At 70.9% G+C, this 54,579-nt stretch carries 59 protein-coding genes and 1 pseudogene (1 of these 60 only partly in view); 36 read left to right on the top strand and 24 right to left on the bottom strand.

Annotated elements, in window-relative coordinates; all coding sequences use genetic code 11:
* The 14 genes from ACWEOW_RS20040 to ACWEOW_RS19975 form a co-directional block, all read left to right on the top strand.
* On the top strand, positions 1-888 hold the 3' portion of the coding sequence (locus ACWEOW_RS20040) for a sugar phosphate isomerase/epimerase family protein (RefSeq protein ID WP_452271005.1). It extends 234 nt beyond the left edge of the window; only the last 888 of its 1,122 coding nucleotides appear in the window; its start codon lies off the left edge, out of view; it ends in the stop codon at positions 886-888.
* A 246-nt stretch (positions 889-1,134) separates the two neighbouring features.
* Positions 1,135-4,401, top strand: coding sequence for a PQQ-dependent sugar dehydrogenase (locus tag ACWEOW_RS20035; protein WP_452271004.1), 3,267 nt, complete (start codon positions 1,135-1,137; stop codon positions 4,399-4,401).
* A 121-nt stretch (positions 4,402-4,522) separates the two neighbouring features.
* On the top strand, positions 4,523-5,668 hold the full coding sequence (locus ACWEOW_RS20030; RefSeq protein ID WP_452271003.1) for an inositol-3-phosphate synthase: 1,146 nt from the start codon (positions 4,523-4,525) through the stop codon (positions 5,666-5,668).
* Positions 5,650-6,540: an SCO3242 family prenyltransferase gene (locus tag ACWEOW_RS20025; protein ID WP_452271002.1), complete on the top strand. Its 891-nt coding sequence runs from the start codon at positions 5,650-5,652 to the stop codon at positions 6,538-6,540. The genes ACWEOW_RS20030 and ACWEOW_RS20025 overlap by 19 nt, the downstream gene beginning before the upstream one ends.
* The gene (locus ACWEOW_RS20020; protein WP_452271001.1) at positions 6,537-7,415 is read left to right on the top strand and encodes a sugar phosphate isomerase/epimerase family protein; all 879 of its coding nucleotides are present in this window, start codon (positions 6,537-6,539) and stop codon (positions 7,413-7,415) included. The genes ACWEOW_RS20025 and ACWEOW_RS20020 overlap by 4 nt, the downstream gene beginning before the upstream one ends.
* A complete protein-coding gene (locus ACWEOW_RS20015) occupies positions 7,412-7,999 on the top strand; it encodes an EboA domain-containing protein (protein WP_452271000.1) in 588 nt (195 codons plus the stop codon). Before ACWEOW_RS20020 ends, ACWEOW_RS20015 begins: the two co-directional genes overlap by 4 nt.
* 8 nt (positions 8,000-8,007) lie before the next feature.
* Positions 8,008-8,916, top strand: a complete 909-nt coding sequence (locus ACWEOW_RS20010) for a TatD family hydrolase (RefSeq protein ID WP_452270999.1) — start codon at positions 8,008-8,010, stop codon at positions 8,914-8,916.
* Positions 8,917-8,919: 3 nt separating this feature from the next.
* Positions 8,920-10,110: a metabolite traffic protein EboE gene (eboE, locus tag ACWEOW_RS20005; protein WP_452270998.1), complete on the top strand. Its 1,191-nt coding sequence runs from the start codon at positions 8,920-8,922 to the stop codon at positions 10,108-10,110.
* Positions 10,107-11,597 (top strand): alkaline phosphatase family protein, encoded by a 1,491-nt coding sequence (locus ACWEOW_RS20000; protein WP_452270997.1) that lies wholly within the window; start codon positions 10,107-10,109, stop codon positions 11,595-11,597. The genes eboE and ACWEOW_RS20000 overlap by 4 nt, the downstream gene beginning before the upstream one ends.
* Positions 11,598-11,635: 38 nt before the next feature.
* The gene (locus ACWEOW_RS19995; protein ID WP_452270996.1) at positions 11,636-12,646 is read left to right on the top strand and encodes a sugar phosphate isomerase/epimerase family protein; all 1,011 of its coding nucleotides are present in this window, start codon (positions 11,636-11,638) and stop codon (positions 12,644-12,646) included.
* A 106-nt stretch (positions 12,647-12,752) separates the two neighbouring features.
* The gene (locus tag ACWEOW_RS19990) at positions 12,753-13,124 is read left to right on the top strand and encodes a VOC family protein (protein WP_452270995.1); all 372 of its coding nucleotides are present in this window, start codon (positions 12,753-12,755) and stop codon (positions 13,122-13,124) included.
* A gap of 195 nt (positions 13,125-13,319) precedes the next feature.
* Positions 13,320-13,700 (top strand): YciI family protein, encoded by a 381-nt coding sequence (locus ACWEOW_RS19985; protein ID WP_452270994.1) that lies wholly within the window; start codon positions 13,320-13,322, stop codon positions 13,698-13,700.
* Between the two features lie 7 nt (positions 13,701-13,707).
* Positions 13,708-14,931 (top strand): RNA polymerase sigma factor, encoded by a 1,224-nt coding sequence (locus tag ACWEOW_RS19980; protein ID WP_452270993.1) that lies wholly within the window; start codon positions 13,708-13,710, stop codon positions 14,929-14,931.
* A gap of 79 nt (positions 14,932-15,010) precedes the next feature.
* Positions 15,011-15,937, top strand: coding sequence for an alpha/beta fold hydrolase (locus ACWEOW_RS19975; RefSeq protein ID WP_452270992.1), 927 nt, complete (start codon positions 15,011-15,013; stop codon positions 15,935-15,937).
* Between the two features lie 63 nt (positions 15,938-16,000).
* Here the strand turns inward: ACWEOW_RS19975 and ACWEOW_RS19970 are convergent, their stop codons facing one another.
* Positions 16,001-16,531, bottom strand: coding sequence for a flavodoxin family protein (locus ACWEOW_RS19970; RefSeq protein ID WP_452270991.1), 531 nt, complete (start codon positions 16,529-16,531; stop codon positions 16,001-16,003).
* Positions 16,532-16,656: 125 nt separating this feature from the next.
* On the opposite strand from ACWEOW_RS19970, the gene ACWEOW_RS19965 reads away from it, so the two are divergent.
* Positions 16,657-17,274 (top strand): class I SAM-dependent methyltransferase, encoded by a 618-nt coding sequence (locus ACWEOW_RS19965; protein WP_452270990.1) that lies wholly within the window; start codon positions 16,657-16,659, stop codon positions 17,272-17,274.
* 26 nt (positions 17,275-17,300) lie between these two features.
* On the opposite strand, the gene ACWEOW_RS19960 is transcribed toward ACWEOW_RS19965, so the two are convergent.
* Positions 17,301-18,011 carry a hypothetical protein gene (locus tag ACWEOW_RS19960; RefSeq protein WP_452270989.1) on the bottom strand — a complete coding sequence of 237 codons (711 nt, stop codon included), beginning with the start codon at positions 18,009-18,011 and terminating at the stop codon, positions 17,301-17,303.
* An 89-nt stretch (positions 18,012-18,100) separates the two neighbouring features.
* Between ACWEOW_RS19960 and ACWEOW_RS19955 the strand changes: the two genes are divergently transcribed.
* From ACWEOW_RS19955 to ACWEOW_RS19940, 4 genes are all read left to right on the top strand, one after another.
* A complete protein-coding gene (locus ACWEOW_RS19955; RefSeq protein ID WP_452270988.1) occupies positions 18,101-18,343 on the top strand; it encodes a hypothetical protein in 243 nt (80 codons plus the stop codon).
* Positions 18,337-18,612 carry a GlsB/YeaQ/YmgE family stress response membrane protein gene (locus ACWEOW_RS19950; protein ID WP_452270987.1) on the top strand — a complete coding sequence of 92 codons (276 nt, stop codon included), beginning with the start codon at positions 18,337-18,339 and terminating at the stop codon, positions 18,610-18,612. The genes ACWEOW_RS19955 and ACWEOW_RS19950 overlap by 7 nt, the downstream gene beginning before the upstream one ends.
* A 75-nt stretch (positions 18,613-18,687) precedes the next feature.
* Positions 18,688-19,023, top strand: a complete 336-nt coding sequence (locus ACWEOW_RS19945) for a YnfA family protein (protein ID WP_452270986.1) — start codon at positions 18,688-18,690, stop codon at positions 19,021-19,023.
* A gap of 141 nt (positions 19,024-19,164) precedes the next feature.
* Positions 19,165-19,425, top strand: coding sequence for a metal-sensitive transcriptional regulator (locus ACWEOW_RS19940; RefSeq protein ID WP_452270985.1), 261 nt, complete (start codon positions 19,165-19,167; stop codon positions 19,423-19,425).
* A 126-nt stretch (positions 19,426-19,551) separates the two neighbouring features.
* Here ACWEOW_RS19940 and ACWEOW_RS19935 read toward each other — a convergent pair whose 3' ends face one another.
* Positions 19,552-21,195, bottom strand: coding sequence for an FAD-dependent oxidoreductase (locus tag ACWEOW_RS19935; protein WP_452270984.1), 1,644 nt, complete (start codon positions 21,193-21,195; stop codon positions 19,552-19,554).
* A 117-nt stretch (positions 21,196-21,312) separates the two neighbouring features.
* Here ACWEOW_RS19935 and ACWEOW_RS19930 point away from each other — a divergent pair, with 117 nt between their 5' ends.
* Positions 21,313-21,486 (top strand): hypothetical protein, encoded by a 174-nt coding sequence (locus tag ACWEOW_RS19930; protein WP_452270983.1) that lies wholly within the window; start codon positions 21,313-21,315, stop codon positions 21,484-21,486.
* Positions 21,487-21,772: 286 nt separating this feature from the next.
* Positions 21,773-22,276 carry a hemerythrin domain-containing protein gene (locus tag ACWEOW_RS19925; RefSeq protein ID WP_452270982.1) on the top strand — a complete coding sequence of 168 codons (504 nt, stop codon included), beginning with the start codon at positions 21,773-21,775 and terminating at the stop codon, positions 22,274-22,276.
* Between the two features lie 70 nt (positions 22,277-22,346).
* Here ACWEOW_RS19925 and ACWEOW_RS19920 read toward each other — a convergent pair whose 3' ends face one another.
* The 3 genes from ACWEOW_RS19920 to ACWEOW_RS19910 all read right to left on the bottom strand — a co-directional run bounded on the left by ACWEOW_RS19920 (position 22,347) and on the right by ACWEOW_RS19910 (position 25,795).
* Positions 22,347-23,654, bottom strand: a complete 1,308-nt coding sequence (locus ACWEOW_RS19920; protein ID WP_452270981.1) for a class I SAM-dependent methyltransferase — start codon at positions 23,652-23,654, stop codon at positions 22,347-22,349.
* Positions 23,651-25,093: an FAD-binding oxidoreductase gene (locus ACWEOW_RS19915; protein ID WP_452270980.1), complete on the bottom strand. Its 1,443-nt coding sequence runs from the start codon at positions 25,091-25,093 to the stop codon at positions 23,651-23,653. The genes ACWEOW_RS19920 and ACWEOW_RS19915 overlap by 4 nt, the downstream gene beginning before the upstream one ends.
* A gap of 75 nt (positions 25,094-25,168) precedes the next feature.
* On the bottom strand, positions 25,169-25,795 hold the full coding sequence (locus ACWEOW_RS19910; RefSeq protein ID WP_452270979.1) for a LysE family translocator: 627 nt from the start codon (positions 25,793-25,795) through the stop codon (positions 25,169-25,171).
* A gap of 72 nt (positions 25,796-25,867) precedes the next feature.
* Between ACWEOW_RS19910 and ACWEOW_RS19905 the strand changes: the two genes are divergently transcribed.
* A complete protein-coding gene (locus ACWEOW_RS19905) occupies positions 25,868-26,398 on the top strand; it encodes a DinB family protein (protein ID WP_452270978.1) in 531 nt (176 codons plus the stop codon).
* 30 nt (positions 26,399-26,428) lie between these two features.
* On the opposite strand, the gene ACWEOW_RS19900 is transcribed toward ACWEOW_RS19905, so the two are convergent.
* The 5 genes from ACWEOW_RS19900 to ACWEOW_RS19880 all read right to left on the bottom strand — a co-directional run bounded on the left by ACWEOW_RS19900 (position 26,429) and on the right by ACWEOW_RS19880 (position 31,023).
* Positions 26,429-27,724, bottom strand: a complete 1,296-nt coding sequence (locus ACWEOW_RS19900) for a DUF6596 domain-containing protein (RefSeq protein ID WP_452270977.1) — start codon at positions 27,722-27,724, stop codon at positions 26,429-26,431.
* A gap of 42 nt (positions 27,725-27,766) precedes the next feature.
* The gene (locus ACWEOW_RS19895) at positions 27,767-28,168 is read right to left on the bottom strand and encodes a YciI family protein (RefSeq protein WP_452270976.1); all 402 of its coding nucleotides are present in this window, start codon (positions 28,166-28,168) and stop codon (positions 27,767-27,769) included.
* Between the two features lie 127 nt (positions 28,169-28,295).
* The gene (locus tag ACWEOW_RS19890) at positions 28,296-28,715 is read right to left on the bottom strand and encodes a helix-turn-helix domain-containing protein (RefSeq protein ID WP_452270975.1); all 420 of its coding nucleotides are present in this window, start codon (positions 28,713-28,715) and stop codon (positions 28,296-28,298) included.
* Between the two features lie 102 nt (positions 28,716-28,817).
* Positions 28,818-29,390 (bottom strand): GNAT family N-acetyltransferase, encoded by a 573-nt coding sequence (locus ACWEOW_RS19885; RefSeq protein WP_452270974.1) that lies wholly within the window; start codon positions 29,388-29,390, stop codon positions 28,818-28,820.
* Between the two features lie 328 nt (positions 29,391-29,718).
* Positions 29,719-31,023: an amino acid permease gene (locus tag ACWEOW_RS19880; RefSeq protein ID WP_452270973.1), complete on the bottom strand. Its 1,305-nt coding sequence runs from the start codon at positions 31,021-31,023 to the stop codon at positions 29,719-29,721.
* An 81-nt stretch (positions 31,024-31,104) separates the two neighbouring features.
* On the opposite strand from ACWEOW_RS19880, the gene pdxR reads away from it, so the two are divergent.
* On the top strand, positions 31,105-32,634 hold the full coding sequence (gene pdxR, locus ACWEOW_RS19875) for a MocR-like pyridoxine biosynthesis transcription factor PdxR (RefSeq protein WP_452270972.1): 1,530 nt from the start codon (positions 31,105-31,107) through the stop codon (positions 32,632-32,634).
* On the opposite strand, the gene ACWEOW_RS19870 is transcribed toward pdxR, so the two are convergent.
* Together ACWEOW_RS19870 and ACWEOW_RS19865 are read right to left on the bottom strand one after the other, a co-directional pair.
* Positions 32,612-33,796 carry an MFS transporter gene (locus ACWEOW_RS19870; protein ID WP_452270971.1) on the bottom strand — a complete coding sequence of 395 codons (1,185 nt, stop codon included), beginning with the start codon at positions 33,794-33,796 and terminating at the stop codon, positions 32,612-32,614. The two genes, pdxR and ACWEOW_RS19870, sit on opposite strands and share 23 nt — an antisense overlap.
* 93 nt (positions 33,797-33,889) lie before the next feature.
* A complete protein-coding gene (locus tag ACWEOW_RS19865; RefSeq protein WP_452270970.1) occupies positions 33,890-34,858 on the bottom strand; it encodes a DUF389 domain-containing protein in 969 nt (322 codons plus the stop codon).
* Between the two features lie 96 nt (positions 34,859-34,954).
* On the opposite strand from ACWEOW_RS19865, the gene ACWEOW_RS19860 reads away from it, so the two are divergent.
* Genes ACWEOW_RS19860 through ACWEOW_RS19850 form a run of 3 tightly spaced genes read left to right on the top strand, consistent with a single transcriptional unit; the run spans position 34,955 to position 36,887 of the window.
* Positions 34,955-35,353, top strand: coding sequence for an ArsR/SmtB family transcription factor (locus ACWEOW_RS19860; RefSeq protein ID WP_452270969.1), 399 nt, complete (start codon positions 34,955-34,957; stop codon positions 35,351-35,353).
* Complete coding sequence (locus tag ACWEOW_RS19855) at positions 35,350-36,258, top strand: cation diffusion facilitator family transporter (protein WP_452270968.1); 909 nt, start codon at positions 35,350-35,352, stop codon at positions 36,256-36,258. Before ACWEOW_RS19860 ends, ACWEOW_RS19855 begins: the two co-directional genes overlap by 4 nt.
* A complete protein-coding gene (locus tag ACWEOW_RS19850; RefSeq protein ID WP_452270967.1) occupies positions 36,255-36,887 on the top strand; it encodes a cation diffusion facilitator family transporter in 633 nt (210 codons plus the stop codon). Before ACWEOW_RS19855 ends, ACWEOW_RS19850 begins: the two co-directional genes overlap by 4 nt.
* A 138-nt stretch (positions 36,888-37,025) precedes the next feature.
* Here ACWEOW_RS19850 and ACWEOW_RS19845 read toward each other — a convergent pair whose 3' ends face one another.
* From ACWEOW_RS19845 to ACWEOW_RS19825, 5 genes are all read right to left on the bottom strand, one after another.
* Positions 37,026-37,646 (bottom strand): hypothetical protein, encoded by a 621-nt coding sequence (locus ACWEOW_RS19845; RefSeq protein WP_452270966.1) that lies wholly within the window; start codon positions 37,644-37,646, stop codon positions 37,026-37,028.
* A 119-nt stretch (positions 37,647-37,765) separates the two neighbouring features.
* Positions 37,766-38,605 (bottom strand): pentapeptide repeat-containing protein, encoded by an 840-nt coding sequence (locus ACWEOW_RS19840; protein ID WP_452270965.1) that lies wholly within the window; start codon positions 38,603-38,605, stop codon positions 37,766-37,768.
* Positions 38,602-39,126, bottom strand: a complete 525-nt coding sequence (locus ACWEOW_RS19835) for a hypothetical protein (RefSeq protein ID WP_452270964.1) — start codon at positions 39,124-39,126, stop codon at positions 38,602-38,604. The genes ACWEOW_RS19840 and ACWEOW_RS19835 overlap by 4 nt, the downstream gene beginning before the upstream one ends.
* 51 nt (positions 39,127-39,177) lie before the next feature.
* A complete protein-coding gene (locus ACWEOW_RS19830) occupies positions 39,178-40,128 on the bottom strand; it encodes an NADP-dependent oxidoreductase (RefSeq protein ID WP_452270963.1) in 951 nt (316 codons plus the stop codon).
* A 175-nt stretch (positions 40,129-40,303) separates the two neighbouring features.
* Positions 40,304-40,699 carry a DUF2237 family protein gene (locus tag ACWEOW_RS19825; protein ID WP_452270962.1) on the bottom strand — a complete coding sequence of 132 codons (396 nt, stop codon included), beginning with the start codon at positions 40,697-40,699 and terminating at the stop codon, positions 40,304-40,306.
* Between the two features lie 153 nt (positions 40,700-40,852).
* Here ACWEOW_RS19825 and ACWEOW_RS19820 point away from each other — a divergent pair, with 153 nt between their 5' ends.
* The 4 genes from ACWEOW_RS19820 to ACWEOW_RS19805 all read left to right on the top strand — a co-directional run bounded on the left by ACWEOW_RS19820 (position 40,853) and on the right by ACWEOW_RS19805 (position 45,788).
* A complete protein-coding gene (locus ACWEOW_RS19820) occupies positions 40,853-41,302 on the top strand; it encodes a hypothetical protein (protein WP_452270961.1) in 450 nt (149 codons plus the stop codon).
* 3 nt (positions 41,303-41,305) lie between these two features.
* The gene (locus ACWEOW_RS19815) at positions 41,306-43,453 is read left to right on the top strand and encodes a penicillin acylase family protein (protein ID WP_452270960.1); all 2,148 of its coding nucleotides are present in this window, start codon (positions 41,306-41,308) and stop codon (positions 43,451-43,453) included.
* 41 nt (positions 43,454-43,494) lie between these two features.
* Entirely contained in the window at positions 43,495-43,872 is a 378-nt protein-coding gene (locus ACWEOW_RS19810; RefSeq protein WP_452270959.1) for a hypothetical protein, read from the top strand.
* Between the two features lie 839 nt (positions 43,873-44,711).
* Positions 44,712-45,788 carry a DNA polymerase IV gene (locus ACWEOW_RS19805; protein WP_452270958.1) on the top strand — a complete coding sequence of 359 codons (1,077 nt, stop codon included), beginning with the start codon at positions 44,712-44,714 and terminating at the stop codon, positions 45,786-45,788.
* A 3-nt stretch (positions 45,789-45,791) separates the two neighbouring features.
* Here the strand turns inward: ACWEOW_RS19805 and ACWEOW_RS19800 are convergent, their stop codons facing one another.
* From ACWEOW_RS19800 to ACWEOW_RS19790, 3 genes are all read right to left on the bottom strand, one after another.
* On the bottom strand, positions 45,792-45,995 hold the full coding sequence (locus tag ACWEOW_RS19800; protein WP_452270957.1) for a DUF6186 family protein: 204 nt from the start codon (positions 45,993-45,995) through the stop codon (positions 45,792-45,794).
* Positions 45,992-46,609 (bottom strand): hypothetical protein, encoded by a 618-nt coding sequence (locus ACWEOW_RS19795; protein ID WP_452270956.1) that lies wholly within the window; start codon positions 46,607-46,609, stop codon positions 45,992-45,994. The genes ACWEOW_RS19800 and ACWEOW_RS19795 overlap by 4 nt, the downstream gene beginning before the upstream one ends.
* A gap of 162 nt (positions 46,610-46,771) precedes the next feature.
* Positions 46,772-48,418, bottom strand: coding sequence for an FAD-binding dehydrogenase (locus ACWEOW_RS19790; protein ID WP_452270955.1), 1,647 nt, complete (start codon positions 48,416-48,418; stop codon positions 46,772-46,774).
* A gap of 166 nt (positions 48,419-48,584) precedes the next feature.
* Here ACWEOW_RS19790 and ACWEOW_RS19785 point away from each other — a divergent pair, with 166 nt between their 5' ends.
* A complete protein-coding gene (locus tag ACWEOW_RS19785; protein WP_452270954.1) occupies positions 48,585-49,034 on the top strand; it encodes a DinB family protein in 450 nt (149 codons plus the stop codon).
* 24 nt (positions 49,035-49,058) lie between these two features.
* Here the strand turns inward: ACWEOW_RS19785 and ACWEOW_RS19780 are convergent, their stop codons facing one another.
* Positions 49,059-49,607, bottom strand: coding sequence for a DinB family protein (locus ACWEOW_RS19780; protein ID WP_452271053.1), 549 nt, complete (start codon positions 49,605-49,607; stop codon positions 49,059-49,061).
* Between the two features lie 141 nt (positions 49,608-49,748).
* Between ACWEOW_RS19780 and ACWEOW_RS19775 the strand changes: the two genes are divergently transcribed.
* The 3 genes from ACWEOW_RS19775 to ACWEOW_RS19765 all read left to right on the top strand — a co-directional run bounded on the left by ACWEOW_RS19775 (position 49,749) and on the right by ACWEOW_RS19765 (position 51,949).
* Positions 49,749-50,357 (top strand): ATP-dependent Clp protease proteolytic subunit, encoded by a 609-nt coding sequence (locus ACWEOW_RS19775; protein ID WP_452270953.1) that lies wholly within the window; start codon positions 49,749-49,751, stop codon positions 50,355-50,357.
* Positions 50,354-50,983 carry an ATP-dependent Clp protease proteolytic subunit gene (locus ACWEOW_RS19770; RefSeq protein ID WP_452270952.1) on the top strand — a complete coding sequence of 210 codons (630 nt, stop codon included), beginning with the start codon at positions 50,354-50,356 and terminating at the stop codon, positions 50,981-50,983. Before ACWEOW_RS19775 ends, ACWEOW_RS19770 begins: the two co-directional genes overlap by 4 nt.
* 102 nt (positions 50,984-51,085) lie before the next feature.
* Complete coding sequence (locus tag ACWEOW_RS19765; RefSeq protein WP_452270951.1) at positions 51,086-51,949, top strand: alpha-1,2-fucosyltransferase; 864 nt, start codon at positions 51,086-51,088, stop codon at positions 51,947-51,949.
* Between the two features lie 11 nt (positions 51,950-51,960).
* Here ACWEOW_RS19765 and ACWEOW_RS19760 read toward each other — a convergent pair whose 3' ends face one another.
* Positions 51,961-52,365: a helix-turn-helix domain-containing protein gene (locus ACWEOW_RS19760; protein ID WP_452270950.1), complete on the bottom strand. Its 405-nt coding sequence runs from the start codon at positions 52,363-52,365 to the stop codon at positions 51,961-51,963.
* A 185-nt stretch (positions 52,366-52,550) separates the two neighbouring features.
* Here ACWEOW_RS19760 and ACWEOW_RS19755 point away from each other — a divergent pair, with 185 nt between their 5' ends.
* Positions 52,551-53,591 carry an ATP-binding cassette domain-containing protein gene (locus ACWEOW_RS19755; protein ID WP_452270949.1) on the top strand — a complete coding sequence of 347 codons (1,041 nt, stop codon included), beginning with the start codon at positions 52,551-52,553 and terminating at the stop codon, positions 53,589-53,591.
* Positions 53,588-54,442: an ABC transporter permease gene (locus ACWEOW_RS19750; protein WP_452270948.1), complete on the top strand. Its 855-nt coding sequence runs from the start codon at positions 53,588-53,590 to the stop codon at positions 54,440-54,442. The genes ACWEOW_RS19755 and ACWEOW_RS19750 overlap by 4 nt, the downstream gene beginning before the upstream one ends.
* A gap of 38 nt (positions 54,443-54,480) precedes the next feature.
* On the opposite strand, the pseudogene ACWEOW_RS19745 reads toward ACWEOW_RS19750, so the two are convergent.
* Positions 54,481-54,579, bottom strand: a pseudogene (locus tag ACWEOW_RS19745) (carbohydrate ABC transporter permease); the annotation flags it as partial.

Genomic DNA, 54,579 nt, shown 5'->3' with positions numbered 1-54,579 from the left:
CCCTACGCGTCCGGCTTCAAGGCGGTCTTCGAGGAGCTCGGCCGGATCGGGTACAAGCAGGTGGAGTTCGCCGGCTACGGCCAGCACGCCAACGCCCCCGGTGGCAACGTCAACAACGTCGCCGGCGCCCAGCTGCTGCGCACCTGGCTCGACGACAACGGGCTCGAGGCCGAGGGCAACCACGGCAGCATCCCGTCGTCGATCACCGACGCGACCCTCGCGTCGTTCGACGCCGCCTGCGAGATCGCGAACATCCTCGGTATGCAGCACATCGGCACGGGCAGCGACCCGACCAGCTCGGCCTACCAGGCGGACTGGGACCTGGCCGCCGCGCGCTGGGACATCCTCGGCGAGCGGGCCCGCGTCAAGCACGGCCTCAAGCTCTACACGCACAACCATGACGTTGCGTACAGCTTCCTGCTCGACAGCGGGCCGCTGGACGCACTGGGCCGGCCGACCCGCTCGTCCGGCATCCGTCGTCTCGAGTACTTCCTGGCCAACACGAACCCGGACAACGTCTACCTCGAGATGGACATCTACTGGGCGCACGTCGCGCAGTTCAAGCACAAGTCCTACACCGCGGCCGACGGCTCGACGGTCGAGGCGATCTTCAACCCGCTCGGCGTGGTCCAGGCCCAGCCGATCCGGTTCCCGCTGTTCCACGCCAAGGACGGCAAGTCGGTTCCGACCTCGGCCAACGGCTACGACTTCGTCCCGTTCGGCACCGGCGTCATCGACTACACGGCCTTCCTCAGCCAGACGGGGGCCAAGGGCTACCACAACCCGATGTACGAGCAGGACAACGCCCCCGGCGGCACCGTCAACCCCAACCAGTCGCTGGAGTACGCCGCCCTCAGCTACGCCAACATGGCGGCCCTGCGCGGCTGACGTCGCGACCCGGCGTTACGCAGAAGGCGCCCTCCCGCCACACGCCGGCGGGACGGCATACGTCGAAGTAAACGCCGACCCCCGGGGAGTGCATGTGCCGTTGCAGCGGCGCGCTCCCCGGGGGGCGGCTCGCCCGTCTCTGTCAAGAAGGACGTATCGATGAATGCTACAAGTCGTACCCGAGGTCGGAGGGCTGTTGCGGCAACTGCCGCCGCCGTCCTCGCCCTGACCACGCTGGGCAGCGTCATGGCTCAGCCCGCCCTCGCCCATGACGGCGTCGACCACGGTGCCGAGGCCGGCGCCGAGGCGGCGCTCGACTGGTCGAACTACGAGAAGGTCACGCTCACCAAGGACACCGGTGAGCCGATCGACCTCGCTGTGCTGCCCGACCTGCGGGTCCTGCACACCGCGCGCAACGGCGACATCCGCCTCACCGACCCCGACTCGGGCGTCACCAAGGTGATCAACACCATCCCGGTGTACAACAACTCGGAGGACGGCCTCCAGACGATCACCATCGACCCCGACTTCGCCACGAACAAGTGGGTCTACCTCTACTACGCGCCCCGCACCATGACGGCGCCGTACGTGGCCACGACCCCCACCGGTTCGGCCCCGAACTCGCTCCCGGCCGGGCAGGACCTGTCGTACTGGGACCAGTGGAAGGGCTACAACCAGCTGACCCGAGTCAAGTGGGACGACGCCACGAGCAAGCTCGACCTGTCGACGGAGCAGGTCATCATCAAGGTCGAGACGAACCGCGGCCAGTGCTGTCACGTCGCCGGTGACGTCGACTTCGACGCCGACGGCAACCTGTACCTCTCGACCGGCGACAACACGCCCGCGAGCACCCCGGGCGCCGCCGGCATGGCTCCGAACAACGACGCGCCGGGCATGAACCCCGGGTTCGACTCGCGACGCGGCGCCGGCAACACGAACGACCTCCGCGGCAAGATCCTGCGGATCAAGGTCCAGGGCGACGGCAGCTACACCATCCCGCCGGGCAACCTGTTCACGCCCGGCACCGCCAAGACCCGGCCCGAGATCTTCGTCATGGGCGTGCGCAACCCGTACCGTATGGACGTCGACGCGGCGACCAACTCGGTCACGTGGGGCGACTACGGCCCCGACGCCGGCGCCCCGGACCCGCAGCGTGGCCCGATGGGCTACGTGGAGTGGATGACGACGGCGATCGACCGTCCGATGAACGGCGGCTGGCCGTACTGCCACGGCCCGAACGCCAACTACAACCAGTGGGACTACGCGACCTCGACCCCGGGACCGTGGTTCGACTGCAACGCCGGCGCGCAGAACAACTCCCGCTGGAACACCGGCCTGGCGACCGTCCCGCCAGCGACGACCGCGACGCTCTACTACGGCGACAACAACACGCACCAGCCGTGGCCCGAGCTGACCGACTTCGACCCGCAGGGCGGCCAGGGCCCCATGGGCGGACCGGTCTACCACTACGACGCGGCAAACCCGTCGACGACGAAGTTCCCGCAGTACTGGGACCGCAAGGCCTTCTTCGCCGAGTTCTCGCAGGACTACCTCGCGGCCTTCACCGTGCAGTGGCCCAACGGACCTGTCGACCACATCCAGCAGTTCCTGCCGAACCGCGACCTCGAGACGAACGGGCAGCCGATCACCGATAGCCCGATCGACATCGAGTTCGGTCCGGACGGGTCGCTCTACGTCCTCGACTACGGTGACGGCTTCTTCCGGGCCAACCCGGACGCCGGCCTGTACCGGATCGACTACTCGCCGGGCAACAAGGCGCCGAAGGCGGCCATCTCGGCCAACCCGGTCAGCAGCAGCAACGCACCGCTGACCGTCACCTTCGACGCCTCGGGATCATCCGACCCCGAGCACGGCGCACTGACGTACGACTGGGACTTCGACGGCAACGGCACGTTCGACGCGTCCGGTGTCACGGCGACCCACACGTACACCGAGCTCGGCAAGTTCACCCCTCGTCTGCGCGTCACCGACCCGCAGGGTCGCAGGGCTCTGACAAGCACGTCGATCAGCGTCGGCAACGTCGCACCGACGGTGAACCTCTCGACGCCCAACGGCGGGTTCTTCGACTGGGGTCAGGCCGTGCCGTTCACCATCACGACCACCGACCCTGAGGACGGCAACGCCACGGTCTGCTCGCGCGTTTCCTGGACGTTCGGTCTCGGGCACGACGCGCATGCTCACCCGCTGAGCCAGGGCACCGGATGCCAGTTCGCGATCCCGACCCCGGCGGACGCGACCGAGCACGGCGTGACCGAGAACATCTTCGGTGTCGTGGTCATCACGTACACGGACGGCGGCCACGCCGGTGTCCCGCCCGCGACCACGACCGAGTCGCTGATCCTCAACCCGAAGAAGCAGGAGGCCGAGTGGGCCGATGCTTCTCAGGGCGTCGAGATCGTCAACGACAGCACGGCCAGCGGTCTGCGCAAGGTCACCTCGCTCGACGCGGGTGACTGGCTGGCCTGGGACCCGACGAACCTTGCCAACCTCGACGCGGTCAAGGTCCGTGGCGCAGGCACGGGCACCATTGCGCTGCGGTGGAACTCGCCGAGCGCCGCGCCGTTCGCGCAGGTGGCGGTCTCCGGATCCGGCTGGACCGAGTCGCAGACGCCACTCGCGAACAAGCCCTCCGGCACCGGTCGCCTGTACGTCACCTCGACCGGCGGTGTGGACCTCGACGCGCTGACCTTCGTCGGTAGCGGCGTCGCGGACGTCACGCCGCCGACCGTCTCGGCGACGCTCAGCCCGGCCAACCCCAACGGCCAGAACGGCTGGTACACGAGCAACGTCTCGGTGACGGTCAACGCGACCGACAACGGCACGGTCTCGTCTCGTCAGCGTTCCACCGACGGTGGCACGACGTGGGTGAACGCCAACACCGCGCTGACGGTGTCGGCAGAGGGCTCGACGACGGTGCTGTTCCGGGCTACGGACAACGGGGGCAACGTCTCGCCGGTCGGGTCGGTGACGATCAAGATCGACAAGACGCAGCCGACGCTCGCGGTCTCGGGTGTCACCGACGGCGCCACCGTCGGCAACTCCGGTGACGTGACGTGGGCGGCAGGGGACGCGACGAGCGGGGTCGGCACGGTCACCGCCGCCGTGGACGGCTCGGCCGTCCCGGGTGACCAGCCGCTCGAGCTGTGGCGGCTCCCGCTGGGTGCCCACACTCTCGTGGTCACGACCACGGACAAGGCCGGTCTGACCCGGACGGTGACGACGACGTTCACGACGTCGACCTCGCTGTCCGAGCTGACCGCGGTGACGGAGCGGCTCGCCCGGGCCGGTCTCGTCACGAAGGCTGGCGAGCCGCTGCTCGAGAAGCGCCTCGAGCAGGCCGCCAAGCACGCGAGTGTCGGTCGCAACGCGGCCGCCATCTCGCAGCTGCAGGAGTACGTCGAGCTGGCGAAGTCGTCGGCCAACGTCTCCGACCAGGCGGCCTCCGCTGCGCTGCAGCGGGACGCCGACGCGGTGATCGCCTCCCTGAGGTGACCGCGGGTGGCCCGGCGGCGAGCACCCATCCCTCGCCGCCGGGCCGCCACCCCAATCGACTTTTGGCACAACGGCATTCGCACGACAGCGTTCCGAACCACGACGACGAAGGAGCAGGCAGATGAGCGACGCACGGACGGGACTGTGGCTGGTTGGAGCGCGTGGCTCCGTGGCGACCACGGTGACCACGGGGCTGGCGCTCATCACCGCCGGCGGCGCCGCGCGGGAAGGCCTGGTGACCGAGCAGGCGGAGCTGGCAGCAGCCGGCCTCGTGGCCCTCGACCACATCGTCGTCGGCGGACACGACGTGGCAGAGGTGCCGCTCGTGAAGCGGGCGGCGCTGCTCGCCGACGCGGGGGTGGTGCCGCATGGCGCGCTCGCCCTCGCGCACGACGAGCTCGAGCGCGCCGATGCCCGCGTCCGCGCCGGCTACCGCCTGGGGGAGGAGGGGCAGGGGGCAGCCGTCCGCCGGCTCGCCGATGACATCGCCGCGTTCCGCGACACCGAGGCGCTCGCGCGCGTCGTCGTCGTCAACGTGTCGTCGACCGAGCCGGTGGCGGTCCCGTCGCCTGCGCACGAGTCGCTTGCCCAGCTCGAAAGAGCCTGGGCCGCAGGCGAGTCGCCGTTGCCACCCAGTGCTGTGTATGCCGCTGCGGCCTTCCTTGCCGGGGCCGCGTTCGTCGACTTCACGCCGTCGACCGGTGCCCGGCTTCCGGCCGTGCGCGAGCTGGCCGAGCGTGAGGGCCTGCCGTGGGGCGGGAGTGACGGGAAGACGGGCGAGACGCTCGTGAAGTCGGTGCTGGCACCGATGTTCGCGACCAGGTCGCTGGCGGTCCGGTCGTGGGCCGGGACGAACCTGCTCGGCGGTGGCGACGGCGCAACCCTGGCCGACCCTGAGGCACAGCAGAGCAAGGCGATCAGCAAGGCCCGCGGGCTCGAGGCGATGCTCGGCTACCCGGTCGAGGGCCCGGTCCACATCGACAACATCACCGATCTCGGGGACTGGAAGACCGCGTGGGACCACGTGACCTTCGCCGGCTTCCTCGGCACGCGCATGTCGATGCAGTTCACCTGGCAGGGCTGTGACTCCAGCCTCGCCGCCCCTCTCGTGATCGACCTGGCGCGTCTGGCCGACCTGGCCCTCCGGCGCAGCGAGGTCGGCCCCCTGACCGCGCTCGGCTTCTTCTTCAAGGACCCGGTCGACTCCGGAGAGCACCGGCTGTTCGAGCAGCATCGCGCCCTGACCCAGTGGGCGACGTCATCGTGACCCGGCTTCGAGACCTCGTCGAGCTGGTCCGCGCCCCGGCGGCACTGACCGTGCCGGGGGACACGCTCGCGGGCGCGGCGAGCGCCGGGTGGCCGAGCGCGACCCGGACCGCACTGCTGCCCGTCGCCTCGACCTGCCTGTACTGGGCGGGCATGGCGCTCAACGACTTCGCCGACCGGCATACCGACTCGGTCGAGCGGCCGGAGCGGCCGATCCCGTCGGGCCGCGTGAGCGCCCGGACCGCTCTGGCAGTGGCGAGCGGGCTGACCGCGGCCGGCGTCGCCGTGGCGGCAGCGGGTGGCGGCCGGCGTGCCGCGGCGGTCGCGGGCGTGCTCGCCTCGGCGGTGTGGGCGTACGACCTCACGCCGAAGCAGGGGCCGCTCAGTGTCGCCACGATGGCCTCGACCCGCGGGCTGGACGTCCTGCTGGGCGCGAGCGCCGGTGGGCTGCCCGCACTTCGACGGGCGGCGGTGCCCGCCTCGCTCGTTGCGCTGCACACGGCCAGCGTCACCGCCCTGAGCCGAGGTGAGGTGCGCGGCGGTTCGGCCGATGTCGCCGGCGCGTGCGCGGCGGTCACCGCCGTCGTGGCCAGCGCGTCGGCCCTGCGGCCCGGTGCGGGGTCCCGGCTCGGCGGGGTGGTTTCACTCGGGCTGGCCGGGTGGTATGCCGTCGGCGTCCTCCGTGCCCAGCTGGCCGCGGTGCGCAGCCCCGACGCGCAGACGGTCCGCAGCGCCACGGGCGTCGGCATCCGGGCCCTCGTGCCGCTGCAGGGTGCCGCGATCGCGTCGGCCGGCAACCACGGTCTGGCGATCGGCCTGGCTGCATCGGCACCGGTGGGCCGCCTGGCGATGAAGGCGGTGTCGGCGACGTGAGCCTGCGCTTCGGGTACGGCCTCAACGGCTTCACCGACCATCGTCTCGAGGACGCGGTGGCGCTGCTCGCCGACCTGGGTTACGACGGCGTGGCGCTGACGCTCGACCACGCCCACCTCGACCCGTTCGCGCCCGACCTGGCAGGGCGGACGGCTCACGTGGCGCGCCTACTCGACAGGCACGGCCTGGCGGTGGTCGTCGAGACCGGGGCGCGATACGTCCTGGACCCGCGCCGCAAGCACTCGCCGACCCTGGTGTCCGACGAGGGACGGGATCGACGGATCGACCTGTTGGAAAAGGCGATTCGCATCGCTGCCGAGCTCGGCTCGCCCGCTGTCTCGTTCTGGAGCGGCATCGCGCCCGACGGCGCGACACCGGAGGCCTGCTGGTCACGGCTCGAGGCGGGCGTCTCGCGACTGCTCCCCATCGCGGACGCGCACGGCGTCGACCTGGCCCTGGAGCCGGAGCCTGGGATGCACGTCGAGCGGATCGCCGATGTCGAAGAGCTGCGCCGCCGGCTCGGGTCGCCCGACCGCCTGAGGCTGACCATCGATGTCGGGCACCTTCGGTGCACCGAGGAGGACGACCCGGCGGCGTGCGTCGTGGGTGCGGGCCAGCTCATCGCGAACGTGCAGATCGACGACATGCGGCGAGGCGTCCATGAGCATCTCCCGTTCGGCGAGGGCGAGGTCGATGTCACGGCGGTCCTCGGAGCGCTGCTCGACGTCGAGTTCCCGGGGCTCGTGGCGGTCGAGCTCCCTCGCCACTCGCACGCGGCCCCCGCCCTGGCCGCCCAGAGCATCGACATCCTGCGTGCCGCTGAGGAGCAGGCGGCCACGACCCGACCGTTCCGACTCCAGGAGGTGCCCGGATGAGCGACATCGACGCAGCCATCGCGGAGGTCGCCACTCGACCTGAGGCGATCGAGCGTCACTTCCCCGCAGCCGCACGGCGGGCTGCACGGGAGGGTCGCGACGGCGACGACACGCGAATGGCCATGCTGCTCGCACTGAACGGACCCCGCGACGAGGTGCTCGGCCTGGCCGAGCGACTGTACTGGCAGGGAGACACATCTGAACGCCTCGCCGTCCTGCGGGCTCTGCACCCGCTCGACGGCGCGGACCGCCCCAACGCCATCGGCGACGGGGCCCTGCCCCTCGTGCGAGATGCCCTGCGCACCAACGACTCTCGTCTCATCGCAGCCGCCATGGGCCAGTATGCCGCTCGGCACCTGGACACGGCCGCGTGGCGACAGGCGGTGCTGAAGTTCCTCTTCGTGGGGATCCCCATCGACCAGGTGGCCGGCCTCGACACGCGTGCCGACGCCGAGCTCGGCCGCATGGTCGCCGACTATGTCGCGGAGCGACAGGCCGCCGGTCGGACGGTGCCGTCGGACGCCCTCGCGATCCTCGACCTCGTCGAGCACACGTCATCCGTCATGCCCGCCCGAGCCGAATGAGGAGCACCATGCGCATCTTCGACCCGCACATCCACATGACCTCACGCACGACCGACGACTACCAGCGGATGTATGCCGCCGGCGTCCGTGCCGTCGTCGAGCCGTCCTTCTGGCTCGGGCAGCCACGCACCAACGTCGGCTCCTTCTGCGACTACTTCGACTCGCTGCTCGGCTGGGAGCCGTTCCGGGCGGCGCAGTACGGCATCGCGCACCACGCCACGATCGGGCTGAACCCCAAGGAGGCCAACGACCCTCGTTGTCGCGAGGTGCTCGCGGTCCTGCCGCGCTACCTCGTCAAGGACCGCGTGGTCGCGGTCGGCGAGCTCGGCTACGACAGCATGACCCCCGAGGAGGACGACGTCTTCGCGGCCCAGCTGGAGCTCGCGGCCGAGCACGAGCTGCCGGCCCTCGTGCACACCCCGCACCGCGACAAGCTCGAGGGCACGAAGCGCACGCTCTCCGTGGTCGCGGAGTCGTCGCTGGACCCGGGAGCCGTGCTGGTCGACCACCTCAACGAGGTCACCGTGAGCATCGTGGCCGAGTCCGGATGCTGGATGGGGTTCTCGGTGTATCCGGACACGAAGATGGACGAGGCGCGGATGGTCGAGATCCTGCGGCGGTTCGGCACCGAGCGCATGCTCGTGAACTCCGCTGCAGACTGGGGCAACAGTGACCCGCTGAAGACCCGGCGAACGGCCGACGCGATGCTCGCGGCCGGCTTCATCGCGGATGACGTGGACACGGTGCTGTGGCGGAACCCGGTCGAGTTCTACGGCCGCAGCGGGCGGCTCGAGATCGGCGAGCAGGCCGACCCTGAGGAGACCGGTTCGGGCCAGACCCGTCCGGCCGAGCCCGAGCCGGTCGCGGCCGGTGCGACGTTCCTCGGCAACTCGGTGCTGCGCGGAGCGAGGGAGTGAACCATGCGCCTGCGTCACTCCGACGGCCAGCTCGTCCACGTCGCCTACTGCACCAACGTCCACGGGGGTGAGGACCTCGACACGATCATCGGCCAGCTCGACCGGTTCGCCCTGCCGGTCCGCCAGCACCTCGGGGCGAGCGTGCTCGGGGTCGGACTGTGGCTCAGCGCCCCGGTCGCCCGAGAGCTCGCCCACGACCCGCGGCTGACCAGCAGGCTGCGGCGCGAGCTCGACGTCCGCGGGCTCGAGGTCGTGACCCTGAACGGCTTCCCTTACAAGGGCTTCCAGGAGCCGGTCGTCAAGCACAAGGTCTACCACCCGGACTGGACAGAGCCGGCCAGGCTTGCCTACACGGTCGACCTCTCAGAGGTCCTGGCGCGGCTGCTTCCGGACGACGCTGCACGAGGGAGCATCTCGACCCTGCCGCTGGGGTGGCGCCATCCCTGGTTCGGTGATCGGCAGGTCCTCGCCGCCGAGCAGTTCGACCAGCTCGCCGACCACCTGCACGCGCTCCGGTCGCGCACCGGACGCGAGATCCGCGTCGGCATCGAACCCGAGCCCGGGTGCGTCGTCGAGACCACCGACGACCTGCTGGAGCGGACCGTGGGCTGGGACGACGAGGCGCTCGGGGTCTGTCTCGACCTCTGCCACCTCGCCGTCGGGTTCGAGCGCGCCGGAGAGGTCGTGCCGCGGCTCGACGCGGCCGGGCGTTCCGTCGTCAAGGCCCAGGTATCGGCCGCGCTGCACGTGGCGGACCCCGGCGACCCGGCCACGCGAGAGGCCCTGGCCGCCTTCGACGAGGAGCGGTTCCTGCACCAGGTGCGGTCCCGCGGCGAGAGCGGCCAGATCCGCGCCCGCGACGACCTCGGGGACGCGCTCGGAGGGCGGCGCCCCCTCGATCCGGCGCCGGGCGGCGTGGACCGCCCGTGGCGCGTCCACTTCCACGTGCCGCTCGACCACGAGCCCGAGCCACCGCTCGCCTCGACGACCGCAGACCTGCGCGAGTCCCTCGACGTCCTCCTCGGCGGCGATGTCGCCGTGACCGACCATCTCGAGGTCGAGACGTACACCTGGACCGTGGTGCCGGAGGCCGCGCGGCCGGCCGATGACGCGGGACTCGCACGCAGCATCGCCGGCGAGCTCGCCTGGCTTCGTGACACCCTCATCGACCTCGGCCTCAAGGAGCCCGCATGACACTCGACCCCGCCCACCCCACGAAGGTCCTCGTGCTCGATGTCGTCGGCCTCACCCCTCGCGCGCTGAGAGACATGCCACGGCTGCGCCGGGTCGCCGCCAGCGGCTGGCAGTCGACGCTCGGCACCGTGCTCCCGGCCGTGACCTGCTCGGTGCAGTCCACGTTCCTCACCGGCCGGGCGCCCGCCGACCATGGCGCGGTCGGCAACGGCTGGTACTTCCGCGATCTCGGCGAGGTCTTCCTGTGGCGCCAGCACAACGCGCTGGTCGAGGGCGAGAAGGTGTGGCACGCGCTGCGGCGGGCTCGTCCGGGAGCGCGGGTCGCGAACGTGTGCTGGTGGTACGCCATGGGCGCCGACACCGACAGCGTGGTCACGCCCAGGCCGATCTACCACGCAGACGGCCGCAAGTCGCCTGACTGCTACACGCGACCGGTCGAGCTGCATGACCGGCTCACGGACCGGCTCGGGCCCTTCCCCCTCTTCCACTACTGGGGGCCGACCGCCTCGATCGCCTCGTCGCGCTGGATCGTCGAGGCGACCCGCCTGCTGATGCCCGAGCACGACCTGACCCTCTCCTACGTCCCGCACCTCGACTACGACCTCCAGCGCTTCGGGCCGGAGTCAGCCCAGGCCAGGACGGCGGCAGCCGAGCTCGACGCGACCCTCGCGCCGCTGCTCGACGACGCCGAGCAGCTCGGCGTCTCGGTCCTCGTCGTCAGCGAGTACGGCATCACCGCGGTCGACCAGCCCGTCGACGTCAACCGGGTGCTGCGCCGCGCCGGCCTGCTCGAGGTGCACACGCAGGCAGGCATGGAGTACCTCGACCCCTGGACGTCGCAGGCCTTCGCGGTCGCAGACCACCAGGTCGCGCACGTCTACCTCGAGGACGCAGCACGGCTCGACGAGGTGCGGGCGCTGCTCGCCGCAACCCCAGGGGTGGAGCAGGTGCTCGACCGAGCCGGCCAGGCGGCATACGGCCTCGACCACGAGCGCAGCGGCGACCTCGTGCTCGTGGCTTCCCCGCGTGCCTGGTTCACCTACTACTACTGGCTCGACGACGACCGGGCGCCCGACTTCGCCCGCAGCGTCGAGATCCACCGCAAGCCGGGCTACGACCCCGCCGAGCTGTTCTTCGACCCTGCCGACCGTTCGGCGAAGGCCCGGGCGGGCCTCGGACTCGTGCGAAAGAAGCTCGGGCTGCGCTATGCCATGCGCGTCGTGCCGCTCGACCCGCGCTGGGTCCGCGGGAGCCATGGCCGGCTGCCGGACAACCCGGAGGACGGCCCGGTCGTGCTCGGCTCCGATCGGGGCCTGCGGCGTGAGACCGTGGCCGCAGCGGACGTGCACGACCTCATCCTCGAGGCCGCCGGCGTCGCCGTCGCCAGCACCGCCGCCAGCACCGCCACCACTACAGCCACCACTACTTCCGCCACCACTACCGCCACCACTACCGCCAGCAGTACCGCAGTGCCGGCGACCCGCTGAAGCAGCTCACCAACTCACATCAGCAAGGAGAACTCACGATGGCCCGACCGATCACCCTCTTCACCGGACAGTGGGCTGACCTGCCGTTCGAGGAGATGTGTCGCCTCGCCGGCAAGTGGGGCTACGACGGCCTCGAGATCGCGTGCTGGGGAGACCACTTCGAGGTCGACCGGGCACTGGCCGAGGACGGCTACGTCGAGTCGCGACGCGAGATCCTCGAGAGGCACGGCCTCAAGGTGTGGGCCATCTCCAACCACCTCGTCGGTCAGGCCGTGTGCGACGACCCCATCGACCAGCGCCACCAGGACATCCTCCCCGCGTCGGTGTGGGGCGACGGCGACCCCGAAGGAGTCCGGCAGCGCGCCGCGGTGAGGATGGCCGACACCGCACGGGCGGCGGCGAAGCTCGGTGTCGACACCGTCATCGGCTTCACCGGGTCCGCGGTCTGGAAGTACGTCGCGATGTTCCCACCGGTCTCCGACGAGGTCATCCAGCAGGGGTATGCCGACTTCGCCCGACGCTGGAACCCGATCCTCGACGTGTTCGACGAGGTGGGTGTCCGCTTCGCCCACGAGGTGCACCCGAGCGAGATCGCGTACGACTACTGGACCACCCACGCCGCCCTGGAGGCGGTCGGCCACCGGCCGGCCTTCGGCCTCAACTGGGACCCGAGCCACATGGTGTGGCAGGACCTCGACCCGGCTGCTTTCATCTGGGACTTCAAGGACCGCATCTACCACGTCGACTGCAAGGACGCCCGCAAGCGAGTCGGCAACGGCCGCAACGGCCGCCTCTCGTCGCACCTGCCGTGGGGCGACCCGCGCCGCGGCTGGGACTTCGTGTCCACCGGCCATGGTGACGTGCCGTGGGAGGACTGCTTCCGCACCCTCAACGCGATCGGCTACGACGGCCCGATCTCGATCGAGTGGGAGGACGCCGGCATGGACCGCCTCGTCGGGGCACCCGAGGCGCTGGAGTACGTCCGCCGGCTGAACTTCGAGCCGCCGTCCGCCTCCTTCGACGCGGCCTTCAGCAGCAACCGGGACTGACGCCTCGGCCCGTGGCAGCGGTTCAGCGGCGCCGCAGCACTGCGGCGCCGCTGAACCCCAGCACGACCAGGCACCCCCAACCGGCGTGCGGGTCTACCGTCAGGGCATGGGACTCGTCCAGATCGCGCAACGCGCACAGGACCTCGGTCGCGCCTCGGCCTTCTACGCCGACCTCCTCGGCGCTGCGCCGCTCGCCACCTTCGACCCGCCGGGCCTGGTCTTCTTCGACCTCGACGGCGTGCGGCTCCTGCTCGACATCGGCGCGCCCTCGGCACTGATCTACCTGCGTGTCGACGACATCGACGCCACGCTCGGGCGGCTGCGGGACGCCGGCGTGCACGTCGAGAGCGAGCCGCACGTCATCTTCGGCCACGAGGACGACACCCTCGGCCCAGCGGGCACCGACGAGTGGATGGCCTTCGTCAAGGACTCGGAGGGCAACCTCGTCGGGCTCGTGGAGCATCGTCCGCGGCCCTGACGCGGTGCACCACGACCGCGCCGCCCCTCCGGCAACACACCCGGTAACCGCCACCTCACCGCAGTTGCAGCTCGGGTCGGCTTGCGACTACCGGGCGTGTTGCTGACATTGGTGGGGTAGCGAGTGTCGATCTGCGGCCGACCCGTTCGTGTAGGAGGTGGCCACACTCCAACCCGAGCCAGGAAGGACACGACGATGAAGACGTACCTCATCACCCTCTACTCGCCCCCCGGACCGCCTCCCGAGGACCTCGACCTCAGCCAGGTCATGGCCGACCTCGAGGTCGTCAACAACGACATCCGCTCAGCGGGCGGCTGGGTCTTCGCCGGCGGCCTGGCCGACACCGGCTCGGCCACGGTGATCCGTAAGCCGGACGCCGTCTCCGATGCGATGCTCACCGACGGGCCCTTCATCGAGGCCAAGGAGCACCTCGGCGGGCTCAGCATCGTGCGCGCCGAGGACTACGACGTCGCTCTGGGCTGGGCCGAGCGCATCGCCGGGGCGACCGGCCTGCCCGTCGAGATCCGGCCGTTCCAGGACGACGGGGACTCGGGCCAGGCTCCGACGGCCGAGTGACCGCTCCATGAGCGCATCCGTGACCAGCGTGGACATCGCGCGCGTGTTCCGCGAGGAGCATGGCCGCGCGGTGTCCGTGCTGATCCGGACCCTCGGGGACATCGACCTGGCCGAGGATGCGGTGCAGGACGCGTTCACCGTGGCGGTCGAGCGCTGGCCCGTCGAGGGTATGCCGCCGAGTCCCGCGGGCTGGATCATCACGACCGCTCGCAACCGGGCCATCGACCGACTGCGCCGGGAAGCGAGCCGGGACGCACGGCATACGGAGGCGGCGGCGCTGTACACGCCGGACGAACCGCGGGAGGAGGGACCGGTGAAGGACGAACGGCTCCGTCTGGTCTTCACCTGCTGCCACCCAGCGCTGTCGCGCGAGGCGCAGGTGGCTCTGACCCTGCGCCTGCTCGGCGGACTGACCACGCCCGAGATCGCGCACGCGTTCCTGGTGCCCGAGCAGACCATGGCGCAGCGAATCGTGCGCGCCAAGAAGAAGATCCGGGACGCCGGCATCCCATACCGGGTGCCGCGAGACGCCGACCTGCCGGCGCGGCTGGCAGCGGTGCTCGCCGTCATCTACCTCGTGTTCACCGAGGGTCACACGGCGTCCTCGGGCGACGACCTGGGCCGACCCGACCTCGCCGCCGAGGCGGTCCGGCTGGGCCGGGTGCTCGTCGAGCTCATGCCGGACGAGCCGGAGGCGGCCGGGCTGCTGGCGCTGATGCTCCTGACCGAGGCGCGTCGTCCTGCCCGAGCGGACGCCGCCGGAGTGCTCGTGGTCCTCGGCGACCAGGATCGCACCCTGTGGGACGCCGAACTGGTGGCGGAGGGGCACGAGTTGGTGCGAAAGTGCCTGCGCCGCAACGCTCCCGGGCCGTACCAGATCCAAGCGGCGATCAACGCCGTGCACACGGACGCGGCAGACGCCTCGGCGACGGACTGGGTCCAGGTGCTGGCGTTGTACGACCAGCTGGTCCGGGTCTTGCCGACGGACGTCGTGCGCCTCAACCGAGCCGTCGCCGTCGCCGAGGTGCACGGTCCGGACCTGGCGCTGGCAGAGATCGACGGGCTGGACCTCGACGGCTACGTCCCGTGGCACGTCGTTCGCGCCGACCTGCTCCAGCGGCTCGGCCGCAACGCCGCGGCAGGCGATGCCTTCGAGCGCGCGATCACGTTGTCCGCCAACGCAGCCGAGCAGCAGTATCTGCGAGGGCGGCTGCTCGCCCTGCGCGGCTGAGCTCCCTGTTTGGCAGGCCTCCGGGATGTCTGATCCGGATGCCGTCACCAGACACATCGGCGCTCGATACATTGCCTGCATGACGACCCTTCCGGCCGCCGTGCCGCACGATCTCGCGGCACCCTGGGGCGGACGCAGCCGAACGATCGACCTCGGCATCCCGGTCCACTACGCGGACTTCGGCGGGCCCGAGGACGGGCCTCCCCTCCTGCTCGTGCACGGGCTCGGCGGCTCCCACCTCAACTGGGTCCAGATCGCCCCCGCGCTCGCCGAGCGGCACCGGGTCGTCGCCCTCGACCTCGCCGGTTTCGGCCTGACCCCGGGCACCCTGCGGTCGTCGAGCGTCCAGGCCAACGCCGACCTGCTGGCGCGCTTCGTCGACGCCGTCATCGGGCGGCCCGTGGTCCTCGTCGGCAACTCGATGGGCGGGATGATCTCGCTCTTGCTCGCGGCCAAGAGCCCCGAGCGCGTGGCGGCCCTCGTGCTCATCGACCCCTCCCTGCCGATCCCGCGCCAGCGCCCCGACACCCAGGTCGCACTGACGTTCGGGCTGTATGCCGTGCCGTGGGTCGGGGAGCGGTTCGTCTCCCGTTTCGAGGCGCGCTACACGGACCGCGAGCGGGTGCTCGGCATGGTCGCCCTCTGCTTCGCCGACCGGAGCCGGGCGGATGCCGGGGTCGTCGACGCCGGAGTGCAGCTCACGGCATACCGGCGCGAGGTCCCCGACAGCGAGGTGCAGTTCCTCGGCGCGGCCCGGTCGCTGCTGGCGGTGCTGCGCCGGCCACGTCGCTATGACGAGCTCATCGCCAGCGTCAGCGCACCCGTGCTGCTCGTGCACGGCGAGATGGACCGTCTCGTGCCTGTCACGGCCGCCCGCCGGACCGCGACGCTCAACCCGTCCTGGCACACGGCATTCCTCGCGGGTGTCGGCCACACGCCGCAGCTCGAGGTGCCCGACCGGGTCCTCGAGCTGCTCGAGCCCTGGCTGGAGGCAGCCGTCGGCTGACTGCGCCACCGCACGCACCCCGTGCGGCGTGCGGTCGGCGAGCCAGCGGGACTGCGGGCCCGGCTACTCGACCGGTACTGGCGAGTGTGCCGTCGCGAGAGCGGCACCCCAGACGACCGCCCGTTCGAGCTCCCCGGGGGACAGCGGGCCCTCGGTGCCCTCGACCCAGAACGTCTCACCGCGGTCCGCTTCACGGAACCCATGGTGGCGCAAGGACTTTGCCGCGCTCGCTGCGGCCGACCCAGGCATCAGCCGGACGTGGACGCGCGTGTCGAAGGTGACGACGGGCAGGTCGGAGCGGGGCGCAGCGGCCTCGATCCACTCCCGGATCCCGAGGCGGGGCTGAGCCGGTGCGCCCTTGGTCACCGCGTCCTCCCGCGTGCCCTGACGCGTCATGCTCAGCGCGTGCGTCGGTCCACCGACCAGCAGCAGCGAGACGTCGGCGGGGATCGTCGCCGGCGCCTCGTCGGTCGTCGCAAGGGTCACGGACACCTCGTCTCCCGGAGGTCGCGCCTTCCTCAAGCCCTCTGCGACCGCCTCCGCGACCTGCCGCGTGTTGCCGAACAACGACTCGTGGACAATGAGCACCTTCATGGCGATTCCCTTCCGGTACAAGGCTATTGCGGATCAGGCGCGTCGCCCCGAAATCGTGACGTACGAGACTCCGGCATCGGTGGCAGCATGGGAGCAGGGGTCGACGAGCGCGAAGGAGGAGCCCGATGGATGCGAACGAGTGGGACGAGAGGTATGCCGCGAGCGACCTCGTGTGGTCCGTCGGGCCGAACCGCTTCGTCGCGGAGCTCGTCGAGCCCCTCACTCCTGGCTCGGCCATCGATATCGCCGCCGGGGAGGGGCGCAACGCGATCTGGATGGCGAGCATCGGCTGGACGGTCGTCGCGACGGACTTCTCCGAGGTCGCCGTGCAACGGGCCCGCACCCGGGCGGCCGAGGTGCTGGGCGCCGACGCGGGCAGGCTGACGGCGCTCGTCGCCGACGCGACGCAGCCCGCGCCGGGCGGGCCGGCGGCATACGACCTCGCCCTGTTCTCCTACCTCCAGGTTCCGCGCGCGGATCTCAGGGCGGCGCTTCGCGCAGGTGTCGAGGCGGTGCGGCCCGGTGGACACGTCGTCGTCATCGGGCACGCCGGGCGCAACCTGACCGAGGGCTACGGCGGCCCTGGCGACCGGAGCGTCCTCTATGACCCCGACGAGGTCGTCGACGCCGTCGAGGGGCTGCCGGTCACCGTCCAGCGCGCCGAGATCCGCGTGCGGGAGGTCGAGACGGACGACGGGATGCGCGAGGCGCTCGACACCGTCGCCGTGCTCTCACGCACCTGACGCTGTTGGCAAGGCCGGAGAACGCGTCAGGCCGGCCTGACGGTGGAGGGGTCGACCCCGATCCAGGTTGCGGTCGCGTGCGCCAGCAGCTCGGTGCCGTCGAACAGCGCCGTGCCGCATCGGTGCTTCCGCCCTTCGCTGCCCAGTCCCCACGCGACGACGACGAGCTCACGCCCGACCACCGGGAGGCGGTCGATGGTGGCGGTCATCGTCCCGAGCACCATCGGTCGGCCGCCGACCCCGAGGGCCCAGGCGCCGGGACAGTCCAGTGACGCCCACACGATCTCCGGCGTCACCTCCGTCGGCACCCACGCGGCCGCGTGGACGTCGGTGCCAGGCACCGGCCCCGGCCGCAGGCACAGCGCGTCGCCCGGCTCACGCGCGATGCCGCACGAGAAGCACGTGGGGAAGGGATGGTTGACGAGCCCGTCGTACCCGGCGGCGGCGGCCAGCGCTGCGGCATACGTCACCGGCCCGGGTATGCCGTCCGGCTCGGTGCCCGCGCCCACCGCGGGCTGCGCCTGGGCCACCGTGAGGTCGCCGTCGACCACGGTGCGCATGTCGCCGTCGGGCTCGACCCGCAGCTCCCGGTCGAGCGGCGGCGGGCTGCTGAGGCGGACCGACACCGGCCGGCCTTCGGCCCCGCCGGGGACCAGCTGGGCGAGGTGACCGCTCACCCAGCCGCCGTTGCCCGACTCGGGCGGGCCGCAGAACCGGGACGGGATGACGAAGCTCATCCCCGCAACCTACTCACGGCGGCCGTACTTCTCGTGCACCGCCTGCCGGCTGACTCCGAGGCAGTCCTCCCGCCGCAACACACCGAGCAATGGCCAGCTTCGGCGGTTATTACCGTCGGGGCTGGCGGTTGCCCGGTGTGTTGGCGACGGAGCTCGGTTGGCTGGCGGCCGCGGTGTCGCTCGTGGTGTCGCTCGTGGTGTCGCTCGTGGTGTCGTTCGTGGTGTCGCTCGCGGTGTCGCCCGCGGCGGGTGAATCGGACCTCGAGGACTCGTTGATGTTGCGGCGTGCATGGGCGCTGGAGCTGTACGGACCTATGCTCACAGCATGCTGATTCTCGGTCTGATCCTCTTCGGGATGCTTGTCGGAGCCGCCGCCCAGCTCATCCTGGGCAGGGAGTCCAAGGGCGGCGACAAGACCATCAACTGGACCATGGCGTTCGTGGCCGGCCTCGTCGGCTCCTTCGTCGGCGGCCTGCTCGCCAGCCTCATCGCCGGCGACGGGCTCAACCTGCGCCCGAGCGGCATCATCGGCTCGATCGTCGGGGCGGTCATCGTCACGGCACTCTGGCGCTGGATGGCCTCGCGCCGCACGGCTGCCTGAGGCGCTGCGTGACTCGCAGGCTGGCGTGATGCCGGACGCGGCGTCGCGGAGCGCGCGACCTGCGACCATGACCGCGTGACCGTCACACGCTCGATCCTGCTGTTCGTCCTTGCAGCCGTCGCCGAGATCGGGGGCGCCTGGCTGGTCTGGCAGGGCGTGCGCGAGCACCGAGGCTGGGTCTTCATGGGCCTCGGCGTCATCGCGCTAGGGCTCTACGGCTTCGTCGCCACCCTGCAACCCGACGCCCACTTCGGGCGGATCCTGGCGGCATACGGCGGCGTCTTCGTTGCGGGCTCGCTCGTGTGGGCGATGGTCGTCGACGGGTTCCGGCCCGACCGGTGGGATGTGCTGGGTGCGGCGATCTGCATCGTCGGTGTCGTCGTCATCATGTACGCGCCCCGCTCCGGCTGACCATCTCGGCTGACCATCTCGGCTGACCACGGCCGGCTGACCACGGCCAGGCAGTGACGGGACGGAGGCCGGCGGGTTGACATCGACTGGATACGGTGGGGGGTATCATGAAGGCCCGGCCGATGACAGTAGGAGGATGCCGTGGAGCTCGACCTCAATGAGATGCAGTCGGTCATTCGCCGCCTCAACCGTGCCCGCGGTCAGATCGGCGGCATCGTCAAGATGATCGAAGAGGGGCGCGACTGCCGCGACATCGTGACCCAGCTGGCCGCCGTCTCCAAGGCCCTCGACCGAGCCGGCTTCGCCGTCATCGCCACCGGCCTGCGTGAGTGCCTCACCAGACCGGACGGCGAGGAGATGGACGTCACCGAGATGGAGAAGCTCTTCCTCTCGCTCGCCTGAGGCCAACCCGGCCGACTGCGCGAGGCCGGCGGGCCAACGGGCGCGAGGCCGGCGGGGCAGCGGGCCCGCGCCGGCGCGACGCGCCTACCCCCATTCGCGACGCGCCTGCACCGTCCAGCGGCGGCGTCAGCGCGCCAGGGCCGGGACGCGGCTGCCTGTCCCCGCGTGCCAGGTCCGGTACCCGCCGTCGAGGTTGCGCACGTCCGGCCGGCCGGCCTGGGCCAGGATCCGGGCGGCGGTGTGGCCCCGCAGCCCGACCGCGCAGTGCACGACGACCGGGCCGGCCGGGATCTCGTCGAGCCGGTCGCGCAGCTCGTCGACCGGGACGAGGATCGCCCCCGGGATCGCGCCGCGCTCGTGCTCCTGCTCGCTGCGCACGTCGACAAGCACCGCGCCGGCGTCCAGTGCACTCTCGAGCTGGTGCCACTGGATCGACCGGGCCACTCCGGACCGCAGGTTGTCGGCGACATACCCGAGCATGTTGACCGGGTCCTTCGCCGACCCGAACTGCGGCGCGTAGGCGAGCTCGAGGTCGGCGAGCGTGCTCGCGGTGATCCCTCCGACCATCGCCGTCGCGATGACATCGATGCGCTTGTCGACGCCGTCGCCGCCGACGCCCTGGGCGCCGAGGATGCGGTCGGTCGCCGGGTCGACGAGCAGCTTGAGGCTCATCGACTCGGCGCCGGGGTAGTACGTCGCATGCGATGCCGGGTGGGTGTGGATGACGCGGTGCGGACGGCCGGCCGCGCGAAGGCGCTTCTCGTTCCAGCCGGTGGTGGCCACCTGAAGGCCGAAGACCCCGACGATCGCGGTGCCGAGCACGGGGCGGTCGCCCGCCTCGAGCCCAGCCATGACGTCCGCGGCCATCCGACCCTGACGGTTCGCGGTGTTGGCCAGCGGCACGAGCGTCTCGGCGCCGTCGAGGGCGTCACGCTTCTCGACGGCGTCGCCGACGGCGAGGATGTGCGGGTCGCTGGTGCGGAACGTGTTGTCGACGAGGATGCCTCCGCGCGGGCCGGTCTCCAGGCCGGCCTCCTCGGCAATGCGAGTCTCGGGTCGCACCCCGACGGCCGCCACCACGAGGTCGGCCGGCACCATGTCGCCCGAGGAGAGGGTGACATCGTCCGTGCCGATCGCGGCGACCGCCGCGCCGAGGTGAACGGTCACGCCGTGGGCGCGGAGCCGGTCGAGGACGAGGGCCGCCATCTCGGCGTCGAGTGGCGCGAGCACCTGGTCGGCAGCCTCGACGAGCGTCACGGCCAGGCCTCGGCGCGTGAGGTTCTCTGCCAGCTCGAGGCCGATGAAACCGCCGCCCATGATGACCGCGGTGCGTGCTTCGGCGACCGCGGCGACCAGGACGTCGGTGTCCTCGATGTCGCGCAGCGTCAGCGCCCGCTCGATGCCGGGGACCGGCGGGCGCACCGGACGGGCGCCCGGGGACAGGAGCAACCGGTCGTAGGGGAGGTCGGACACCTTCCCGCTCGTGAGGTCCTTGACCTCCACGACCTGCCGCTCGCGGTCCACGCGCACCGCCTCGTGCCCGACCCGGACGTCGAGGTCGAACCGGGCGGCGAGCGACTCTGGGGTCTGCAGGAGCAGGGCCTCGCGGTCGTCGATGACTCCGCCGACGTGGTACGGCAGGCCGCAGTTGGCGAAGGACACGTGGCCGCTGCGCTCGATGACGGTGATGTGGGCGTGCTCGTCGAGGCGGCGCAGGCGTGTGGCCGCGCTCATGCCGCCCGCGACGCCTCCGATGATCAGGTACTCCATGTGCATCATCATACCCCAGGGGGTATAGTGTGGCTGGCGCCGGACCCAGGTGGGTCCGGCTGGTTTCGTCGAAGCGGCCCCCGATGTGGGCGAGCCGGAGTGGCAGGAGGAGCAGTCATGTGCCGGGCAGTCATGTGCAAGCAGTGCGGGAAGACGACGTGGGCGGGGTGCGGTCAGCACGTCGACCAGGTCATGCGAGGCGTGCCCCGCGCCCAGCAGTGCCAGGGCCACGAGGGCGCCGCGTCGAGCGCCGGCACGAACGGCGCGCTCCGCCGCCTGTTCGGCCGCTGACCCCTCGCCGCTGACCCCTCGCCGCTGACCCCTCGCCACTGACCCCTCGCCGTACCCCCCGAACCGCCGGCCGACCATCCCCTCCCTCGGTCGGCCGGCACCTCTCCGACGTCCAGTGGTCAGGTCGATCCGCCCCGCCGCGGGTGACGACCTGACCACTCGACGTCGGGTTCGGGGCGCAGGAACTCGCCCCCGAGGCAGGTATGCCGCGTCGCGGGGATGGCGGCAAATCCGCTCTTTACGGGTGGCCTGGCCGCGCGCGACCATTGATGGCACGGAGGTCGACATGAACCCAGCCACGAACGCCGTCCCCGAGACCGCCACCGCCGCGAGCACGAGGAGCGAGCAGCTGGCGCGCCACATCGAGCGCGTCCGTGCCCATCGGGCCGAGCTGCGCGAGTCGGTGGCTGCGGTCGACTTCGCCCTCGAGTCACCGATCGCGCGCGGGGGAATGTGGCGTGAGCGGGTGCGTGCGGCCATGGCGGAACTGCACCACGACTTCCAGGACCACATCGACCTCACCGAGAGCCCCGGCGGCATCTATGACCGCGCCAAGCGCAGCGCGCCGCGGCTGTCCGGGAAGATCGACCGCCTGCTCGCCGAGCACCGCGAGCTGCACGAGGCGATCGGCGGGTACCTCGCGGTCCTCGAGCACGGCGGCACGACGGCCGACCTGCCTGCGTTCCGTGAGGAGCTGACCACGCTCATGGGACGCCTCGTGCGGCATCGCCAGCAGGGCGGCGACCTCGTCTACGAGGCGTACGACGTCGACCTCGGCGGCTCCGGCTGACCCCCCGCCGTTCCGCTGAGCGGGCTCCGCCACGCCCGCCCAGCGGGTCCTGCCTGATCTTCCCGAGGGGTCAGGCAGGCACGTCAGCCAGCTGCGGCTCGGTCTCCGGCTCGAACTGCGGGCGCAGCTCGAACCCTGACACGCCCTCCGAGCTGGTGCGTGACGCGAGCACCTGGTGGAGCTGGATCTCGTTGCGCTCGAAGCCGAGTCGCGATCCGGCGAGGTAGAGTCCCCAGACTCGCGCGGTGCCACGCCCGGCCAGCTCGACGCACTCGTCCCAGTGCTTGCTGAGGTTGGCGTTCCACTGGGCCAGGGTCAGGGCGTAGTGCTCGCGGAGGTTCTCCTGATGGCGCACCTCGAAACCCTGATCCTCCATCACCCGCACGATGTCGCCGGAGCCGGTGAGCTCGCCGTCCGGGAAGACGTAACGGTTGATGAAGCCGCGCGACGGGATGCCGGCGTGCTGGTTGTCCGGCCGGGTGATGCAGTGGTTGAGCAACCGGCCCTCGTCGCGCAGGTGGTCCCGCAGGAACCGGAAGTATGCCGGGTAGTTCTTGACGCCGATGTGCTCGGTGAGCCCGATCGAGCTGATCGCGTCGAAGCCGCGCTCGGTCACGTCGCGGTAGTCGCCATGGCGCACCTCGGCACGGTCGCCGATGCCATCGGCCTCGATCGCGGCCTGCGCCCACGTGGCCTGCTCCTGCGACAGCGTGACCCCGAGGGCGGTCACGCCGTAGTGCTTGACGGCGTGACGCACCATGCCGCCCCAGCCGCAGCCGACGTCGAGCAGACGCATCCCCGGCCGTAGGCCGAGCTTGCGGGCGACGAGGTCGTACTTGTGGGCCTGGGCCTGCTCGAGAGAAGCCTCGGCGGTGGGGAAGCAGGCGCAGGTGTAGGTCATGGACGGACCGAGCACCAACTCATAGAAGGCGTTCGACACGTCGTAGTGATGGCTGATCGCGGCCGCGTCGCGGGCCTTCGCATGGCGCACACCGTTGGCCAGCCGGCGCAGCGGGCTCGGCGTCTCCTCGGGCGGGATCGTCGGCAGGTGCATCCCGTAGTGGGCCACGAATCCCGCCAGCTCGGCGAGCTCCTTGGGGCGTGGCCGGTGGTAGGTGAGCCCGTCGCCGAGCGCCTTGAGCACGTCGTACGGGTCGCCCTCGTCGATACCGTCGACGACGAGGTCACCGAGAAGGTACGCCCGGGCAAGGCCGAGCGAGCCGGGTGCGGTGATCACATGGCTGAGCGCGCGCGGGTTGGTCAGTCGCAGCACGATGCCGCCGCTGCGGCCGCCGCTCGAGCCGTCCCAGCCGACGACCCGCATGGGCACGTCGGAGCCGAACACCCGGTCGAAAGCCTGGCCTACGGTCAGAGTCATCTCGCCTGCACCGCCTTCTGGTAGAGGGTTGGGAACCGCCCCGTCGGGTCGTGTCTTCGTTTGACGGGCGCGTATGCCGCTCCGCCGTAGAGGGCGTCGAACGTCGCCTCGTCGTAGTAGGCGTCGGAGTAGAGGGACTTGTGCCCACCCACTCGGGTCACCTCGTCCTCGATGCTCCGGTTGACGTCACCGTCGTGCCGGCCCGGCTCGATGGCGACGGTCGACCAGAAGCCGACGTTGACATACCGCTCGTCGCGGCGCATCGGGTAGAGCGGCCACGGCGGGCCCTCGGCCTCGGCGATGTGGATCACGTTGCGGCGCAGCTGGATCGGGCACAGCCAGATCGGCTCGATGGGCACCTCGCGCAGGAACCACTCGACGAACTCGGCGGTCCGGTCGAGCGGCACCTCGACGTCCTGGACGACGCGCTCCCGGTCCGGTAGCCCGCGCAGGCGGTTGACCCGCCCCAGCACCTGGTGGCGGTTCTCGAAGGCGACGATCTTCCAGTAGACGTCGCTGCGCCGCAGGTGACGCGGCCACAGGCGCCGCACCGCAGGTCGCTGCGCACCGAAGGCTCGGCTGCACCAGAACCAGTCGGTGTCCCACCGCCAGAGATAGTCGTAGGCCGTGAGCACGTCGGCGCGGCGCGTCTGGATCGAGCGGTAGAAGACGTCCTGCCCGGTGTAGTCGCTCGGGCGCGACCGCCCCTCGAGATCGTCGGTCCACCGGCCGAGGCACAGGTAGGACTCTCGGGCGCTGAAGACAACACCGTCGAGGAAGTCGACCCGTTGGCCGTCCCACACCTGGGTATCCATCATCTCGCCGACGGCTGCGACGAGGTCGTCGAGCCGCTCGAAGCGGATGTGCCGCAACGCGACATATGGTCGCGCCGGCTCGAGCTCGATGACGAGGTCGAGGGCGTAGCCCAGTGAGCCGTACGAGTTGGGAAAGGTGCGGAACAGCTCGGCGTGCTCGCCCCGTGGGGTGGCGGTGACGATCTCGCCGTCGCCGGTGAGGATCCGGATCTCCAGCACGGACTCGTGCGGCAGGCCGTTGCGGAACGACGCAGCCTCGATGCCGAGACCGGTCACCGCACCGCCGATCGTGATGGTGCGCAGCTGCGGGACGACGAGAGGTACGAGGCCATGCGGCAGCAGCTCGTCGACGAGGCGCTCGTAGGTCGTCAGTCCGCCCACCCGGGCGGTGCGTGCCACCGGGTCGACCTCGACGACGCCTTGCATCGCCGACAGGTCGAGCCCGCTGACGCCTGCGACCGCGCGTGTCCGGAACAGGTTGGACGTGTGCTTGGCCAGCCGGACCGGCTGGTCGGGCGGCAGGGCGGCATACGCCCTCTGCACCTGCGCGACGGCGTGCTCGTGGTCGTGGACCCGCGTCGCCACGCGCGGGCCCGTCGTCACTGTGACCGGACCGGTTGCCACCTGCCGAGTCAAACAGATCTCACTGACAGTTGGCGGGGTCGGGGGCCAATTCACTCGCCGTGGGTGAGGGTGATCTCACTCGCGGGCGAGCAGGGTGGCGCCGAGGGTGACCATCATGGCGCCGCCTGCCGCCCCGAGCTTGTCGAGGCGCTTCGGCTTGCGGGCGAACCAGTCCCGAGCCTTGGCCGCGGCCAGCGCCCACACGCTGTCGCTGCAGATCGCCATCGCCCCGAAGACGAGCCCGAGCACCGCCATCTGCACGCCGGGGTGGCCTGCGGGAGTGTTGACGAACTGTGGCAGGAAGGCGACGAAGAACAGGATCGTCTTCGGGTTGGTCACCCCGACGACGAAGCCGATGCGCAGCGCGTGCCCCCGCTTCGCGGAGACCTGGCGCTCGAGCGCCTCGCGAGCCTCGGCGCGGTTGCGGATCGCCTGGATGCCGAGCCAGATCACGTAGGCCGCCCCAGCGACCTTGATGACTGTGTATGCCGTCGTGCTGGCCGCCACGACCGCACCGAGCCCGACCGCCACGAGCAGCACCTGGGTCGTCACGCCGAGGCCGTTGCCGACCACGGAGAGCAGGGCCTCGCGGCGGCCCACGGTCAGCGCGCGGCCGATGGTGAACAGCAGGCTCGGGCCCGGCACCTGGATGAACAGGATCGAGGCGACGAGGAAGGCGATCCATTGGCTGGAGGTTGGCACGCAGCCAGTGTGCGCTGCCGGGCCCATAATCGGCATGCCTTTTCCGCTGCTCGGACAGTAGCGTGCTGCGCCATGACGATCGAGCGCACCGATCCGCCCCTGGTGACCGACGAGGCCACCATGCTCGTGGCCTTCCTCGACTTCCATCGCGACACGCTGCGGATGAAGGCCGACGGCCTCACCGCCGAACAGCTCCGCCAGACCCTGTCCCCCTCGACGCTGACCCTGGGCGGTCTGCTCAAGCACGTCGCACTCAACGAGGCGAGCTGGTTCGGCCGGGTGCTGCACGGGCGACCGATGGGGGAGCCGTGGGACTCCGTCGACTGGGACGCCGACCCCGACTGGGAGCTGACGAGCGCGAAGGACGACAGCCCCGAGCAGCTGCGCCACCTCATGGACGAGGCCGTCGACCAGGCCCGCCGGGACATCGACGAGGCGCTCGCGGCGGGAGGACTCGAGCAGCTCTCGGTCGTGTCCAGCCGCAAGGAGGGCCGGCAGTTCTCGCTGCGGTGGATCCTGCTGCACATGATCGAGGAGTACGCCCGCCACAACGGCCACGCCGACCTGATCCGCGAGTCGATCGACGGCGCGACGGGCGAGTGACGGCGGTTCGGCTCAGGCGAGTCAGGCGAGTCACGCCGCGCCGGCCCGGCGCAGGCAGAAGAGCCGCAGCGGCTCGGCCGGCATGATCGCGGCGAGATCTCGGTAGCGGGCGGCGGCCTGCCCGCGGCGGCCCGTGCGCCACTCGATGTCCGCGAGCGCGAGACCCGCGTCCCGGCTCGCGTATGCCGGGGACCCGGCTTCCAGGGTCCGCAGCTCCCGCTCCACGAGCTCCAGGGTCTCCTCGCCCGACGTGGACGCGGAACGATGGTCGACGGCATACCCGTCGGCGTCGTCGACTCGGCCCAGCGAGCCGAGGCGTGCCAGGGTCGCGTGGGCGATGGCCGCGAGGCGCGCGACCCGCACCGCCGGAGAGGGCCAGCGCTGCTCGAGGCCCTCGTAGAGCTGGACGATCCTCGGCCAGTCCGTCGCCGCGAACGTCGGTGCGCTCGAGTGGAGGCCGGAGATGGCAGCCTCGATCGCGAACCGCCCGTCTCCGGCAGCCGCGAAGGTGGCGTCGTCCAGGCCGGCCAGAAGCAGCGCCCGGTCCCAGCGGCGCCGGTCCACCTCGTCGAGTGCGAGGCCCGTGCCCGTGTCGTCGACGCGTCCGGGCCGCCGTGCGAGGCCGAGCCGGATCACGGCACGCAGGCCTCGTGCCTCGGTGTCGTCCGGGTACGCCGCGACGAGCGCGTCGGCGATGGACAAGGCCTGGCGACCGGTGTCCGCGAGGGCGTCGGCTGGGTCGAGAACGGTGCGATGCGCGACGGTGAACATGCCTGCGACACAAGCGATCACCACTGGGAGCCGCCTCTCACGCTCGGCTGCGTCGGGCACGTGGAACGCTCCGCGCGCGTCGACCAGGGCACGCTTGGCTCTCGTGAGCCGGGCCGCGGCAGCCGAGTCCTGGACTCCGAGGTGCCCAGCGATCTCGGGGATCGTCAGACCGCAGACCACGCGGAGGGCCAGCACCATCCGGGACGTCGCGGACAGCGCCTCGTCGCAGGCGACGAAGAGCAGCGCGAGCCGGTCGTCCAGGCCCTCGCGGGCGAGATCTTCGGCGTCCATGGTGGTGCCGTCCGTGAGGTGCTCGGTGACGCGATCGGCCGTCGGGTCGACCTCCGGCCGGGCGATGTCGGGGGCGAGGCGCGCCTCGACCTTGCGGCGACGAAGGTCGTCGAGCCAGGCCCGCTTGGCCACCGACGTGCACCATGCGGCATAGGACTCGATCCGCTCACCCGACCGCTCCACATCGGCGGCCCGGGCGACGGCCTCCGCGGCATACTCCTCCGCGTCGTCGAGACTGCCGGTGAAGGAGGCGAGGCTGCGCACGATACGCGGCCACGCCTCCCCGAACTCACCGGGCCCGAGCACTCACGCGCCCGTCGGGAAGACCTTGCGCCACTCGACGTGGCCTCCCGACGGCACCAGCGCGGCGATACGCCGAGCGGTGTCCTCATCGTCGGTCTCGACCATGTAGAAGCCGGTGATGACCTCTGCGGTGTCGGTGAACGGCCCGTCGGTGTAGACCGCGTCCTCGAGCTTGCGGTCGCCGTCGCCGGGCTTGACGGTGCCGCCGTGACGGGTGTTCTGCAGTGCCTGACCGCCCGTGATGCGAGCGCCGAGCTCGGCGACGGCCGCCTGGAAAGCCTTGTGCGCCGGGAAGCCCATGTCGGGGTCCTGCTCGGCAGCGCCCTCGGGCACCGGGGCGCCGGGAAGCCACTGGTCGGAGTTCCAGTCGGCCTCGTGGATGATGTAGACGTAGCTGTCGGTCATGGCTGTTTCCTTCTCAGGTCAGTGCTGTGACGGCTCTCGTCACATCATCCTGACGAACTCGTCGCCGCGGAATCGACACCCCGTGGGGACCAATCTGGCCGGTCCTCGGCCGGCGTGTCGTCGGGCGCTACGGGTCGTGCGACCACCAGGTGTCGTTTCGCTCGTTGGAGCCCCAGCCATAGCGGGCCCCCCACCAGGTCGGGAGGTGACCGATCTGAAGGTGCCCGTGCGCCGGGAAGGCTCGACCGGCGAGGTCGACGGTGCCGACCGCACCGTCGTTGAACCAGTGCGAGCAGCCCGGAGCGCGCTCGTCGCGGGGTGGGCAGGGGAAGACGTGCTGGAGCCCGACATCGAACCCCATGACGCGGAAGAGGCTCACCGCGGACTCCACGGGGAGGCGGAGCGCGCTCGTCTCGATCCGTGCGAGGCCGCTGCGGGGGATGCCGAGGCGGGATGCGAGCTCACGCTGGCTGAGGCCGTGCGCCTTGCGAATGTGGCGCACGGCGTTGGCGAAGGCGTCTGGCCCGGCTCCGAATGCGTCGCTCATTGACCCAGTCTCGGTGGGTTGTGCGACGCCCGCCGCCACGTCGTCCCAGGCTGCGGAAGGCGCGTCGCCGACGCCTGGGGGTGTGGACAGCGGGTCGGGCCCTCAGGGCTCGTCGTGTCGCCTGGCCCACTGCTCCGCAGTGGCGCGGAAGACCCGCGACTCGCCCTCGTACCACCGCTCCATGACGCCGAGGTCCTTCAGGCCGAGTCGCCGGCAGACGGCCTGGGACGCCGCGTTCGTCGTGTGGGTGTTCGCGTAGACCTCGGGCAGGCCACCGGCGAAGCCGTGCTCGATGACGGCCGTCGCGGACTCGGTCGCGTACCCGTACACCCATGAGTCTGGGTGCAGATGCCAGCCGACCTCGACCTCGCCGTGGTCGTCGTTGGGCAGCGTCAGCAGCAGGACCGACCCCGCCACCTGCCCTGTCTCCTTGACCTCGACCGCCCAGAAGCCGAGCGGCGGCGTCTCGCTGCGCAGGACGTACCGGTCGATTCGCTCGTGCGCCTCGTCGATGCCCTCCATGAGGACCGGGTCGCCGTCGCCGAGCCACTTGACGACCTCGATCCGGCTCAGGATGTCGAGCAGACGAGGCGCCTCGTGGTGCGTCCACGGCCGGACGACCAGTCGGGAGGTCTCGAGGTGCAGGGGTACCACCGCGGCGGGACGTTCGAGCATGGCGCAACGGTGGCACGGGTACCTGGCGTGGTCCACCGAGATTCGCCGGGCCAGCGGGACGCCACGTATCCATGTCCTGCGGCCCTGTGCGTTGCTCCACCCCACGAACCACCACCCCACCTATCGGTCAGTCAGCCACCGCGGCGGGGCGCTCGCCGTGAACTATGTGCGTTGCTCCACCCCACGAACCAACACCCCACCTATCGGTCAGTCAGCGACCGCGGCGGGGCGCCCGCCGTGAACCATGTGCGTTGCTCCACCCCGCGGACCAACGCACATAGGAGCAGGAAGGGGACCGTCCCCCAGCCTGGGCCACTCCTACGAGCGGTCACGCACGACGCCGCGCGTGTCGGCGGGCCGCGACCGACCGGTACCCGAGCGACAGGGCGACGAGGCCCAGCGCCCAGAGGGCGTGCACGCCGTTGACGACGAGAAGGGCCGTGACCGAGGTGAAGGCCACGACGGCCACCCACCAGGCGCGACCGCCGCGTGGTAGGAGCCGCACCGCCGCCGCGGTGCCGAGGACGTACACCAGCGTGAAGCAGCCCGTCGCGAGGAGCATGAGCGGCGTCATCCCGAGGTCGAGCTTCGCTGCCGCGACCAGCGACAGCGACGACGAGACGGTGATGAGGGCGATGCTGCGGCGAGGGACCTGGCCGACCCCGCTGCCCTTGGCGAGCCAGACTGGCAGCGCACCGTCCCGGGCGAGCGCGGCGCCGAGGCGCGAGCCGCCCGCGTAGTAGGCGTTCATGGCCCCCATCGTCAGCAGCACGGCGACGACCGCCGTGACGACCCGGGCCTGCTCGCCGAGGGCGATGGCCATGAGGTCCGACAGGGGTGCCTGGCTGCGCCCCGCGGCGGGGCCGAGGACGAGGATGCTCGTCGTGGCGAGGCCCAGGTAGAGCGTCCCGACCACGGCAACGGCGATGGCCGTGGCTCGCGGCACGTCTCGACGTGGGTTGCGGTAGTCGCCTGCCAACGACGCGACCGCTTCCCAGCCGGCGAATCCCCAGACGAGCACGGCCGCGGCAGTGCCCACGGCGGCCCATCCGTGGGGTGCGAACGGCGCGAGCGACGCGCTCGAGCCGTGGGGGAGCGCGAACGCCATCGTGGCCGTCATGAGCAGCGCCAGGACGGTGGCCAGCGCGAGCTGGACGCGCCCGGAGAGGCGCAGGCCAGCCGCGTTCATCAGCCCGGTGCCGACGATGAGCGCACCACCGACCGCAACGGTGGTCGCCTTGCCGCCGCCGACGACGTCTGCGACGTACCCGCCGGCCATCATCGACGCCGGCGGCGCGCCGACGGGCACCGCGAAGTAGAAGCACCAGCCGACCGCCCCGGCCGCTCGGTCGCCGAAGGCTCGGCGGACGTACGTCGAGACCCCGCCACCGTCGGGGTAGCGGGAGCCCAGGGCCGCGAAGGTGCTGGCGAGCGGGATCGACAGCAGCACGAGCAGAGCCCAGGCGACGAGCGATGCCGGTCCAGCCACCTCAGCCGCCAGGGCAGGCAGCGTGATGACGCCCGTCCCGAGCACCGCGCCGACGGACAGCGCCGTCCCCTGCGCGATGGTCAGCGAACCCCCGGTGGTTGTCGGCGCCGGCGCCTGGAGCGCGGCTCGCGCGGTCGTTCCCATGGTCTTCAGACTGTCAGCGCATTGGACCGGTCAGAAGGGCCAGTTCTTGCCAGGGTGTTTGGTCCAATCTAGGCTGAGGCGATGGACCTCCACGTCACCCTCACGGGGTCCGGAGACCTCACGGCCCAGATCTACGGACAGCTGCGCACCGCGATCCTCGACGGCCGGCTGGCCGGAGGCGACCGTCTTCCAGCATCTCGCGAGCTCGCCGGCCGGCTCAGCGTCGCCCGGGGGACGGTCACGGCGGCATACGACCGTCTCCTCGCCGAAGACCTGCTCGTGAGCCGACCGGGTGCCGGGACGTTCGTGTGCGCCGGGTGCGTCGCGCCCGTGCGCGACGAGCTGAGGCGGCGCGACGAGGCGACGCGGCGCCTCGATGCCACGCGCCCGGGCGAGGTCAGAGGCGGCGACGACGTCAGACGTCCCGACGAGGCCAGAGGCCGCCGCGCCCGGGCGGGCGTCGTGACGCCCACCACTCTGTGGCGAGAGCTCCCCGCACCGTCGCGCTCCCCGGGCGACGCGGCATACGACTTCTCGGTCGGCGTGCCTGACGACTCGCTCTTCCCGCTCGCCACCTGGCGGCGGCTCGTGTCGGGGGCGCTGCGACGGGGGCGGATCTCGACGGGGACCTACGAAGACCTGGGCCCCTCGGCCCTGGAGTCCGAGATCGCCAGGTATGCCGGACTGTCCCGGTCCGTCGTTGCCGCACCTGCCGACGTCGTGACCACCGCGGGCGCGCAGCAGGCGCTCGACCTCATCGCGCGGGTGCTGGTCGAACCCGGCGATGTCGTCGCGGTCGAGGACCCGGGATACACAGCCGCCGCCCGGCTGTTCGAGACGCACCGTGCCCGCGTCCGTGGCGTCCCGGTCGATGCCGAGGGCATCGTGGTCGAAGCGATCCCGGCGACCACCCGCCTCGTCTATGTCACGCCCTCCCACCAGCACCCGACCGGTGTGGCAATGTCCAGAGCGAGGCGAATCGCCTTGCTGGAGTGGGCCGTTCGTCATGGCGCGGTCATCGTCGAGGATGACTACGACAGCGAGTTCCGATTCGCCGACCGGCCTCTCGAGCCGCTGCAGAGCCTCGACCGGGACGGCCGGGTGGTCTACGTCGGGTCCTTCTCCAAGTCGCTGATCCCGGCCCTGCGGGTCGGCTACGCCATCGCCCCCGCAAGCCTGACCCCGGCCCTTCGGGAGGCGAAACGGGTCACCGTCTGGGACGGCGATGTGGTCACCCAGGGCGCGCTCGCGGCATTCCTCGCCGAGGGGCACCACGCCGCACATGTGAAGCGGGCGACGAAGGTCTACCGCAGCCGGCGCGAGGCGCTGCTCGACGGACTGTCGGACCGGCTCTCGGACCACGTCGAGGTCATCCCATCCGCCGCCGGGCTGCACATCTGCACCCTCCTGCGCGACCCGGAGGTCGACGACGTCCGCGTCGCCGATGCCGCGCTCGCGGCAGGGGTGTTCCTCGACCCCCTGTCGATCCGGCACCTCGAGCGGCCGGCACGACACGGACTGGTGTTCGGGGTCGGTGGCATCGAGGCCGAGCGGATCGGCCCCGCGCTGGAGATCGTGAGAGACGCGCTCAGGCAGGCGGTGTCGCGTTGACGCTGCGCCGGATGATCGAGAACTGCGCGGCCAGCGGGATGATCCCGAGGATGAGAACCATCGGCACCGCGAAACCGAGCCGCAGGTTGTCCGAGCCGACCGCACCGGTCAGTACCGCACCGAGCAGGGCCCCGACGTAGTTGAACTGGTTGAACCGTGCGATGACCGAGTCGACCTTGTCCTGACCCGTCTCGAAGTCCTCCCCGCCCGCGATGGCCCCTGCCGCCGAGAAGCTGAGCGGCGCGATCGTGGCGACGGCGCCGCCGAGCACCGTGAAGCCGACGACGGCCACGACCCACCCCGGGGCGAAGACGATGACGGCCAGCGCGGCCGACGCGACGACCCCGCTGAGCCGGAGCAGCCAGACGGCGCCGTGTCGGTCGACGAGCCGGTCGCCGATGGCACGGGCGAACAGGGTCGATACGAGATAGGGCAGCGTGGCGAGTGCCGCGAGGCTCGATGGCGCGTCGAGGGTGCCGTCGAGGTAGACCGGCCCCCAGGTCGTCGCGGCTGTGTCGACCATGTAGAACAGGACCATCGCGATGCCGAGCAGCATGATCCGGCGCCACGGCACGTCGAAGCTGGCAGGCGGCGCCGCGAGCCGGTCCTTGCGCGCGAACGGCGCGAAGAGGGCGGCGACGGGGAAGACGAGCAGCGGCAGCAGCTTCGCCCCGAGCTCGACGTGCGCGGTCGCGAGCGTGATCAGCGTGCCGAGGATCCCGCCTGCGGTCCAGAAGGCATGGAACGACGGCAGGATCGGCCGCCGGTAGAGGTGCTCGACGGTGACCGCTTGCATGTTCGAGGACGCATCGACGAGGCCGAGTGCCAGACCGTATGCCGCGAGGCCGGCGACGAACACGCCGAACGAGGGCGCGAGCAGCAGAACCGCGAAGCCGGCGGTCGCCAGGCCCAGTCCCACGCGGACGACCATGGCGCTCGACGAGCGGGTGGCCACCACCTCGGCAAGGACCGACCCGACGCCCGCGAGGAGCACGACCATGAGCAGCAGGCCGCTCACCGCCAGGTCGTCGAGCGACCAGGTTTCCTTGATCCGGGGCAGCCGGGTCGTCAGCGAGATGAAGAGCAGGCCTTGCACGAAGAAGGCAGAGCCGGCGGCGAGCCTGGCGCGCAGCAGTGCGCGGCTCTCGGTCTGGAGCGTCACGGGTGGCCACGATGACGCCCAGGCGCCTCTGCGTCAAGCCGCGGTGGCAGGTTCACAGGGTGCAGGCGTTCGCGTGCGAGGACGAGGACGGGGTCACGACCCCGAGTCGAAGCCACGCCGCCGGATCAGGCGGGGCCGCGGCGCGGGCACCCGCGACCAGACCGCCTGCTGGACCGCGAGGGTGAACCATCCGGCAAGCGCCATGCCGCTGAGGTTGATGACCAGCTGCAGGCTGCTGCCCCGCACCTCAGCCCAGTCCGCGAAGGCCAGCCCGAGCGCGACGTTGCCGGCGGCCGGGATCGTCGTGACCGAGATGAACACCCCGCTGAGCCCGCCGACCCGCTCGGACGTGATGGACAGGACGCCGGCGGCGCCCGCGAGGAGCGCGACGATGAAGGACCAGGTGTCAGGCGAGTAGATGAAGTCGGTGCCCGGGCGCGGTCCGCTGACATCGGCGAGGGTGACCAGGCCAATGGCTTTCGCGACGAGGGCCAGCAGGGAGGTCACGAGGATCGCGATGGCGAAGCCGAGGATGAGCGCCCGCGCGGCGAGCCCGAACAGCAGGGGGCGCCGCCGCACGAGGGCGACGCCCAGGGCCGCCACCGCGCCGAACTCGGGTCCGAGCACCATCGCTCCGATGACGAGGATCTGTGAGTCGACGATGATCGCGATCGAGGCGATCGTGGTCGCGAGACACATGAAGCTCACGAACATCCAGTTGAGCTCGCTGTCCTCGTACGAGCGTTGCCCCATCTGGGGCCACACGACGGCGTCGGCGCTGCTGCCAGGGGTCATCGCGTCGGCCTCGAATCCCTTGCGGGACAGCCAGGTCGGCACGGGCGCCACCTCGATGGTGCCTTTCTGGTGGACCCCGATCCGGCGGAGCTCGTCGATGACGACGTTGGCCCCTTCGCGCGCCACGTTGGCGATGACGACGTCGCCCTCGGGACGGAGGGCCACCCCGCGCAGGACCGAGAGGGTGCTCACCGCCTCGGTGCCGGACAGGAGGTCGGTGACCTCACCGGTGAGCTCGGACGGAGTGGTCACGGTGAGTCTGAGCATGCGGTCAGTCTCCCGCGTCGCACGGTCCGCCGACCGGGAAGGAGTCGGCGTGTCAGCCCGACATCTGAACACATGTTCAGATGACATGATGTGGCCATGGCTTCCGTGACCGACCTGGACGGGTGTGCAGTCCAGACCGTCCACCCTGACAAGGTGGCCCTCGCGACGTCGAGCTCACCCGACCCAGAAGAGCTCGCACGCGTCACCAGCGTCTTCAAGCTCCTGGGGGATCCCACCCGAGCGCGCTTGCTCTATGCCTTGCTCGAGGTCGGCGAGCTGTGCGTCTGCGACCTGGCCGCCGCGACCGGCACCACCGAGACGACCGTCTCGCAGTCGCTCCGGATGCTGCGCGCGTCCGCCGTCGTCACCGGGCGTCGCGAGGGCCGCAACGTCTACTACCGCCTGTCCGACGCACACGTGCGGCTGCTGCTCGACGTCACGCGCGAGCACATCGCGCACGACGAGCGCACCTCGGGCATCGAGGTGGTCCAGTGAGTGGACACTCCCATTCGGGCGTCGCCGAGCACGCCGGCGGCCGCCACCGATGGCGTCTTGCGGTCGCCTTCGCGCTGATCGCCGTGTTCTTCGTCGTCGAGCTGACGACCGGCCTGGCCAGCGGGTCGCTGGCGCTCATCTCCGACGCCGGGCACATGGCGGCTGACGTGGTCACCCTCGGTGCGGCGCTGGTCGCCACGCGCATCGCGACCCGCGCCGACACCACCGGACGGCGCACGTTCGGGTCCTATCGCGCGGAGGTGTTCGCCTCGGGCCTTGCCGTGCTCCTCATGGTCGGCGTGGCGGTCTACATCGTCATCGAGGCTCTGGGTCGCGTCGGCTCGTCCCCCGCCGTCGCCTCGGGGACCATGCTCGTCGTCGGCATCCTGGGCCTGGTCGTCAACGTCGTCGCCCTGTTCCTGCTGCGAGGGGGCGCGCGTGAGAGCCTCAACGTCAAGGGCGCCTACCTCGAGGTCGTGGCCGACACCGTCGGGTCGGTCGGCGTCATCGTCGCCGCCCTGCTCGTGGGCTCGACCGGCAACGCCGCGTGGGACACCGGCATCGCCCTCGCGATCGCCGTCTTCGTCGCCGTGCGGGCGGTCATGCTGGGCCGCGAGGTGGTAGCCGTCCTCGGGCAGCACGCGCCGGCCGGCATCGAGCCGACGGAGATGCTCGTCGCCCTGTGCCAGGTCGAGGGCGTCAAGCAGGTGCACGACCTGCATGTCTGGACGCTCACGTCAGGCATGGACGTGGCCACCGCACACCTCGTGACGGACGGGTCCGCCTCGGGCGCAGCGGTCCTGGGCGGAGCGAGCGCCATGCTTCGCGATCGGTTCCACATCGCCCACGCGACGCTCCAGGTCGAGGTCGCCGGCAGCGCTCAGTGCCAGGGAGCCGACTGGTGACCGCGCCGGAGCTGCCGGTGTTCTCGCTCCTGACCCCATCACGACGGAGCACCCTGATCCGCCGCGCCCGTCTGCTCGCCGGCGCCTCCGTGGTCTACAACGTCGGCGAGGCGGCCGTCGCGATCACATCGGGTCGGGTCGCCGACTCGACCGCACTCATCGGTTTCGGCCTCGACTCGGCTGTCGAGGTGGCGAGCGGCCTGGTGATCCTGTGGCAGTTCGGGCATCCGATGCCGGAGGAGCGGGAACGGCTCGCGCGCCGTCTCATCGCCGCATCCTTCTTCGCTCTCGCTGCGTGGATCGGCTTCGAGGCGGTCCGCGCTCTGGCCGGCGGCGACGTGCCCGGCTCCTCCCTCGTGGGAATCGTGCTCGCCGCGCTCTCGCTGGTGGTCATGCCTGTGCTGTCGCTCGCGCAACGTCGCACCGGGCGCGAGCTGGGGTCGGGCGCGGTCGTCGCCGACAGCACCCAGACCCTGCTGTGCACCTACCTGTCGGCGGTGCTGCTCGTCGGGCTGCTGGCCAACACCCTGGTCGGCTGGTGGTGGCTCGACCCGATCGCCGCGCTCGTCATCGCCGCGGTCGCCGTGCGGGAGGGCCGGGAGAACTGGCGCGGGGACGCCTGCTGCTGACCCGCACGCCCGCCCAACGGCATACCCCGTGCCGACCGCCCACGACGCCGGGCCCCGACGCCTGGCAACACACCGAGCAGTCGCAAGCTCCGGCCGGAAATAACCGTCAAGGTTTGCGGCTGCTCGGTGTGTTGCGGGCTACGGCGTCGTGGCGACGGGATGTGGCGGCAGGACGAACGTGGTCCGCAACGCGCCGTTGACGAGCGACAGGAACACCCCGGTCTCCTGCCTGATCACCGCGTATCGGCTGGCGGCCTGCGGTGAGCTCGCGTCGGACTCCTCGGATGCGGCGTCGGCGAACAGCTCGAGCGACTTGAGGCGGGCGTAGTAGCTGGGTGGATCGAGTCCTGGCGGCGCGCCGTTGGCCCCCAGCGACCCGAAGTGCTTGGCGAGCACGTCGAACTCCACCGCCGCCGGGTTGCCGGACAGTGACATCGCGTCCAGCCGTCGGATGTCGGCGACGAGATTGTTGTAGTCGACGAGCGCGGCGGCGTGGTTGAAGACCGGAGACGTCGTGATGGCCGGGCGAGGGAGGGCTGTGACGGTCACGGTCGGCGTAGCCACCACCGTGGCCGTCGTGACGACCGTCGTCGTCGCCGTGACCGTGTGCGTGTGCTCCTCGGTGACCGTGACCGTCGCCGTCGGGGGCGTCGTGCCGGCAGCGGCCTGGCTGAGCTCGACCTCGGGGTTGCCCGTCGAGCAGGCGCCGAGGACCAGGGCGGCCGCGATGGCGGTCGCGATGGCTGGCACCGTGCGCACGATCGGCTCCGATCGACTTCGAGGCAGGACGACGTGGACGGCTTGATTGTGCGGTCTCGCCACCGTCCGTGGAAAGGAAATGCCCCAAACGACCGTAGCCACCCTTCCTGACAGCCGGCTCAGACCGTCCGTGCGCTCGCCAGCTGGGCCGGGGTCACGAAGAGCGCCCCTTCGAGCCGGGCGCCCCGCAGGTCCGCGTCGCGCAGATCCGCGCCGAGCAGGTCGGCCCACCGGAGGTCGGACCCACGCAGGTCCGCGGCGATCAGCAGGGCGCTGCGCAGGTCGGCCGTCCTCAGGTCACGTCCCGGCAGGCGTGCTCCCGCGAGGTCGGCGCCGGCCAGGTCGGCCCCAGCCAGCTCGGTGTCGGCGAGGGTGGAGACCGCGGCCCGGCCGGCGCGGTCCAAGCCCCGTATGCCGTGTCGCCGGCGCGCGCGCCCGCGTGCCGATGCGCTTGCCGCCGCGAGCAGAGGACCCACCTGGGCTCGCAGCGCCTGGACGTCGAGCCCGACGAGGTCGTCTGCGGCCGCTGCGGTGAGGTCGGCGAGCTCGTCACGGACTGCTGACAGCCGACTCGCGGTGTCCCGGCCGGGCTCGAGCGAGAGCGCCTCGAGGACGAACCGCAGGCTCTCGTGCACGGCGCGCATGACGGACAGGACGGCATACATCTGCGCAGCCGATGCCGGCAGGTCCCGCCACGAGACGCCACCGAAGGTCACCTGCGACACCTGCTGGCCGGCGCCGTGGCAGTCGTAGGTGATGCACCCCCTCCAGCCTTCCGCGTCGAGGTTGTCGTGGATGTGGCAGCGGAAGTCGCCGAGCAGGTTGTGGCAGGGGGCGCCTCCGGCCTTGTCGACGGGGAAGTCGGCCGACCGTGCGAAGGGCAGGGCGACGCAGCACAGGCCGAAGCAGCGCGCGCAGTCTGCCTCCAGGGCGGGGATGGCATGCGGGGAGTCGGTCACGGCAGGTCGTTGCCGATCATGGTCGTGCGGTCGACGCCGGCACTGTCTGCCTGGGACTCGTAGCGGACCGGCATACCGGGAAACGCCGGTGCGAACCACAAGGTGGTGACGCCGTCACCGTCCTCGACGGTGTACCGCAGTGCTTCGAAGGTGCCCATCGGGAGGTCCACCGTGTCCGGGGTGATGGTGACGGAGTCGGCCGGATATGACGCGTGCTCCTGGAGCTGGAGCCAGGTCAGCCGGGACGAGTCCGTTCCTCCCTCCGGGTTCCCGTCGGGCCCCAGCCGCCACCGCTGCAGGGTTGCGCCCTTCTCGTCCGTGTCGACGAACCGGTTGACCCGCCGCCACGGGGGCCCGACCGCGGGCTCGACGAGCAGGGTGATCGTCCTGCCCTCAGGACAGCCGGACCTGATCTGGGCGGCCGTGAACGGGGTCGGAGCCATGCCGGCGGCGAGCACATGTGGATCTGCGGACGGCGGCCCCTCGAGGTCCCGATCCGGGGCCGTCTCATCGGAAGTCATGGCGCCAGTCTCGTCGGCTCCGGTCACATCAGTCTGCGACAAGTCTGCGAGTCAGTCTGCGGGGGCCTCTCGGCTGAGGTCGACGACGAGCTTGCCCAGCGTGCCGGCGGTGAAGTCGCTGAAGGCCGACGCGGTGTCGGTGAGGGAGTAGGCCTGCTGGATCGTCACGACCGACATGCGGCTCGCCTCGTGCTCGGCCAGGCGTCCCAGCAGCTCGGGCGTCGGGTTGGCCGCGATGGGCACGAAGACGTCGGGCTCCTTCGGGAACCCCTCGGTCGAGAAGACCATCGTCGACACGAGCGTGCCCCCGTCGCGCAGAACCTGAACGAGGGCACCGGGATCGCCGGCGAGGTGGACGACGACGTCGACCCCGTCGGGGTGCTTGGCGAGCACCGCCGCCGGCACGTCCTGGCCGTAGTCGACGACCTCGGTGGCGCCCAGCCCCTCGACCAGGCGGCACTCCGCGTCGCTGCAGCCGGTGGCGATGACGTGGGCACCTGCCCGCGCGGCGAGCTGCACGACCTGGTTGCCCACACCGCCCGTCGCGCCGGTCACGAGGATGGTGCGGCCGGGCCCGGGGTCGGCCGCCTCGAGGCAGGCCAGCGCGGCGGCCCCCGCGAGCCCGAGCGCGGCGCCGTGGAGAAAGTCGACGGTGTCGGGCAGCCTGGCGATCCCCACCGACGTCGGCACGGTCACGTAGTCGGCGAAGGACCCGTCGCCGAGGTACTGCTTCGTCACGACGCCGAAGACGCGGTCGCCCTCCGCGAACTCGGTCACGCCGGGCCCCACGGCGTCGACGGTGCCGGCGAAGTCCTTGCCGAGGACCAGTGGGAACCGGTGCTCGAAATAGCCCGTCATGTAGCCGGCGATCACGGCGACGTCGAACCCGTTGAGCGCGGCGGCCTGGATCCGGACCCGGACCTCGCCCTCGCCGGGCTCCGGGACCTCGATCTCCTGGACCGTCGGGGTGGTGTTGAACTCGTTGAGGACGAGAGCGCGCATGCGTGACTCCTGAGGTCGGCGGTGCCCACGATGAAGTCTCGGCCAGGGGTCGTCCCCAGGCGCCCCCCGACTGAGCCGTATTTGACGCTACGCGTTGCGGCACAAGGCTGTTCGCCGTTTCCGATAAGTCCGGGACGTCCCAAAAGCGAAGCCGACGGCGTTTGTGTCTCGGGCGCTACAGAAGCGAGCTGGGGTCGTCAGGGATGTCGGCGGCATACGACTGGAGCAGCTGCAGGGGCACGACCTCGAGCGCTCGCTCGTGGGTCGCGGCGAGGAACACCGGCGCGGCGGCACCGGCCTGCTGCGCCTCGAGCCATCGGCTCGCGACGACACACCACCGGTCGCCCGGCTCGAGGCCGGGAAAGCGCCACTCCGGTCGCGGGGTGACGAGGTCGTTGCCGACACTGCGCTGGTGTGCGAGGAACTCGGGCGTCGCGATGACGCAGATCGTGTGGCTCCCGCGGTCCTCGGGGCCGGTCGTGCAGAAGCTGTCGCGGTAGAAGCCGGTCATCGGGTCGGTTCCACAGGGTTCGAGGGCGCCTCCGAGCACGTTGCGTTCCCCACGAACCATGGGTGCCACGTTAGCCGTGCGCCCTGACGGGCGGGTGGCGCGAGGGGGCTCGAACCTGCCCTGTCACGGCGCCGACCCAAGGGTCTGCCGACGGGTCACCGCGATGCTGCGTGGCCCGCCCCCGGGCGTAGGCGCGCTCGTTAGGCTGACCCCATGCTGGGGATGAGGGAGTACGAACAGGACTACATCGACGCCTGCCGCTCGCGCGTGGAGACCCAGGTCGCGATGTTCCACGAGGTCGCGCAGGCTGCGCGCGACCACGGTGACGCCGACGTCTCCATCCTCGAGGGTGCCTTGGAGTCGCTCGAGTACGAGTACTTCAACAACATGCTGCTCGTGCTCGAGGGGTACTTCGTGCACCGGCTCCGTGGGGTCGAGGGCAAGGACGGCAATGCGCTCAACGAGGTCCGCGTCTACGCCCGCTCGCTCATGGAGAACGGCGGCACGCTCGTCGCCGACCCCCAGCTCCCGCTCGACCCGACCCGCACGGTGCTCGGCCTCAAGGTCGGCGACCCGATCACCCTCACGCTCCAGCAGTACAGCCGGCTGTCCAACGCGTTCTTCCGTGAGATCGAGGCCAGGTTCTCGCGGAAGGACGACTGACGAGTGAGCGACCCGCAGCAGGCGCCCTCGGTGGTGCGCGACGCGATGGGCATCCCCCACCTGCGCGCTGGTGACGTCATGGACCTGGCTCGCCTCCAGGGCCGGGTGACCGCGCTCGACCGGGCGTGGCAGATCGAGCACCACCGGTGGCGGATGGAGGGACGCACGGCGGAGTACGTCGGTGTCGACGGCCTCGACTGGGACCGTTTCGCCCGCCAGGTGCGGCTCGAGCCGACCGTGCGGCGCTGCTACGAGCGCCTCGACGCCGAGACACGCGAGTGGCTTGCGGCATACGTCGACGGCGTCAACGACGGTATGCCGGAGGGCTTGGCGGGCGTACCCGAGGTCGAGCTGCTCGGGCTGAGCTCGTATGCCGCACAGCCGCGCCCGTGGGAGCCGTGGACTCCGCTCGGGATCTTCTGGGGGATCCACCTGCTCTTCGGCACCTTCCCCTCGAAGCTCTTCAACGCGCACGTCGCGGCGCGTGTCGGCGAGCATCTACTCCCGCTGATCCACGCGGAGGGTGTCGACCAGTCCGGCAGCAACGCCTGGGTGATCGGCGGGCACCGGACCGCGAGTGGCCTGCCCCTCATCGCCGGCGACCCGCACCGCACCATCGAGCTGCCGGGCTGCTACCAGCAGGTGGGCCTCGCGTGTCCGGAGTTCGACGTGGTGGGGTTCACGTTTCCGGGCGTGCCGGGCGTCCAGCACTTCGCTCACGCCGGGGAGGTGGCCTGGGGCATCACGAACGCGATGGCCGACTACCAGGACCTCACCCTGGAGAGCCTGCGCGTGGCTGGTGCCGGTGCCGCTGGGTTCCAGGCGCGCGGCATCGAGGGCTGGGAGCACGTCGACCACGATGTCGAGCTGGTCAGGGTGCGAGGCGAGGGGGACGTGTCGGTGCCCGTCGTCGTCACGTCGAGGGGGCCGATCATCGCCGGCCTGGAGGGCGAGCTGGCCCGCGCGGAGGCTGCCGCGGCCGACGGTGTGCCGGGCATCCAAGGTGTGCCAGGCGCCCAAGGTGTGCCGGACGTGCAGGGCCACCCGCCGGCATACAGCCTCCGCACTCCGACGCAGGCCGAGCACGACCTCGGCTTCTCGGCGCTTCTCCCGCTCCTGCGCGCCCGCTCGGTCGACGACGTCCAGGCTGCGCTGGCGCAGTGGGTCGAGCCGGTCAACAGCGCGCTCGTGGCCGACAGCTCGGGTGCGATGCGGCACATGGTCGTCGGCAAGGTCCCCGACCGCGACGATGCCGGCAAGGTGCTGCCCCTCCCGGCCTGGGACCCGCGCCACGTGTGGCGCGGGTACACGCCCGGTCCGGTCACTGCGGTGACCGACCTCATGGTCAGCGCCAACGACAGGGCGAGCGGCGGCGGTCTCGGGGTCGAGTACGCAACTCCGTTCCGCGCCAACCGGATCCGCGAGCTGGTCGACGGCGGCGAGAGGCTCACGGTCGACGACTGCCGGGCGATCCACGTCGACACAATGAACGGACAGGCAGCCCTGATGCGCGAGCTCGTGACCGCCGCTGATGTCACCGGTCCGGCAGCCGCGGTTCGTGACGAGCTGCTCGCATGGGACCTGCACAGCGACACACGCAGCAGGGGAGCCGCGGTGTTCGCGGCCTGGCGCACGGCCTTCGTCCGGTGGTTCGCGGAGCAGCCGCAGCTCGCCGGTCTGCATGAGCCACAAGGACACTCCCGGATCTTCTCGCCCTGGACCAACGTCGTCGGCCAGCTCGGCACCGGGTGGCACTCGCTCGCGCGTGGCGCCGGGAGCATCGGCATCGACGTCCCTGCAGGTGTGCGCGAGGCGCTCGAACGCGTTGCGGCACAGGGTGACTCGGTCACGGTGTGGGGAGACCGTCACTGGCTCGACCCGTTGCACTCGCTCGACGGCATCGGCGGTGCGCCGAGCGTGGCACAGGACGCCGTCCCGGGAGACAAGGGCTGCGTGCTCGCCGCGGCGAGCGCCCCCGGGGTCACCGAGCGCTGCTACGGCGGGCCGGTCGCCCGGTACGTCTGGGACCTTGCCGACCGCGACGCCAGCCGCTGGGTCGTCCCGTTCGGGGCCAGTGGTGACGCCCGTGACCCGCACTTCGCGGACCAGACATCGGCGTGGCTCGCGGGCCGCCTGTACCCGGTCAGGTGACGCGGTGCGCAGTGTCTGTTTCCGTGTGACACAGTGACCCCGTGGGCAGTTCGGTGACGCGCGTCACGATCATCTGGTTTGTCGGCGGCGCGGTGGTTGGGGTCGCAGCCGCAGGTCTGCATGTGCTGCGCACGGACGTCGGAGGCGCCCACACCGGCATGGCGATCACCGTCGGCGCATGGGCTGCGACGATCCTCGCGGCGCTGATGCTCTACCGCGGCATCATGGTCGCCGCGAGCGAGCAGGACGAGGCGGCCCGTCGCCAGCCCAGGATCGACCGCGGGGCGCGCATCCCCGACTGGTCGGCGTACGACCCGGCCAGCCGGTCCACCGAGACGGCGCAGGACGACGTCGACCTGGAGCTGGTCGACGAGGGTGACGACGCCTACACCTTCCGTCGAGGCCACCGACAGCCCTGACGGGTCTGGGACGGAGCGCCCACTCGACCGAGGACACTGGCCACCGCCGCTGAACCCGGCCCCGTGTCTCCTAGTCGAGTGGGCGCCCGGTCACTCTGGTCACTCTGGTCACTCACGGATCGTGAGGCTGGTGGGACGGAGCGCCCACTCGACGCAGGGCACTGGCCACCGCCGCTGAACCCGGCCCCGTATCTCCCTGGTCGAGTGGGCGCCCGGTCACTCTGGTCACTCACTGATCGTGAGGCTGGTGGGACGGAGCGCCCACTCGACCCGGGACACTGGCCACCGCCGCTGAACCCGGCCCCGTATCTCCCTGGTCGAGTGGGCGCCCGGTTACTCTGGTCACTCGGGTCACTCACGGATCGTGAGGCTGGTGGGACGGAGGGCCCACTCGACCCGGGACACTGGCCCGCGCCGCGTGAACCGGCCCCGTATCTCCTGGTCGAGTGGGCGCCCGGTCACTCTGGTCACTCGGGCCACGCTCGGGATCGTGAGGCTGGTGGGACGGAGCGCCCACTCGACTCGGGACACTGGCCACCGCCGCTGAACCCGGCCCCGTACCTCCAAGGTCGAGTGGGCGCCCGGTCACTCTGGTCACTCTGGTCACTCACGGATCGTGAGGCTGGTGGGACGGACCGCCCACTCGACCGAGGGGGGTGGCCTGCTGGCCGCGCCCGGAAGCCGGTGGGCGGCCGTGCTCGGCGCCGTGCTTCTGCTCACGGGAGTCGTCGTGGGCACTGGAGACGAGCCGCGTGTACGTCAGCTCACGGACGAGCGCGAGTTGTAAGCGCGGGAGGCGAGCCCGCTGCGGCGTCGGACCTCACCGGCACAATGACTGCATGAGCGCAGGGCACTGGGTGCTCCACGTCGACCTCGACCAGTTCATCGCGGCGGTCGAGGTCCTGCGACGTCCCGAGCTGGCCGGCCGGCCCGTTATCGTCGGTGGGAGGGGCGACCCGACCGAGCGGGCCGTCGTGTCCACGGCGAGCTATGAGGCGCGCAAGTTCGGAGTCGGCTCAGGCATGGCTTTGCGGCTCGCGGCCCGCAAGGTGCCCGACGCCGTGATCCTTCCGGTCGACGCGCCCGCCTACACCGAGGCGTCCGAGCGGGTGATGGACACCCTGCGCGGCCTGGGGGTCGTCGTCGAGGTGCTCGGCTGGGACGAGGCGTTCCTCGGTGTCGAGACCGACGACCCCGAGGCGTTCGCACGTCGTGCCCAGGCGGCGGTGCTCGAGGCGACCGAGCTGCACTGCTCGGTCGGTATCGGCGACAACAAGGTGCGCGCCAAGATCGCGACGGGCTTCGGCAAGCCCCGAGGCATGTTCCGGCTGACCCGGGACAACTGGTTCGAGGTGATGGGCGACCGGCAGACGATCGAGCTGTGGGGCGTCGGGTCCAAGGTGAGCAAGCGCCTTGCCGACCACGACATAGAGACCGTCCGGCAGCTCGCCGCCGCCGACGAGGCCGTCCTGGTCGGGGAGTTCGGCCCCCGGATGGGTGTCTGGTACCACCAGCTCGGTCGCGGCCTCGGCTCCGCAGTGGTCGACGACACTCCGTGGATCGCCCGCGGCCACAGCCGCGAGACGACCTACCAGCAGAACCTCACGACACCGGCCGAGGTCGAGGATGCCGTGCGGGTGCTCGCCTCGCAGGTGTTCGACGACACCGTGCGTGAGGGCCGGCCGGTCTTCCGGGTCACGCTCAAGGTCCGCTACGCACCGTTCTTCACCCAGACCAAGGGCAAGAAGCTCAAGGCACCCACGACCGATCGGGCCGATGTGGTCGAGGCGGCTCTGGCACTCGCCCGCACGCTCGACCCGGACCGCGAGGTCCGCCTCCTCGGGGTGCGGGCCGAGATGGTCATGCCCGAGGAGGGCGATCCGGTCGAGCGCACCCCGATCCGCGGGCGGCTCTGAGCGTCACCGGAGCGTCACGAAGTGCCAGCCCAACCACCACCAGGCCAGCAGCAGGCCGACCTGCGTGGTCCGTCGACGCATCGCCCACGTCACCACCTGACCCAGCCGCGGCAGCGCGGCCGGCCGCACTCGGGAGACGACGACCATGACGACGGTCGCGAGCAGCAGGGCGACGTAGATCCCGAGCGTCGCGAGGCGCGCCGTCACGAGCGCTCGCCCCACGCGCGGATGCGACGCACGAGCCACCAGCCGATGAGAAGCCACAGCCCGAGCGCGAGTCCGCGCAGCGCCTGGCTCGACAGGGCGGGCTCGACCACGGTGGAGAGGGTCGGATGGTCGATACTGTCGGTGCGCGCGTCCGGCTGCTCCATGAAGGAGAACAGCTCGACGAGAGCCACGCTGACCCCGAGCAGGGGCCACGCCCACCAGCGCGGGGGCGTCGCCGGCTCCGGCGGGGCGACCGGGCTCCGCGGCCTGCGGCCCGCGCCGACGAGCACGCCCACCGCCACGACGCCCGGGACGGCGAGGCACGCGTCCAGCCACCAGGTCGTCTGCGGCACGAAGGAGACACCCAGGCCGTATGCCGCCGCGACCCCCGACGCGGCCAGGATCACTCCGCGCGTCGCGGGCGCCGGCGTGCTGTCGATGAGGCGGTCGCCGCCGGGTCGCAGCCTCAGCACGACCGCAAGGACGAGACTGCCGACGAACAGCATGATGTCGACGGGATAGGCCCGGACCACCTGCACGATGCCGGCCAGCGCCAGCACCGGTACTGCCGGCTCGCGGACAAGCGTGCGAGCGAGCCGCACGGCCAGATCCATGCCCCCCATCATCGCGCGAGAGGGATCCTCCCCGGGGGAAGACGGCCCAGCGGCATACCCGGGGTTTTGCGCACAGAAGGGCGACGAACCTCGACCGGCTGGCACAGTCCGGCTACTCCATCGGGCGGAGCTGGTGGATGCCGCTTCCGTGACTGGCGACGGTCACAGGGCGGCGGCGACGGACCGGCCGGCGGTCCGGCCGCTGAAGATACAGCCGCCGAGGAACGACCCCTCGAGCGCGTTGTAGCCATGCATCCCACCGCCACCGAACCCGCTCACCTCACCTGCGGCATACACCCCCGCCAGGGGCTCACCGCCGACGCGGAGCACGCGTCCGGCAAGGTCGGTCTCCAGGCCGCCGAGGGTCTTTCGGGTGAGGATGTTCAGACGCACCGCAATGAGCGGACCCGCCTTGCGGTCGAGGAGCTTGTGCGGTGTCGCGACCCGGATCAGCTTGTCGCCGCGGTAGTTTCGCGCGCCGCGCACAGCGGTGATCTGCGCGTCCTTGGTGAAGTCGTTGTCGATCTCGTTGTCCCGTGCCACGATCGTCCGGCGCAGCTCGGCGCCGTCGATGAGCTCGTCGCCGGTCAGCTCGTTCATCCCACGCACGAGCTCGTCGAGAGTGTCGGCCACGACGAAGTCCGCACCGTGTCGCTTGAACGCCTCCACCGGTCCCGGCGCGCCCTTCTTCACCCGCCCCAGCACCTGCTTGATGTCCTTGCCGGTGAGATCCGGGTTCTGCTCCGAGCCGGAGAGCGCGAACTCCTTCTCGATGATCTTCTGGGTCAGCACGAACCATGAGTAGTCGTAGCCGGTGCCCATGATGTGCCGGAGGGTGCCGAGCGTGTCGAAACCCGGGAAGTAGGGGGCGGGGAAACGCCGCCCGCGCGCGTCGAGCCACAGCGAGGACGGGCCCGGAAGGATCCGGATGCCGTGGTTCTCCCAGACCGGGTCCCAGTTCTGCAGGCCTTCGGTGTAGTGCCACATCCGGTCCGGGTTGATGATGTGGCCGCCCGCCGTCTCCGTGATTCCGAGCATCCGCCCATCGACGTGCGCCGGCACGCCCGAGACCATGCGCGCGGGCGGGGTGCCGAGGCGCGACGGCCAGCTGCGCCGGACGAGGTCGTGGTTGCCACCGATGCCGCCGCTCGTCACGACGACCGCCTGCGCGGCGATCTCGAAGTCGCCGATCTCGGTGCGGTTCGTGGCTTTTCCGCGTCCGGACGAGTCGGGCGCGAGCACCTTTCCACGGACGCCGGTCACCGTGCCCGCCGTGACGACGAGCTCGTCGACCCGGTGCCGGAAGGCAAGCGTCACCCGACCCGCCGCGACCCCCGCCCGGACCCGGCGGTCGAACGGCTCGACGATCCCCGGACCGGTGCCCCACGTGATGTGGAACCGGGGGACCGAGTTGCCGTGACCGTCGGCGCGGCCGTCGCCGCGCTCGGCCCAGCCGACGACCGGGAACAGGCGGTGTCCCTGCTCGTGCAGCCAGGCGCGCTTCTCCCCGGCAGCGAAGTGCAGGTAGGCCTCCGCCCACTTGCGCGGCCAGAAGTCCTCGTCCCGGTCGAACTGAGCAGACCCCATCCAGTCCTGAGTCGCGAGCTCGATGCTGTCCCTGATGCCCATCCGTCGCTGCTCGGGGCTGTCGACGAGGAACAGTCCGCCGAAGCTCCAGAACGCTTGTCCGCCACACGACTGCTCGCCCTCCTGGTCGAGCAGGATCACCCGCTTGCCGGCATCCGCAAGCTCAGCGGTGGCGACGAGGCCGGCCAGGCCGGCTCCCACGACGACGACGTCGGCTTCCATCGGTCCCTTCCCCAAGTTCAGGTCCGGCAACATGGTGCGTCGTTGCCGGTGCCGCTCGCGAGGCTGTGCAGCCGGCGTCCGGCGCAGAGCGCCGGCCCCACAGCGCACGACCTCGGGCCGAACCTACCGCAGCCCGTATGCCGTTGCGTGCGCCTACGCTGTCGGCATGGCCACCGAGCTGGAGCAGCTGCAGGCGGCGCTGGATGCGATGCGCGCGGGGGTCGTCAAGAAGCTGTCGGGGCTTTCGGAGTCGGACGCGCGTCGGAGCACTGTGCCTACCGGCACGAACCTGGCCGGGCTGCTGCAGCACCTGACCTTCGTCGAGTCGCTGTGGTTCGAGGAGGTCGTGGCCGGGGGCACGGCGCACCGAGGCCTGCGCTCGATGGAGGTGGACCCCGCGGTCACGCTCACCCAGCTGCGGACCGACTACCGCGACGCCTGCGAGGCGAGCAACGCGATCATCGCCGCGGTCGGCGACCCGAATGCGCCGGTCACCCGAAACGGCAAGACCCACAACCTTCGGTGGGCGATCCTGAGCGTCCTCGGGGAGATCTCGCGTCACACCGGACATGCCGACATCATCCGCGAGCAGATCGACGGGCGGACCGGCCGCTGAGCGGGTCCGCGGAATGGGTTGGTGCTACTGCCCTGTGGCGCCGTCGATGCACTCGCGCAGCAGGTCGGCGTGTCCACAGTGCCGTGCGTACTCCTCGATCATGTGGACGAGGACCTCGCGCAGGTTGATCCGGGTGTTCGGGTCTTTGCTGACGAGGTCGAGCGAGTCCGCTTGCTCCACGAACGCCTCGGCGTTGGCCACCTCCTCGCGCCACCGCTGCCAGGCCTCGGCGACGACCGCATCGTCGCCGACGGCACCGTTGAAGTCGGCGTCGCGGTCGTCCGGCCGGCGATAGAGCCGGGGGATGTCCTCACCGGCCATCGTCCGCCGGAACCAGTTCCGCTCGACGGCAGCCATGTGCCGGACCAGCCCGAGCAGCGACAGCGTCGACGGCGGTACCGAGCGCATGGCCAGCTGCTCGGCGTCGAGGCCGGAACACTTCATCTCGAGTGTGAGGCGGTAGCTGCGCAGGTAGTCGACAAGGGTCTCCCTCTCGTCGCCGAGCACCGCCTCCTGGCTGCGGGGGTCGTCTTCGGGGTCCACCCACATGTCGGGGTACTTCTTGCCGGCCATGGCGACCATCGTGGTGCACCATCGAGAGTCGCGCCACAGCATTTGCCTGCCAGATCCGTTTGGGCTCGCTTCGCCTGCGGCGAATCTGCCTGGGGCAGAGCGGCATACCAACCTGGGTATGCCGTCGCGCAGGCTGGGTGCATGACGGAAACTCTCGCTCCAGCCCCGTTGGACGACCAGCTGTCGATGCAGCTGCTCCACCAGCGGATCATCGTCCTGGGGGCCGAGGTCGACGACCCGATCGCGAACCGGATCACCGCGCAGCTGTTGCTGCTGTCCGCTCGCGACCCGCGCGCCGACATCAGCCTCTACATCAACAGCCCGGGTGGCTCGGTCACCGCTGGTCTCGCGATCTACGACACGATGCGGGTCATCCCGAACGACGTGTCAACTCTCGCACTGGGATTCGCGGCCTCGATGGGCCAGTTCCTGCTCGGTGCAGGAACGCCCGGCAAGCGTTTCGCGCTGCCCAACGCGCGGATCATGATGCACCAGCCATCCGCGGGCATCCAGGGCACCGCGGCAGACGTCGAGGTACAGGCCAACAACCTCAAGGCCATCAAGCGTCGGGTCAACGAGCTCCAGGCCGACCACACCGGCCAGAGCGTCGAGCAGATCACGAAGGACAGCGAGCGCGACCGGTGGTTCAGCGCGGAGGAGGCTGCGGCATACGGGATCGTCGACCACGTCGTCACCTCGCTTGCGGACGTCCGCCCGGCGGGCGTCGAGCGGAAGGTGGGCCTGCGATGAGCAGCTACACGATCCCTTACGTCATCGAGCGGACGCCGGCGGGTGAGCGCAGCTTCGACATCTACAGCCGCCTGCTCCAGGAGCGAATCATCTTCCTGGGCACCGAGATCGACGACGGCGTCGCCAACGTCGTGATGGCCCAGCTGCTCCACCTCGCGGACGTCGGGGCCGACCGTGAGACATCCCTCTACATCAACAGTCCCGGCGGGTCCTTCACCGCTCTCATGGCGATCTACGACACCATGCAGTTCGTGCCGACCCCGGTCGCGACCTACTGCCTCGGGCAGGCAGCCTCGGCGGCCGCGGTGCTGCTCGCGGCCGGAGAGCCGGGGCGCAGGTTCGCGCTGAAGCACTCACGCGTGCTGCTGCACCAGCCCGCCACCGGCGGGGGTCAGGGAACCGTCTCGGACCTGGCGTTGCAGGCCGATGAGCTGCTGCGCGTCCGCTCCCAGGTCGAGGACGTGCTGAGCAAGCACACGGGCCGAACCGTCGACCAGCTGCGCCTCGACACCGACCGGGACAAGGTGCTGACAGCGGAGCAGGCTGTCGGCTTCGGGATCGTCGACCAGGTCATCGAGCGTGCGTCCGAGGCGGAGCTCGCCACTGCCCCCGCCTGGTCGGGGTGACACTTCTGGTCCGGCCGTGCGTCTTCCAGACGGGCCACGACTCGTTGCCCAGGAGCGAGCATGGCTCGGGCATGAACGCGCGGGCGGAGGGAGTGGATGGTGGTGCGCCGACCATTCGGTGCCGCGGCCAAGGCAGCGGCGCTGTCCATCGTTCGACGACGGGACCCGTTGGTGCTGTGGCCCCCTCACGACGTCGGCATCGGCAACATCCTCTACTTCTGGCTGCAGGCCCACGCGCGTCAGGCGCGTGGCGAGGCGGTCGTCGTCCGGTGGACGGAGGTGATGGCGGCGTGGATGCAGTGGTTCCCCTGGGCCTTCGAGTCCCTCGTCACGCGAGACGGCGAGTTCTCGGTGCTCAACCCGCGCAGCTACGGGCAGTTCTTCCAGGAGCTGGGACTCGACTACTCCGTCGACGACCTGGAGCGGTTCATCGACGAGGTGCTTCTTCCGGACGGCGCTCCCTTCCGGCGCCTCGCGGCCCGGCATCGGGGCAAGGGCGACCTGACCGTGAACGTCCGACGTGGTGACTACTACAGCGACCCGAGATTCCGCGGGTTCTACTCGTTCGACGTGGTCGAGTACCTCCGCCTCGCGGTTGGTCGGGCGAACGACCAGGCACCGGTCCGCAGCATCCTGCTCGTGTCCGACGACCTCGGCTGGTGTCGCGCCAAGCTCGGCTGGCTCGAGGAGATCGCGCCCGTGAGGACAGCTCCTGACGCGTCGACCGTCGCCGACCAGCTCGCGATGATCGCCGCATCGCCCCGGCTCGTCCTCGCCAACTCGTCGTTCTCCTACTGGGGCGCCTACCTGAGCAACCGTCTCCATGTCCTCGACGGCGTGGGAGCGAGCCACGCTGACGTCATCGCACCGTGGTTCCACAGTCGGCAGTCGCACGGGGGCGCGGCCTACCAGCTCGACCCACGGTGGACCGTGGTCAGAAACCTCCCCGGAGGATGGGACGCGTGAGGCTGGACGGGTCAGGCAGCGAGCATCACGGGGCCCAGGTCGGCGATGCGCTCGGGCCGCGCCGGCTGCTCGACCTGCTGGAGGCGCTCGTGCTGCTCGGTGCGCCGTGACGCGAGGTCGAGCACCTGGCCCTCACCAGCGACGGAGTCAGCGAGCTCCCGCAGCTCACGGTGGGCGGCGCCGACGAGATGCACGACGCTCGAGTCCAGCGCGATGCAGATCGCGGCGAGCACTTCTGACGAGGGCTCCTTGAGCCCGCGCTCGACCTCGGAAAGGTAGGCCATCGAGACGCCGGCCTCGGCGGCGACGTCAGCAAGGGTGCGTCCCGCTGCGAGGCGCCGACGCCGCAGGAGGAGGCCGTACACCTCGCGGAGCAAGGGAGACCGCCGGACGATGCGAGCTGGTGACGCGGCCATCGTGGCCTCCGTTCGGGTCGGGTCTTTCCACTGTGTCACGGCGTGCACGGGTCGGCCGCACGCGCGGCTACGCGGTGAGCGAAACGGGTGGCCGGTATTGATGTTGACGGCGTGCACACCGCGCCTAGGCTTGTCAGGGGTGGGATCTACCGTGGTTCCACCCTCCAACCTTTGGGAGCACTCACATGAGTTTGTCCAGCAGCGCCATAGCCAGATCGGCGCGCCCCGCACGAGAGAGCTTCACCGGCCCCGCCATCGAGGCCGACCACCTGGCGAAGAAGTTCGAGGACATGACGGCCGTGGACGACGTCAGCTTCGCGGTCCCGCAAGGCTCGGTCCTCGGCCTGCTCGGTCCCAACGGCGCCGGCAAGACGACAACCGTCCGGATGATGACCACCCTGAGCAACCCGACGAGCGGCACCGCACGAGTCGCCGGCCACGACGTCCTGACCGACCCCGACGCTGTTCGCCGCAGCATGGGGCTGACCGGGCAGGCTGCGACGGTCGACGAGTTCCTGACGGGCCGGGAGAACATCTACCTCATGGGGTCGCTCTACGGCCTCGGCAAGAAGGAGATCGCCGGCCTCTCCGGCGAGCTGCTCGAGCGGTTCTCGCTCTCGGATGCCGGCGACAAGGTCGTCAAGGAGTACTCCGGCGGTATGCGCCGGCGGCTCGACCTGGCAGTCAGCCTCATCGCCGCCCCGCACGTGCTGTTCCTCGACGAGCCGACGACCGGTCTCGACCCGCGCAGCCGTTCCGAGCTGTGGGAGGTGCTGCGTGAGCTCGTCGCCGACGGCACGACCCTCCTGCTCACGACGCAGTACCTCGAGGAGGCCGACCAGCTCGCCGACCGGATCGTCGTGATGGACCACGGCCGGATCATCGCCCAGGGGACCCCGCTCGAGCTGAAGGACCAGTCCGGCAAGGCGAGCCTCGTCGTCACGGTCTCCCACGCCGATCAGCTCGAGGCAGCCCGGGCCCTGCTCGCGACCCACGCGCGCGAGGTCCATGTCGACGTGGCAGCCCGTCAGCTCACGGCCCCCGCGGAGGGGCTGGCCGACATGACGCGGATCGCCGGCGTGTTCGACGGCTCTGAGATCGTCCTGGACGACCTCGGCCTCAAGCGCCCGACGCTCGACGATGTGTTCTTGCACCTCACCGGCCGTCGCGCCGAGGAGGCGGTCGAGGACGACACCGCGTCCGAGACGAAGGGAGAGACGCGATGAGCGGCACCACCGTTCGCAGCGACCTCGCGACTGCGACCGCGGCGCGCCCCACCATCGAGCCGCCGGGCATGTGGAAGCAGGTGCGCACCCACGTCTGGCGCAACGTCAAGCACATCCGGCGGATGCCGGAGATGCTCGCCGATGTCACGTTCCAGCCGATCATGTTCGTGGTGCTGTTCGCGTATGTCTTCGGCGGGTCGATCAACGCCGGCGTCAACTACCGCGAGTGGCTGCTGCCCGGCATCATGGCGCAGACGATGACGTTCTCGTGCTTCGTCGTGGCCATCGGCCTGACCAACGACCTCAACAAGGGCGTCATCGACCGCTTCAGGTCGCTGCCGATCTCGCGGTCCTCGGTCCTGGTCGGGCGGAGCATCTCGAGCCTCATCCACTCGAGCATCGGCGTCGTCGTCATGGCGATCACCGGCCTGTTCATCGGGTGGCGGATCAACACCGACTTCGCCAAGGGTGTGCTCGGGTTCGCGCTGCTGCTGCTGTTCGGCTTCGCGATGATCTGGATCGGGATCCTCGCCGGGTCACGTCTGAAGACGGCGGAGGCCGTCCAGGGCGTCATGTTCACGGTGATCTTCCCTCTGACGTTCCTGGCCGACACGTTCGCACCCGCGGCGAACATGAGCCCTGCCTGGCTGCGCACCATCGCCGAGTGGAACCCGATCTCCTCGCTCGTGCGTGCGATGCGTGAGCTGTGGGGCAACACCACCCCGCTGCCGCCTGACTCCGCGCTACCGCTGCACTATCCCGTCGCGTCGACGCTGATCTGGTCGGTGGCCCTGACGGTGGTGCTGGCACCGCTGTCGATCCGGGCGTTCAACAAGCGCACGACCGACTGAGCTTTTGGCGCCTCGAAGCGAGGCGCCAACCAGCACAGCTATTTGACGGAGCCGGACATGAGGCCGCCGATGAAGTAGCGGCCGAGGATGATGTAGACGGCCAGGGTGGGTAGGGAGGCGAGTAGGACGCCGGCCAT

The sequence above is a fragment of the Monashia sp. NPDC004114 genome (assembly GCF_053603855.1).
Note: the sequence above shows the minus strand (reverse complement) of the source record. Positions and strands in the feature narration are given on the sequence as shown.

Excerpts from the sequence above, each read along its gene's own strand:
- ACWEOW_RS20035 (WP_452271004.1), top strand. The coding sequence starts at position 1,135 with ATGGCTCAGCCCGCCCTCGCCCATGACGGCGTCGACCACGGTGCCGAG.
- ACWEOW_RS20030 (WP_452271003.1), top strand. The coding sequence starts at position 4,523 with ATGAGCGACGCACGGACGGGACTGTGGCTGGTTGGAGCGCGTGGCTCC.
- ACWEOW_RS20015 (WP_452271000.1), top strand. The coding sequence starts at position 7,412 with ATGAGCGACATCGACGCAGCCATCGCGGAGGTCGCCACTCGACCTGAG.
- ACWEOW_RS20010 (WP_452270999.1), top strand. The coding sequence starts at position 8,008 with ATGCGCATCTTCGACCCGCACATCCACATGACCTCACGCACGACCGAC.
- eboE (WP_452270998.1), top strand. The coding sequence starts at position 8,920 with ATGCGCCTGCGTCACTCCGACGGCCAGCTCGTCCACGTCGCCTACTGC.
- ACWEOW_RS20000 (WP_452270997.1), top strand. The coding sequence starts at position 10,107 with ATGACACTCGACCCCGCCCACCCCACGAAGGTCCTCGTGCTCGATGTC.
- ACWEOW_RS19995 (WP_452270996.1), top strand. The coding sequence starts at position 11,636 with ATGGCCCGACCGATCACCCTCTTCACCGGACAGTGGGCTGACCTGCCG.
- ACWEOW_RS19990 (WP_452270995.1), top strand. The coding sequence starts at position 12,753 with ATGGGACTCGTCCAGATCGCGCAACGCGCACAGGACCTCGGTCGCGCC.
- ACWEOW_RS19985 (WP_452270994.1), top strand. The coding sequence starts at position 13,320 with ATGAAGACGTACCTCATCACCCTCTACTCGCCCCCCGGACCGCCTCCC.
- ACWEOW_RS19980 (WP_452270993.1), top strand. The coding sequence starts at position 13,708 with ATGAGCGCATCCGTGACCAGCGTGGACATCGCGCGCGTGTTCCGCGAG.
- ACWEOW_RS19975 (WP_452270992.1), top strand. The coding sequence starts at position 15,011 with ATGACGACCCTTCCGGCCGCCGTGCCGCACGATCTCGCGGCACCCTGG.
- ACWEOW_RS19970 (WP_452270991.1), bottom strand. The coding sequence starts at position 16,531 with ATGAAGGTGCTCATTGTCCACGAGTCGTTGTTCGGCAACACGCGGCAG.
- ACWEOW_RS19965 (WP_452270990.1), top strand. The coding sequence starts at position 16,657 with ATGGATGCGAACGAGTGGGACGAGAGGTATGCCGCGAGCGACCTCGTG.
- ACWEOW_RS19960 (WP_452270989.1), bottom strand. The coding sequence starts at position 18,011 with ATGAGCTTCGTCATCCCGTCCCGGTTCTGCGGCCCGCCCGAGTCGGGC.
- ACWEOW_RS19955 (WP_452270988.1), top strand. The coding sequence starts at position 18,101 with ATGGCCAGCTTCGGCGGTTATTACCGTCGGGGCTGGCGGTTGCCCGGT.
- ACWEOW_RS19950 (WP_452270987.1), top strand. The coding sequence starts at position 18,337 with ATGCTGATTCTCGGTCTGATCCTCTTCGGGATGCTTGTCGGAGCCGCC.
- ACWEOW_RS19935 (WP_452270984.1), bottom strand. The coding sequence starts at position 21,195 with ATGGAGTACCTGATCATCGGAGGCGTCGCGGGCGGCATGAGCGCGGCC.
- ACWEOW_RS19930 (WP_452270983.1), top strand. The coding sequence starts at position 21,313 with ATGTGCCGGGCAGTCATGTGCAAGCAGTGCGGGAAGACGACGTGGGCG.
- ACWEOW_RS19925 (WP_452270982.1), top strand. The coding sequence starts at position 21,773 with ATGAACCCAGCCACGAACGCCGTCCCCGAGACCGCCACCGCCGCGAGC.
- ACWEOW_RS19920 (WP_452270981.1), bottom strand. The coding sequence starts at position 23,654 with ATGACTCTGACCGTAGGCCAGGCTTTCGACCGGGTGTTCGGCTCCGAC.
- ACWEOW_RS19905 (WP_452270978.1), top strand. The coding sequence starts at position 25,868 with ATGACGATCGAGCGCACCGATCCGCCCCTGGTGACCGACGAGGCCACC.
- ACWEOW_RS19895 (WP_452270976.1), bottom strand. The coding sequence starts at position 28,168 with ATGACCGACAGCTACGTCTACATCATCCACGAGGCCGACTGGAACTCC.
- ACWEOW_RS19890 (WP_452270975.1), bottom strand. The coding sequence starts at position 28,715 with ATGAGCGACGCATTCGGAGCCGGGCCAGACGCCTTCGCCAACGCCGTG.
- ACWEOW_RS19885 (WP_452270974.1), bottom strand. The coding sequence starts at position 29,390 with ATGCTCGAACGTCCCGCCGCGGTGGTACCCCTGCACCTCGAGACCTCC.
- ACWEOW_RS19880 (WP_452270973.1), bottom strand. The coding sequence starts at position 31,023 with ATGGGAACGACCGCGCGAGCCGCGCTCCAGGCGCCGGCGCCGACAACC.
- pdxR (WP_452270972.1), top strand. The coding sequence starts at position 31,105 with ATGGACCTCCACGTCACCCTCACGGGGTCCGGAGACCTCACGGCCCAG.
- ACWEOW_RS19865 (WP_452270970.1), bottom strand. The coding sequence starts at position 34,858 with ATGCTCAGACTCACCGTGACCACTCCGTCCGAGCTCACCGGTGAGGTC.
- ACWEOW_RS19860 (WP_452270969.1), top strand. The coding sequence starts at position 34,955 with ATGGCTTCCGTGACCGACCTGGACGGGTGTGCAGTCCAGACCGTCCAC.
- ACWEOW_RS19835 (WP_452270964.1), bottom strand. The coding sequence starts at position 39,126 with ATGACTTCCGATGAGACGGCCCCGGATCGGGACCTCGAGGGGCCGCCG.
- ACWEOW_RS19830 (WP_452270963.1), bottom strand. The coding sequence starts at position 40,128 with ATGCGCGCTCTCGTCCTCAACGAGTTCAACACCACCCCGACGGTCCAG.
- ACWEOW_RS19825 (WP_452270962.1), bottom strand. The coding sequence starts at position 40,699 with ATGGTTCGTGGGGAACGCAACGTGCTCGGAGGCGCCCTCGAACCCTGT.
- ACWEOW_RS19820 (WP_452270961.1), top strand. The coding sequence starts at position 40,853 with ATGCTGGGGATGAGGGAGTACGAACAGGACTACATCGACGCCTGCCGC.
- ACWEOW_RS19805 (WP_452270958.1), top strand. The coding sequence starts at position 44,712 with ATGAGCGCAGGGCACTGGGTGCTCCACGTCGACCTCGACCAGTTCATC.
- ACWEOW_RS19795 (WP_452270956.1), bottom strand. The coding sequence starts at position 46,609 with ATGGATCTGGCCGTGCGGCTCGCTCGCACGCTTGTCCGCGAGCCGGCA.
- ACWEOW_RS19790 (WP_452270955.1), bottom strand. The coding sequence starts at position 48,418 with ATGGAAGCCGACGTCGTCGTCGTGGGAGCCGGCCTGGCCGGCCTCGTC.
- ACWEOW_RS19785 (WP_452270954.1), top strand. The coding sequence starts at position 48,585 with ATGGCCACCGAGCTGGAGCAGCTGCAGGCGGCGCTGGATGCGATGCGC.
- ACWEOW_RS19780 (WP_452271053.1), bottom strand. The coding sequence starts at position 49,607 with ATGGCCGGCAAGAAGTACCCCGACATGTGGGTGGACCCCGAAGACGAC.
- ACWEOW_RS19775 (WP_452270953.1), top strand. The coding sequence starts at position 49,749 with ATGACGGAAACTCTCGCTCCAGCCCCGTTGGACGACCAGCTGTCGATG.
- ACWEOW_RS19770 (WP_452270952.1), top strand. The coding sequence starts at position 50,354 with ATGAGCAGCTACACGATCCCTTACGTCATCGAGCGGACGCCGGCGGGT.
- ACWEOW_RS19760 (WP_452270950.1), bottom strand. The coding sequence starts at position 52,365 with ATGGCCGCGTCACCAGCTCGCATCGTCCGGCGGTCTCCCTTGCTCCGC.
- ACWEOW_RS19755 (WP_452270949.1), top strand. The coding sequence starts at position 52,551 with ATGAGTTTGTCCAGCAGCGCCATAGCCAGATCGGCGCGCCCCGCACGA.
- ACWEOW_RS19750 (WP_452270948.1), top strand. The coding sequence starts at position 53,588 with ATGAGCGGCACCACCGTTCGCAGCGACCTCGCGACTGCGACCGCGGCG.